Origin of the sequence: Arthrobacter sp. UYEF21, assembly GCF_040546085.1 — a bacterium.
GTDB lineage: Bacteria > Actinomycetota > Actinomycetes > Actinomycetales > Micrococcaceae > Arthrobacter.
Map to the genome: position 1 here is coordinate 171,345 of NZ_JBEPNF010000005.1, position 56,570 is coordinate 227,914.

Annotated in this window: 53 protein-coding genes and 1 tRNA gene (2 of these 54 cut by a window edge); 18 read left to right on the forward strand and 36 right to left on the reverse strand. The window is 64.6% G+C overall.

Annotated elements, in window-relative coordinates; translation table 11 throughout:
* The 8 genes from ABIB27_RS08090 to ABIB27_RS08125 form a co-directional block, all read right to left on the reverse strand.
* Window positions 1-370, reverse strand: partial view of a UDP-N-acetylmuramoyl-L-alanyl-D-glutamate--2,6-diaminopimelate ligase gene (locus ABIB27_RS08090; RefSeq protein ID WP_354216864.1) — the start only. 1,268 nt of this gene lie to the left of the window's left edge; the window shows 370 of its 1,638 coding nt (coding positions 1-370); the start codon lies at window positions 368-370; the stop codon falls past the left edge of the window.
* A gap of 85 nt (window positions 371-455) precedes the next feature.
* Window positions 456-2,258 (reverse strand): peptidoglycan D,D-transpeptidase FtsI family protein, encoded by a 1,803-nt coding sequence (locus tag ABIB27_RS08095; protein WP_354216863.1) that lies wholly within the window; start codon window positions 2,256-2,258, stop codon window positions 456-458.
* Between the two features lie 90 nt (window positions 2,259-2,348).
* A complete protein-coding gene (gene ftsL, locus ABIB27_RS08100) occupies window positions 2,349-3,005 on the reverse strand; it encodes a cell division protein FtsL (RefSeq protein WP_354216862.1) in 657 nt (218 codons plus the stop codon).
* On the reverse strand, window positions 3,002-3,994 hold the full coding sequence (rsmH, locus tag ABIB27_RS08105; RefSeq protein ID WP_354216861.1) for a 16S rRNA (cytosine(1402)-N(4))-methyltransferase RsmH: 993 nt from the start codon (window positions 3,992-3,994) through the stop codon (window positions 3,002-3,004). The genes ftsL and rsmH overlap by 4 nt, the downstream gene beginning before the upstream one ends.
* Window positions 3,995-4,160: 166 nt before the next feature.
* Window positions 4,161-4,589 (reverse strand): division/cell wall cluster transcriptional repressor MraZ, encoded by a 429-nt coding sequence (gene mraZ, locus ABIB27_RS08110; RefSeq protein WP_354216860.1) that lies wholly within the window; start codon window positions 4,587-4,589, stop codon window positions 4,161-4,163.
* A gap of 494 nt (window positions 4,590-5,083) precedes the next feature.
* Window positions 5,084-5,458, reverse strand: a complete 375-nt coding sequence (locus ABIB27_RS08115) for an SCO2097 family morphological protein (RefSeq protein WP_354216859.1) — start codon at window positions 5,456-5,458, stop codon at window positions 5,084-5,086.
* A gap of 264 nt (window positions 5,459-5,722) precedes the next feature.
* Window positions 5,723-6,880, reverse strand: a complete 1,158-nt coding sequence (gene dinB / locus ABIB27_RS08120) for a DNA polymerase IV (RefSeq protein ID WP_502909150.1) — start codon at window positions 6,878-6,880, stop codon at window positions 5,723-5,725.
* Between the two features lie 76 nt (window positions 6,881-6,956).
* Complete coding sequence (locus ABIB27_RS08125) at window positions 6,957-7,298, reverse strand: hypothetical protein (RefSeq protein ID WP_354253771.1); 342 nt, start codon at window positions 7,296-7,298, stop codon at window positions 6,957-6,959.
* 19 nt (window positions 7,299-7,317) lie between these two features.
* Between ABIB27_RS08125 and ABIB27_RS08130 the strand changes: the two genes are divergently transcribed.
* Together ABIB27_RS08130 and ABIB27_RS08135 are read left to right on the forward strand one after the other, a co-directional pair.
* Window positions 7,318-7,548, forward strand: a complete 231-nt coding sequence (locus tag ABIB27_RS08130) for a hypothetical protein (protein WP_354253772.1) — start codon at window positions 7,318-7,320, stop codon at window positions 7,546-7,548.
* Window positions 7,545-8,639 (forward strand): polyprenyl synthetase family protein, encoded by a 1,095-nt coding sequence (locus ABIB27_RS08135; RefSeq protein ID WP_354216856.1) that lies wholly within the window; start codon window positions 7,545-7,547, stop codon window positions 8,637-8,639. The genes ABIB27_RS08130 and ABIB27_RS08135 overlap by 4 nt, the downstream gene beginning before the upstream one ends.
* A gap of 24 nt (window positions 8,640-8,663) precedes the next feature.
* Here ABIB27_RS08135 and ABIB27_RS08140 read toward each other — a convergent pair whose 3' ends face one another.
* Entirely contained in the window at window positions 8,664-9,017 is a 354-nt protein-coding gene (locus ABIB27_RS08140) for an Rv2175c family DNA-binding protein (protein ID WP_354216855.1), read from the reverse strand.
* Between the two features lie 240 nt (window positions 9,018-9,257).
* Between ABIB27_RS08140 and ABIB27_RS08145 the strand changes: the two genes are divergently transcribed.
* Both ABIB27_RS08145 and pknB read left to right on the forward strand, forming a co-directional pair.
* Window positions 9,258-10,631, forward strand: a complete 1,374-nt coding sequence (locus ABIB27_RS08145) for a LysM peptidoglycan-binding domain-containing protein (RefSeq protein WP_354216854.1) — start codon at window positions 9,258-9,260, stop codon at window positions 10,629-10,631.
* Between the two features lie 114 nt (window positions 10,632-10,745).
* Complete coding sequence (gene pknB, locus ABIB27_RS08150) at window positions 10,746-12,842, forward strand: Stk1 family PASTA domain-containing Ser/Thr kinase (RefSeq protein ID WP_354216853.1); 2,097 nt, start codon at window positions 10,746-10,748, stop codon at window positions 12,840-12,842.
* Window positions 12,843-12,882: 40 nt separating this feature from the next.
* Here the strand turns inward: pknB and ABIB27_RS08155 are convergent, their stop codons facing one another.
* A complete protein-coding gene (locus ABIB27_RS08155) occupies window positions 12,883-14,277 on the reverse strand; it encodes a class II 3-deoxy-7-phosphoheptulonate synthase (RefSeq protein ID WP_354216852.1) in 1,395 nt (464 codons plus the stop codon).
* A gap of 68 nt (window positions 14,278-14,345) precedes the next feature.
* Complete coding sequence (locus tag ABIB27_RS08160; protein ID WP_354216851.1) at window positions 14,346-15,086, reverse strand: lysophospholipid acyltransferase family protein; 741 nt, start codon at window positions 15,084-15,086, stop codon at window positions 14,346-14,348.
* Window positions 15,087-15,197: 111 nt separating this feature from the next.
* Here ABIB27_RS08160 and ABIB27_RS08165 point away from each other — a divergent pair, with 111 nt between their 5' ends.
* The 3 genes from ABIB27_RS08165 to ABIB27_RS08175 are packed head-to-tail and all read left to right on the forward strand — an operon-like array spanning window position 15,198 to window position 17,450.
* Window positions 15,198-16,007 (forward strand): alpha/beta hydrolase, encoded by an 810-nt coding sequence (locus ABIB27_RS08165; protein ID WP_354253773.1) that lies wholly within the window; start codon window positions 15,198-15,200, stop codon window positions 16,005-16,007.
* Window positions 16,007-16,801, forward strand: a complete 795-nt coding sequence (locus ABIB27_RS08170) for an alpha/beta hydrolase (RefSeq protein ID WP_354253774.1) — start codon at window positions 16,007-16,009, stop codon at window positions 16,799-16,801. Before ABIB27_RS08165 ends, ABIB27_RS08170 begins: the two co-directional genes overlap by 1 nt.
* Window positions 16,794-17,450: a hypothetical protein gene (locus tag ABIB27_RS08175; RefSeq protein ID WP_354253775.1), complete on the forward strand. Its 657-nt coding sequence runs from the start codon at window positions 16,794-16,796 to the stop codon at window positions 17,448-17,450. The genes ABIB27_RS08170 and ABIB27_RS08175 overlap by 8 nt, the downstream gene beginning before the upstream one ends.
* Before the next feature lie 50 nt (window positions 17,451-17,500).
* Here the strand turns inward: ABIB27_RS08175 and ABIB27_RS08180 are convergent, their stop codons facing one another.
* A complete protein-coding gene (locus tag ABIB27_RS08180; protein ID WP_354216901.1) occupies window positions 17,501-18,511 on the reverse strand; it encodes an ROK family glucokinase in 1,011 nt (336 codons plus the stop codon).
* Window positions 18,512-18,768: 257 nt separating this feature from the next.
* Between ABIB27_RS08180 and ABIB27_RS08185 the strand changes: the two genes are divergently transcribed.
* Window positions 18,769-20,577 (forward strand): AMP-dependent synthetase/ligase, encoded by a 1,809-nt coding sequence (locus ABIB27_RS08185; protein ID WP_354216847.1) that lies wholly within the window; start codon window positions 18,769-18,771, stop codon window positions 20,575-20,577.
* Between the two features lie 100 nt (window positions 20,578-20,677).
* Here ABIB27_RS08185 and ABIB27_RS08190 read toward each other — a convergent pair whose 3' ends face one another.
* Complete coding sequence (locus ABIB27_RS08190) at window positions 20,678-24,076, reverse strand: pyruvate carboxylase (RefSeq protein ID WP_354216846.1); 3,399 nt, start codon at window positions 24,074-24,076, stop codon at window positions 20,678-20,680.
* Between the two features lie 303 nt (window positions 24,077-24,379).
* On the opposite strand from ABIB27_RS08190, the gene ABIB27_RS08195 reads away from it, so the two are divergent.
* Window positions 24,380-25,201, forward strand: coding sequence for a ParA family protein (locus tag ABIB27_RS08195; RefSeq protein ID WP_354216845.1), 822 nt, complete (start codon window positions 24,380-24,382; stop codon window positions 25,199-25,201).
* Between the two features lie 109 nt (window positions 25,202-25,310).
* Here ABIB27_RS08195 and ABIB27_RS08200 read toward each other — a convergent pair whose 3' ends face one another.
* From ABIB27_RS08200 to gcvH, 5 genes are all read right to left on the reverse strand, one after another.
* Window positions 25,311-25,907 carry a MerR family transcriptional regulator gene (locus ABIB27_RS08200; RefSeq protein WP_354216844.1) on the reverse strand — a complete coding sequence of 199 codons (597 nt, stop codon included), beginning with the start codon at window positions 25,905-25,907 and terminating at the stop codon, window positions 25,311-25,313.
* A gap of 237 nt (window positions 25,908-26,144) precedes the next feature.
* Window positions 26,145-26,648 (reverse strand): bifunctional nuclease family protein, encoded by a 504-nt coding sequence (locus ABIB27_RS08205; protein ID WP_354216843.1) that lies wholly within the window; start codon window positions 26,646-26,648, stop codon window positions 26,145-26,147.
* Complete coding sequence (ftsR, locus tag ABIB27_RS08210) at window positions 26,648-27,364, reverse strand: transcriptional regulator FtsR (RefSeq protein ID WP_354216842.1); 717 nt, start codon at window positions 27,362-27,364, stop codon at window positions 26,648-26,650. The genes ABIB27_RS08205 and ftsR overlap by 1 nt, the downstream gene beginning before the upstream one ends.
* Window positions 27,365-27,387: 23 nt before the next feature.
* A complete protein-coding gene (locus tag ABIB27_RS08215; RefSeq protein WP_354216841.1) occupies window positions 27,388-27,864 on the reverse strand; it encodes an FHA domain-containing protein in 477 nt (158 codons plus the stop codon).
* A 143-nt stretch (window positions 27,865-28,007) separates the two neighbouring features.
* Window positions 28,008-28,394 (reverse strand): glycine cleavage system protein GcvH, encoded by a 387-nt coding sequence (gene gcvH, locus ABIB27_RS08220; RefSeq protein WP_354216840.1) that lies wholly within the window; start codon window positions 28,392-28,394, stop codon window positions 28,008-28,010.
* A gap of 118 nt (window positions 28,395-28,512) precedes the next feature.
* On the opposite strand from gcvH, the gene ABIB27_RS08225 reads away from it, so the two are divergent.
* On the forward strand, window positions 28,513-29,157 hold the full coding sequence (locus ABIB27_RS08225; protein WP_354216839.1) for a hypothetical protein: 645 nt from the start codon (window positions 28,513-28,515) through the stop codon (window positions 29,155-29,157).
* A gap of 4 nt (window positions 29,158-29,161) precedes the next feature.
* Window positions 29,162-30,031 (forward strand): Fpg/Nei family DNA glycosylase, encoded by an 870-nt coding sequence (locus tag ABIB27_RS08230; protein WP_354216838.1) that lies wholly within the window; start codon window positions 29,162-29,164, stop codon window positions 30,029-30,031.
* A gap of 92 nt (window positions 30,032-30,123) precedes the next feature.
* Here the strand turns inward: ABIB27_RS08230 and ABIB27_RS08235 are convergent.
* From ABIB27_RS08235 to ABIB27_RS08280, 10 genes are all read right to left on the reverse strand, one after another.
* Window positions 30,124-30,200 (reverse strand) — tRNA-Pro (locus tag ABIB27_RS08235).
* A 148-nt stretch (window positions 30,201-30,348) separates the two neighbouring features.
* Entirely contained in the window at window positions 30,349-31,899 is a 1,551-nt protein-coding gene (gene der, locus ABIB27_RS08240) for a ribosome biogenesis GTPase Der (RefSeq protein ID WP_354216837.1), read from the reverse strand.
* Window positions 31,896-32,591, reverse strand: a complete 696-nt coding sequence (locus ABIB27_RS08245) for a lysophospholipid acyltransferase family protein (protein ID WP_354216900.1) — start codon at window positions 32,589-32,591, stop codon at window positions 31,896-31,898. The genes der and ABIB27_RS08245 overlap by 4 nt, the downstream gene beginning before the upstream one ends.
* Window positions 32,592-32,619: 28 nt before the next feature.
* Window positions 32,620-33,333: a (d)CMP kinase gene (gene cmk / locus ABIB27_RS08250; protein WP_354216836.1), complete on the reverse strand. Its 714-nt coding sequence runs from the start codon at window positions 33,331-33,333 to the stop codon at window positions 32,620-32,622.
* The gene (locus tag ABIB27_RS08255) at window positions 33,333-34,442 is read right to left on the reverse strand and encodes a prephenate dehydrogenase (RefSeq protein WP_354216835.1); all 1,110 of its coding nucleotides are present in this window, start codon (window positions 34,440-34,442) and stop codon (window positions 33,333-33,335) included. Before ABIB27_RS08255 ends, cmk begins: the two co-directional genes overlap by 1 nt.
* Window positions 34,443-34,445: 3 nt before the next feature.
* Window positions 34,446-35,687, reverse strand: coding sequence for a pseudouridine synthase (locus ABIB27_RS08260; RefSeq protein WP_354216834.1), 1,242 nt, complete (start codon window positions 35,685-35,687; stop codon window positions 34,446-34,448).
* 111 nt (window positions 35,688-35,798) lie between these two features.
* Window positions 35,799-36,416 (reverse strand): SMC-Scp complex subunit ScpB, encoded by a 618-nt coding sequence (scpB, locus tag ABIB27_RS08265; protein WP_354216899.1) that lies wholly within the window; start codon window positions 36,414-36,416, stop codon window positions 35,799-35,801.
* A gap of 65 nt (window positions 36,417-36,481) precedes the next feature.
* Window positions 36,482-37,303 (reverse strand): segregation and condensation protein A, encoded by an 822-nt coding sequence (locus tag ABIB27_RS08270; protein ID WP_354216833.1) that lies wholly within the window; start codon window positions 37,301-37,303, stop codon window positions 36,482-36,484.
* A 7-nt stretch (window positions 37,304-37,310) separates the two neighbouring features.
* Complete coding sequence (locus ABIB27_RS08275; protein WP_354216832.1) at window positions 37,311-38,210, reverse strand: ParA family protein; 900 nt, start codon at window positions 38,208-38,210, stop codon at window positions 37,311-37,313.
* Between the two features lie 233 nt (window positions 38,211-38,443).
* Window positions 38,444-39,790, reverse strand: coding sequence for a cation:dicarboxylate symporter family transporter (locus tag ABIB27_RS08280; protein ID WP_354216831.1), 1,347 nt, complete (start codon window positions 39,788-39,790; stop codon window positions 38,444-38,446).
* Window positions 39,791-39,931: 141 nt separating this feature from the next.
* Between ABIB27_RS08280 and ABIB27_RS08285 the strand changes: the two genes are divergently transcribed.
* A complete protein-coding gene (locus ABIB27_RS08285) occupies window positions 39,932-41,572 on the forward strand; it encodes a sensor histidine kinase (protein ID WP_354216830.1) in 1,641 nt (546 codons plus the stop codon).
* Window positions 41,569-42,285: a response regulator gene (locus tag ABIB27_RS08290; protein WP_354216829.1), complete on the forward strand. Its 717-nt coding sequence runs from the start codon at window positions 41,569-41,571 to the stop codon at window positions 42,283-42,285. The genes ABIB27_RS08285 and ABIB27_RS08290 overlap by 4 nt, the downstream gene beginning before the upstream one ends.
* Here the strand turns inward: ABIB27_RS08290 and ABIB27_RS08295 are convergent.
* Window positions 42,282-44,177 (reverse strand): propionyl-CoA synthetase, encoded by a 1,896-nt coding sequence (locus tag ABIB27_RS08295; RefSeq protein WP_354216828.1) that lies wholly within the window; start codon window positions 44,175-44,177, stop codon window positions 42,282-42,284. The two genes, ABIB27_RS08290 and ABIB27_RS08295, sit on opposite strands and share 4 nt — an antisense overlap.
* Before the next feature lie 174 nt (window positions 44,178-44,351).
* Here ABIB27_RS08295 and ABIB27_RS08300 point away from each other — a divergent pair, with 174 nt between their 5' ends.
* The 5 genes from ABIB27_RS08300 to ABIB27_RS08320 all read left to right on the forward strand — a co-directional run bounded on the left by ABIB27_RS08300 (window position 44,352) and on the right by ABIB27_RS08320 (window position 48,997).
* Window positions 44,352-45,008, forward strand: a complete 657-nt coding sequence (locus tag ABIB27_RS08300; RefSeq protein WP_354216827.1) for a GntR family transcriptional regulator — start codon at window positions 44,352-44,354, stop codon at window positions 45,006-45,008.
* A complete protein-coding gene (locus tag ABIB27_RS08305; protein WP_354216826.1) occupies window positions 45,001-46,521 on the forward strand; it encodes an MmgE/PrpD family protein in 1,521 nt (506 codons plus the stop codon). The genes ABIB27_RS08300 and ABIB27_RS08305 overlap by 8 nt, the downstream gene beginning before the upstream one ends.
* Window positions 46,522-46,547: 26 nt before the next feature.
* Entirely contained in the window at window positions 46,548-47,453 is a 906-nt protein-coding gene (prpB, locus tag ABIB27_RS08310) for a methylisocitrate lyase (protein ID WP_354216825.1), read from the forward strand.
* A 34-nt stretch (window positions 47,454-47,487) separates the two neighbouring features.
* Window positions 47,488-48,627 carry a bifunctional 2-methylcitrate synthase/citrate synthase gene (locus tag ABIB27_RS08315; protein ID WP_354216824.1) on the forward strand — a complete coding sequence of 380 codons (1,140 nt, stop codon included), beginning with the start codon at window positions 47,488-47,490 and terminating at the stop codon, window positions 48,625-48,627.
* 94 nt (window positions 48,628-48,721) lie between these two features.
* Window positions 48,722-48,997 (forward strand): hypothetical protein, encoded by a 276-nt coding sequence (locus tag ABIB27_RS08320; protein WP_354216823.1) that lies wholly within the window; start codon window positions 48,722-48,724, stop codon window positions 48,995-48,997.
* Between the two features lie 412 nt (window positions 48,998-49,409).
* On the opposite strand, the gene ABIB27_RS08325 is transcribed toward ABIB27_RS08320, so the two are convergent.
* The 7 genes from ABIB27_RS08325 to ABIB27_RS08355 all read right to left on the reverse strand — a co-directional run.
* The gene (locus tag ABIB27_RS08325) at window positions 49,410-49,898 is read right to left on the reverse strand and encodes an 8-oxo-dGTP diphosphatase (RefSeq protein ID WP_354216822.1); all 489 of its coding nucleotides are present in this window, start codon (window positions 49,896-49,898) and stop codon (window positions 49,410-49,412) included.
* Between the two features lie 93 nt (window positions 49,899-49,991).
* Window positions 49,992-50,975 carry a site-specific tyrosine recombinase XerD gene (xerD, locus tag ABIB27_RS08330; RefSeq protein ID WP_354216821.1) on the reverse strand — a complete coding sequence of 328 codons (984 nt, stop codon included), beginning with the start codon at window positions 50,973-50,975 and terminating at the stop codon, window positions 49,992-49,994.
* On the reverse strand, window positions 50,975-51,637 hold the full coding sequence (locus ABIB27_RS08335) for an NUDIX domain-containing protein (protein WP_354216820.1): 663 nt from the start codon (window positions 51,635-51,637) through the stop codon (window positions 50,975-50,977). Before ABIB27_RS08335 ends, xerD begins: the two co-directional genes overlap by 1 nt.
* A gap of 25 nt (window positions 51,638-51,662) precedes the next feature.
* Complete coding sequence (pyrG, locus tag ABIB27_RS08340) at window positions 51,663-53,408, reverse strand: CTP synthase (protein WP_354216819.1); 1,746 nt, start codon at window positions 53,406-53,408, stop codon at window positions 51,663-51,665.
* An 88-nt stretch (window positions 53,409-53,496) separates the two neighbouring features.
* Window positions 53,497-55,236 carry a DNA repair protein RecN gene (recN, locus tag ABIB27_RS08345; protein ID WP_354216818.1) on the reverse strand — a complete coding sequence of 580 codons (1,740 nt, stop codon included), beginning with the start codon at window positions 55,234-55,236 and terminating at the stop codon, window positions 53,497-53,499.
* A 3-nt stretch (window positions 55,237-55,239) separates the two neighbouring features.
* Window positions 55,240-56,265 carry an NAD kinase gene (locus ABIB27_RS08350; RefSeq protein ID WP_354216817.1) on the reverse strand — a complete coding sequence of 342 codons (1,026 nt, stop codon included), beginning with the start codon at window positions 56,263-56,265 and terminating at the stop codon, window positions 55,240-55,242.
* Window positions 56,266-56,278: 13 nt separating this feature from the next.
* Window positions 56,279-56,570: the end of a TlyA family RNA methyltransferase gene (locus tag ABIB27_RS08355; protein ID WP_354216816.1), read on the reverse strand. 521 nt of this gene lie beyond the right edge of the window; the window shows 292 of its 813 coding nt (coding positions 522-813); the start codon falls outside the window, past its right edge; it ends in the stop codon at window positions 56,279-56,281.

The following is a 56,570-nucleotide window of genomic DNA, read 5'->3' on the forward strand; positions in this document are numbered from 1 at the left end:
GCCCAACCACGTTGCGCGGAATGTCCACCACCAAAACAGGGACGGCAGTTTCCGCGGACGCCAGAAGCCGCGCCCCGGCGTCGTCAGTCAGGACCGCAACGGCCCCCCTCGCCACGGCCTGGGAGACAAAATCAGCGCCATGGCGGGCAGCCCCCGGCATCGCGACATACAGGTCGCCGCGTTCCACGGTGCGCGAATTAAGCGAAATCCCCGTGACGCCGACCTCGGCGGAGGCGCCCAGTACCGGGACGCCAATGGCTTCGCCGATGCTGTCCAGCCGGACCGCAGCAACTGCCGTCGGCCTGAACCGGGCAGCGGCAGGTTCCCCTGCCGGCCCTGGATGACTGCCTGGTACGTTCTGGTCTGACAAGGGGATCTCCGATGGTGCTAGTGGAACATGCCCGCGGGAAACTGCTCCCGTGCGGGCGGTGAAAGTAATGCTGCTTGGCTGGGTGCTATTTGGCGAACTGCGGCAGCCGGGCCGGTTCGCCGGTGGACGGCTGGACGTTGTAGGTGCGCAGTACCTGGCTCATGACCGAGCGGAAGACCGGACCATTGGTGATGCCATAGATGCTGCCCTTCGGACGCTGCAGGACCACCTCCACAATAAACCGAGGATCGTCCATCGGCGCCATCCCCACCATGGAGGCCGTGTAGCCGCAGAAGCCGGATTTGCCGTCGTCGCACGGGGACTCGGACGTTCCGGTCTTGGCTCCCACCCGATATCCATCGATGCCGGCGTCCTTGATCTGGCCTTCGGTCACCGCGCTCTCCAGGATGTCCTGGACCTGCTGCGCGGTGCTGTCCGACACCACCTGCCGCGACGGCTGCGGGGCCATCTTTTCCTCGGTGCCGTCTGCTGCGATGTAGGAGTCGATCAGGCGCGGCTGGAGCATCACACCGTTGTTGGCGATGGTCTGGAATGCGCGGACCGTCTGCAGGGTGGACTGCGAGACGCCCTGGCCGAACAGCACCGTGTACTGCTGACGGCTGTCCCACTGGTCCGCGGGCGCGAGGATGCCGGACGCGGTGGCAGGCAGTCCGATGTCCGGTGCCTCGCCGATGCCGAATTTCCGCAGCCAGTCGTAGCGTTGCTCCTTGCTGAGCCGGGAGCCGGCCGCAACGGTTCCCGTGTTCATGGAGTAACCCAGGATGCCGGCAAGGGTACGTTCTTCGGTGCCGTGGGTGAAGGCGTCCGTGAAGGTCTGGCCGTCCACCGTGTACGACGGCGGGAGCGTGAAGGTATCCAGGGGGTTGGACTTTCCTTCCTCGATCAGAGCCGAGGCCGTGATCATCTTCTGCACAGACCCCGGTTCGTAGGCGGCGGTCACCGACCGGACACCCCTGTCCTTAGCGGCCACCCGGCCGGGGTCGTTCGGGTCAGGGGCGTTGGTGTCCGCCATGGCCACGATGTTGCCCGTCTTGGTATCCATCACCACAATGCTGCCCCACTCCGCACCCAGTTTGTCGCTCTGGCTTTGGATGGCCTGCTGGGCGAAGTACTGCAGATCCGAATTAAGGGTGAGCTTGACGTCCTTGCCGTCCTGCGGGGGTGTCAGTTCATCCACACCGACGGGAATGCGCAGGCCGTCGGCGCCGATTTCGAAGAGCCGTTTGCCGTCTATACCCCGCAGCAGCCCATTCTGGGTCTGCTCGATGCCCGCCTGGCCAGTGTTGCCGTCCTGCAGGAAGCCGATAATCCCGCCGGCTACGGATCCGTTGGGATACACCCGTTTGCTGACGCCCACTGTGTCTACACCCGGGATGCTGAGTTTCGAGACCCTAAGCTCCACGTCCGGCTTCAGGTCCTTGGCCACGATGTAGTAGCGCGATGTACCGGTGACAGCTTCGCGGATGGCGTCCTGGCTCATTCCCAGGACAAGGGCCAGGTCCTTTAACCCCTGTTCCCGGCTGACGTCCACGAGCTTGTCCTTGCCATCAACTTGGGCAAAGCGTTTAAAGGTCTCGGTCTTGGTGTTGACGGTCTGGTCCACTATGACGTTGTACCGGATCACACTGTTGGCGAGGACAGTGCCGTCGGCGGCCAGGATGCTGCCGCGCTCGGCGGGGAGGGTTGTTTCGCGCATGCGGTAGTCAAGGGCAGCCGCAGCCATCCCGCCGACGTCCAGGCCCTGGACCATAAAGAGCTTGCCGCCCACCACCACCAGGAGTGTGAGCATGATTCCCAGGCCGAGGCGCAGCCGTTTGGTGGGGTTGGGCACCTTGCCGCCTTTTGCCTTGCCGGTCCTCTGTGCCACCGAAATTCCCTTGCTGCTCGCCTTGTTGCCTGCTGTTATGCCCGGCTGGTCGCCTGGCCTCCTGCCTGATCTGCTTTCAGCGGCGGTCAGTTACTGCCCGGGCAACTTCTGTTCCGGGGCCGGAACAGAACCGCCGTGGAGCTCCACGGCTGGTGCCGGCGGTGCCGGTACTGCGGCCGGAGCCGGCACAGCCGCTGCGGGGGCAGCCTCTTCGGGGACCGGCGTGCGGTTCGACAGCGGCTCCGACGCGGAGGGCGGCGGGACCACAGTCAGCGCCCCTGCGACCGCAGGAGCCGGGATAACGGCTCCCGCAGCGCCACCCTTCACGGCCGCTGTTGCCTTGCCCGTGACAGCGAGCGTGGAAAGGTCGATCTGGCCTTTGACGGTGGACGGTACCATTCCCAAGTCTCCCGCCTTGGCTGCCAGATTCTGGGGAGCTTCGAAGTGCTGGAGCTGCTGTGTCAGATCCTGATTCTCTTTGGTCAGCGTGCTTTGCTTGCCCCTCAGTTCCACCAGCTGGTACTGCGAGGTGGACACCGAGATGTTGAGGACCAGCACCGCCATCAGCGCCACGGAGAGCAGCGCGAAGCACATCACCACAAACGGGGCGCGGCGTTTCCTCGGTGCCGAGCGCACCACGGACAGGGGGGTGCGTTCCTTGCGGCCCGGGCCGGCAGGGTGGGTCCTTATCGCCGGGGCACTGCTGCCGGAGAGGACCGGAAAGTTCTTGACGGCGGCGGTGCTCATGCTTCGCTCCTGGCTCTGATGCGTTCCACTGCGCGCAGCCTGGCGGAGGCGGCGCGGGGGTTTTCGGCGATTTCGACGGCGGTGGGAACCTCAGTGCCCCTGGTCAAGGTTTTGAGGGGAGCTTTATGTTCCTCCAGTTCCACCGGAAATCCGAGTGGCGCAGAGGACTTGGAGCCGGCCTGGAAAACGGACTTGACGATCTTGTCTTCGAGGGAGTGGTACGACATCACCACAATCCGCCCGCCGAGGGCGGTTGCTTGCACGGCTGCGGGGACGGCCCGTTCCAGCACATCCAGTTCTTCGTTGACTTCGATCCTCAGTGCCTGGAAGGTCCGCTTGGCCGGGTGGCCGCCGGATTTGGCGGCAGCCGCCGGAACCACAGAGCGGATCTGTTCCACGAGTTCCCCCGTGGTGGCGAAGGGCGTAATCGCCCTTGCTGCGACAATCCTGTTGGCGATACGGCCGGCGAATTTCTCCTCGCCCCACTTACGGATAATCCGGACAAGTTCCTCTTCGCTGTAGTTGTTGACCACATCAGCGGCGGTCTGCCCGCGGCTTGTGTCCATCCGCATGTCCAGCGGTGCGTCAAAGGAGTAGGCGAAGCCACGCTCGCGCTCGTCAAGCTGAAGGGACGAGACGCCAAGGTCCATCAGGATGCCGTGGACTTCCTTGACGCCCAGGTCCTCGAGGACTTCTGCAATTTCGTCGTAGACGGCGTGCACCAGGTCGGTGCGGGCAGCGAAGGGAGCCAGTCGCTCCCCCGCTAGTGCCAGGGCTTCCTCGTCGCGGTCGATGCCGATCAGGTGCAGGTCCGGGAAGCGCTCCAGCATCGCTTCAGAGTGGCCGCCCATGCCGAGCGTCGCATCAATGACAATGGGTGCTTCGCCCCGGAGGCGTGCGGCTTCGAACCCTGGGGCCAACAAATTAATGCACCGGTCCTTGAGGACCGGCACATGGCGTTCGGACGTCGGCTTCGGGTGGTTGTTCATGCCTTCGTCCTTTCGTTCGGCGGGTGTGGAGGGGTGCTTCTTGAGCCAGATCCCCATCCGCGCCTATCTTCTGCCTGCCTGACTCCGGGGAAGTGAGCCAGGTTGACGGTCCGATGGGCGGCTGGAGATCTCGTTCAAGAAGCGGTCTTCAGTGCCGTTCAGGTGATCACAGGATCCCCGGAATGGCGTCGTCGGTCTCGGAGAAAGCAGTTTCCTTCTCCGCCAGGTACTCGTTCCAGGCTTGGGCGTCCCAGATCTCGGCGCGGGTTCCTGCGCCGATGACGGCCAGCTCCCTGCCGAGGCCTGCATACTCCCGGAGCGCCGCCGGTATGGTTACGCGCCCCTGCTTGTCAGGCACCTCGTCCGAGGCTCCAGAGAGAAAGACACGAATATAGTCCCGGGCCTGCTTGGAGGAGATGGGCGCCTCCCGCATTTGCTCGTGGACCTTCGCAAATTCCTGCTCACTGAAGACGTATATGCAACGCTCCTGGCCCCTCGTGAGAACCAGCCCGGCGGCAAGTTCCTCGCGGAACTTTGCGGGGAGGATAATCCGGCCCTTTTCGTCCAGACGTGGCGAATGCGTGCCCAGAAACACTGGCCCACCGCCTGTCTGCCGTCAGGAACTGCACATCCCCATATGTTTGCAACCACCCTCTTATGCCCTCCACATTACTCCACTTTCCCCCACAGTCAACGCAAAACGAACCCTTTTGCCCCATTTGGTGATCCTTGCCGGCACTGGCGCGGAACAGCACCGCTGATGAAGGTGGAGGGCAAGACGCGTCTGAGGGCACCACCCAATCTGAGGGTACTGAGGCGGTGCCCCCAACCGCCGTCGTGCGCTTGCCTGGCCAAGCCGCATCACCCCCACATCCCTCCCCACGTAGCAACTTTGGAGCGCTACGTGGGGAGGGATGTGGGGGTTAAACGCAGAAGACCCGCCGGGGCGGGTCTTCTGCAGCGGGCCCACTCAGCAGGTCGTCCAGCTGGGGAGGGATGTGGAGGGGTGGACAGTGGAGGAGTGAGGGCGCCGATCACTAAGGCAGACAGTTCATCACCGAGAACCGAGCAATCAGCAGAGACAGTGCCTCATGATTCGTCGCGGCGACGTTCGTCCCAGCGCTCCTCCAAGCTGGACATGAAGGAACTCCTGGGCTTTCCGGATTTCCCTGTGCCCGAAGCGGAGCCCCGCTTGGACCCGGCTGCGTTGCGCATCGTAGCGAAGTAGACACCGCCACCCATCACAACAAAGCCCAGGACTCCCACAAAGATGTTCTGGAGCGTGACGCCAACCAGAAGCAGGAAGATCCCCGCAAGCGCGCAAAGTACGCCAATCACCACATGGCGGGTGGACCAGGTTCGCCCCGGATCCGACCCCATGGAATTCGCGAACTTCGGATCGTCCTCGTGCAGCTGCTTCTCCAGTTGCTCAAGCAACTTCTGTTCGTGCTCCGAGAGCGGCATCACGACCTCCTTAAGTAGGCCAACGTCCGGGCTGGTCGTATCCGGTACTCCTGCTCCAATAACGACCAGCGTGCCCGGGAGGTTCCCGCCCCGCCGACGATGGCGGAATGCGAACACCGGCACGAGGCTGATTAGACCTGCAGTACGTCCAAGAAGTCCGGCAGTAACTGAAAACTATGTACATATAAGGATAGTTTGTTGGGGGCGGTTCTGAAAGACGGCCACCCCCTCGGGAGCCGCCCGGGCGCCGGATCGGCGTGCCTGTCAATGCCCTCTTCCCTGATCCAGCAGGCTGGCCGGCAGCACGGATTTGTCACCAAACTTCCGGCTGACCTGATCCAGCACCTGCTCTGCCGCCCGCCAGTTGTCATCCCGGCGGTCGAGGCTCAATTGCAGGGAGGTCTGGGCGGCCTCTTCGAGCTGCTCGGCCCGGATGCCGACCAGCCGGACGGTCATGGGACGCGGGCCCAGTGATTCCAGCAACTGGACCGCCACCGCATGGATTAGCTGGGCGCTGTCCACCGGCGTGTGAACTGTGCGGCTCCGGGTGATGGTGGAAAAATCGGCGTAGCGGAGCTTCAAGGCAACGGTCCGGGCCACCATCCCTGAACTTCGCAACCGCCCGGCAGTGCGATGGGCCAACCGCAGCAGCTCCCGGCTGATGACCGGGTCCTCCCCTGTATCGACGGCGAAGGTTTCCTCTGCCCCGATGCTTTTTTCCAGCCTTACAGGGGTTACCGCACGGGGGTCGATTCCCCACGACAGCCGGTAGACGTGTTCACCGGTGGCACCTAGCACCTTCTTCAGCGACGTCACGGGGGTGGCCGCCACATCCGCCACTGTCCTGATGCCCATCCGGGCCAGGACGTCCGTGGTCTTGGCACCTATTCCCCACAACGCGCCAACCGGCAGGCTGTGGAGGTACGGCACCGTCTGGTCGGGACCAATCAGCAACAGCCCGTCAGGCTTGCAGCGCGTGGACGCGATTTTGGCCACGAACTTGCTCGCTGCGATTCCCACCGACGCTGTGATGCCCAGTTCAGCAGCTACCCGACGGCGGATCAGTTCACCGATTTCGCGCGGGGGACCCAACCGCCGGATCGCCCCGCCGACATCGAGGAATGCTTCATCGACACTCAGCGGCTCCACGAGCTCGGTGATGGAATGGAAGATCTCCATCAGCTGTCCGGAAACCTCGTAGTAGAGCTTGTGCCGAGGTTCAATAATGACGGCTTGGGGGCACATCCTGGCCGCAACCACCATGGGCATCGCGGACTTAACGCCGAAGGCACGGGCTTCATAAGATGCTGACAGGACTACTGAACGATCCGCCGGAAATCCTACGATCACAGGTTTTCCGCGAAGTTCCGGCCGCGTGCGAAGTTCCACGGAGACGAAAAAGGCGTCCATATCCACGTGCATAATGCAGTTGCGCCGGAGCTCCCGAAGACCCGCTTCGGTGTACTGGTTGTTCTGCTCAGGCACCACAAGGGAAATTCTAGCGGTTGGTACTGACTAAACTGGAGGCAGAGTCCGGCATCAACCCCAGGAGGAAAGTCCCTGTGACGGTCACGACAAGTCTTAAGCCAACAGGATTAGCGGCGTTGGCCGCCGGCGTGATGCTGGCACTTGCTGCCTGCAGCCCCGCGGCGCCCGGCACGACCGCATCCTCGGCAGGCACCTCCGCACCCACAACGAGCCCTTCCAGCGTCACCGCTTCGGCAAGCCCGACGGCCTCGCCCGGAACGTCGGCCACGGTAGGGGAAATTGTGGAGGGGTTTCCGACAACGCTGATACCCGTGATGCCCGGCGCCACTGTGATTTCGAGCAGTTTCGACAAAAACTCACAGCCCGCCACCGTGGCACTGGTTGCCAGCCTTACAGCCCCCACGGCGGCCGTTGCGGACTTCTATACAAAGCATCTCGAGGGGCTGGGGTTCAAAGCCGTGCCCGGCGACGCCGTGGGGGCCGTGGCGTCCAAGGACTTTGTCAGGAACGGCAATGAGACAGTCAACGTCGCCGTGGTCGAAGCGGCCGGGGTATCCACCTTCACCATCGGCGCCAACGTGGCAGTTGAGGCAGCCAAGTGACGGTTTCAGAGCAGCTAAGGCTCGAACAGACCGCCTTCGTGGCCGCAGTCGCCGGTGAGCTGACCGAGTTTCTTACCCAGCGGCAAGCCCTTGTCGCGGCCATCTCTCCCGATATCGAACCCCTCATGGGTTCGATCTCCAACCTGGTAACCGGCGGCAAGAGGCTCCGGGCCCTGATGTGTTACTGGGGTTGGCGGGGCGCCGGCGGTGACCCAGCGGCACTGCAGATCGTCACGGCAGGATCGGCCCTGGAGCTGTTCCAAGCGGCCGCCCTTATCCATGACGACATCATCGACCGTTCCGACACCCGGCGGGGTGGACCCAGTGTCCACCGCCGGTTCAGCCAACTGCACGATGCCCAGGGCTGGGCACTGGACAGCGAACGGTTTGGGCACGCGGCAGCCATCCTGACCGGCGACCTGTGCCTGTCCTTCAGCGAAGAAGCGTTCACCGACATCGGCGGGCAGGCGGCCTCGGGAAGCCGGGCGCGGCTGATCTTCAACCTCATGCGCACCGAAGTGATGGCCGGGCAATACCTGGACATCCTGGAAGAAGTAGCCGGCCCCGTCCGGGACCGTGCAGGAGCAGTGACCCGCGCCCAGTCGATTATCAGGTTCAAGTCCGCCAAATATTCCACTGAGCATCCGCTTGCACTTGGCGGCGCACTCGCCGGGGCCTCGGACGAACTCCTCAGAGGATACTCCGGCTTTGCGTTGCCCCTGGGCGAGGCCTTCCAACTTCGCGACGACGTCCTGGGCGTGTTCGGCGACCCCGTTACCACCGGCAAACCGGCAGGTGATGACCTGCGCGAAGGCAAGAGGACTGTCCTTATTGCACTGGCTCTCGAACAGGCTTCGGCCGAAGAATCCACCTTCATTGACGCCAAGCTCGGCAGCCCGGACCTGGGCGACGGGGATGTTGCCGAGATCCGCCGGATCATTGAAGAGTCCGGGGCCCTGCAGGCAACCGAATTGCTGATCGGCGAATTCGGCGCGGCCGCTTACGAGGCCTTGGAACTGTTGCCACTCGACGAGCTGCCAAAGACGGCACTCCGGCGGCTGGCGGAAGCCACCGTCAGCCGCGCCGCCTAGTTTCAGCGCTGCCGGTCTCCGGCACTACCAGGCCAGAGTCTGCGCCCTGCGCCTGATTTCGGTTTTGCGGCCTTCCCGCAATGCATCAATCGGCCGGCCACGCAGCGATTCGTCGGCCGTGAACAGCCAGATGATCAAGTCCTCATCGGAATAGCCCGCGTCAGCCAGGACCACAATGGTCCCCCTCAAGCTGTCGACAACCTGGCCGTCCAGGATAAAAGCGGCCGGAACTGACCGTATCCGCCGCTCGCCGACCCGCAGGGCCGCCAGCGCCCGTTCATCAATAAGGCTGTGGACTTTCGTAATCGAAACGTCCAACAACTGCGCGACATCCGGCAGGGGCAGCCACTCGCCCACAAGGCTTTCTACGTTACTCACGGATCAAGGTTGCCACGGCCGGAGCCCTGCCGCCTAGTCGGGTTTCGCAGGCGCCCCAACGAAACAGGCGACACTCCACAAAACCAGCTATGCCGGGCAAAGCCAGGCTCTTGTGCTATGGCTGAATTCATGAGAAATTCACATAGATAACATTTGTAACAGCAATAACTTAAGTAACACTAGTATCAGTAATCACACGACATTACCCCGTCCCGGCAGTTCTAGAAGAGGATTCCATCCATGACGACGTCCCGCGCGCCAAAGCAGACCCCGAGGCCGAGTCTGCCCATGATTGCCGTCACCACGGCGGCACTTCCTGCGGTCGTCTTGTCATCCTTGGCCCTCGCACAACCCGCCGCCGCACAGCCACCCTCCCGGGTGATCCCGGCAACGCTTGCCGCCGCCATGAAGGCCCAGGCCGCCGAACCCAAAGCAGCCCTTATCCCGGCAGCCTCTGTTTCCACCACCATTCCGGCAGCCTTCCAGCCGGCACAGCCATCCGCCCCCGATGAGTACACCATTGCCCGGGGCGACACCGTCAGCGCCATCGCCGGGAAATACGGGCTCAACACCAACGAAGTCCTGAAGCTGAACAACCTCCAGCCGAACACGATCATCTACCCCGGCCAGAAGATCAAGCTGTCCGGCTCGGCTTCCTCCCCTTCAGCGGCTCCGGCTCCGGCAGCCCCTGCTCCGGCCGCACTGGCCAGTTCCGGCGGCAGCTACACGGTGAAGGCCGGCGACACTCTCAGCGCCATCGCAACCCGGCATAACGTCAGCCTGTCGGACATCTTCAGCTGGAACGGCCTGAACATGCGCTCCATCATCTACCCCGGCCAGAAGGTCAAGGTCGGTTCGGGCGAATCACCGGCCCCTGCAGCCCCGGCCCCACAGCCAGCGCCCGCTCCGGCTGCACCGGCGGCGGCGCCCGCTCCGGGTGGCTCCTACACGGTCAAGGCGGGCGATACCCTGTCCGCGATCGCTTCCAAGCACGGCGTCAAGCTCTCGGACGTCCTGGCGGCCAACCAGCTCAGCATGACCAGCGTCATTTACCCGGGCAACAAGCTTGTCATTCCGGGTGCCTCCCTCCAGCCGGCGTCGTCGACTCCGGCCGCCACCGTGACACCGCTTGTGCCGAGCTCATTCCTTGGTTTCACCTACCCCGCAGCCGTGGTCAGCTCCGCCAACGAGAACAAAGCCTTGCTGAACGCCTCCCCGGTTCCGTCACGCGAGCAAATGCGCACCATTGTGGCGGACACAGCGTGTGCTATGGGTGTGGAGCCGTCCGTGGCCCTTGCCTTCGCATACCAGGAATCCGGCTTCAACCAGCGCGCGGTATCCCCTGCCAACGCCATCGGGACCATGCAGGTGATTCCGACTTCCGGCGAGTGGGCCTCGGATCTGGTGGGGCGGAAACTGAATCTGTTGGATCCCTACGACAACGCCACGGCCGGTGTGGCCATCATCAAGCGGCTAATCGCCACGAGCAAGGACCAGGACACGGCCATCGCCGGCTACTACCAGGGCCAGTACTCGGTCAGCAAGTACGGCATGTACGACGACACCAAGGCCTATGTTGAGGCCATCAAGGCGCATCAGATGAACTTCGGCTAAACAGCCACCACGCAAGGCGCCCGCGGTTTGCTGAAACGAACTCCGGGGATAACGAAAAGGGTCCGGACCGCACGGCGGTTCGGACCCTTTTCACTGCGGGATTAGGATCGTAGGGTGCAGGAACACGTGTCTGACCTCCTTGCTGGAACGCTGGTGGATAACCGCTATGCCGTCCGCTCCAAAGTCGCGCGCGGAGGCATGTCCACCGTCTATCTGGCAACCGATCTCCGGTTGGAGCGGGATGTTGCCCTGAAGGTCCTCCATCCCCACCTCGCCACGGATGAGACCTTCCTGGGGCGGCTTGGCAGTGAGGCGAAGGCCGCTGCGAAACTGTCCCATCCGCACGTGGTGGGCGTACTGGACCAGGGCAATGACGGACTGACGGCCTATCTGGTGATGGAGTACATCAAGGGCCACACCCTTCGGGACGTCATCAGGTCAAAGGGTGCGCTGCCTCCCCGGCTGGCCCTTGCCTTGATTGATCCTGTGGTTGAAGGCCTGGGCGAGGCCCACGCCGCCGGGCTGATCCACCGCGATGTCAAACCTGAAAACGTGCTCATCGCCGACGACGGCCGCATCAAGATCGGCGACTTCGGTTTGGCCCGCGCCGTGACAACGTCCACCAGCACGGGAACCCTGATCGGTACCGTAGGCTACCTCTCCCCCGAGCTTGTGCTTGGAAAGACTGCCGATGCACGCAGCGACATCTACTCAGTGGGCATCATGCTGTATGAGATGCTCACCGGCCAACAGCCATACGGCGGCGACGTCCCCATCCAGGTTGCCTACAAGCATGTCCACGAAACCGTGGGCCCGCCGTCGGCCCTGGTGCCTGGGCTCGCCGCTGAAATGGATGAACTTGTTCAGTGGTGTACCTCCAACGACCCGGAAAACCGGCCCGTGGACGGCCATGCCCTCCTGCAGGAACTGCGCCATATCCGGACGAACCTCACGAATTCCGAACTGGACCTCCTGCCCCCGGCCGCCGTCCCTGCCGGGCAGCAGAATCCCACCGAGATCATCGCGCGGACGAACAATCCCACCGCCGCGCTGTCGTCCCTTTCCCGGCCGCAGCCCCCGCAACCTCCGCAACCGTCGCGCCAGCCGCACTCCCCTTACGCGCAGCATGCCCTGTACCCGCCGGAGGATCGCTACCCTCCCGAAACACAGCACATCCAGTACACACAGGATGCCCGGAACCAATCACCAGATTCGGCTGCCGTCCCGCTCAGCAAGCGTGAGCAGCGCAAAGCCGATCGCGAGGACGAGAAGGCACGGTCCCGCGCTGCGGCCACCCCCGTCCGGAGCCTGCGCGAAGGCAGCCCGCGGCGCCGCGGCATCTTGTGGGCGGTAGTCCTGATCATCATCGCGTTGCTCGCCACCGGGGCCGGCTGGTTCTTTGGTATGGGGCCCGGATCCGCGGCCACCATTCCGGCGGTCGCCAACAAGTCAGTGGCACAGGCGCAGCAGCTATTGAGCAAGGCAGGCTTCCAGTCCCGGACCAACGATGTATTCGACGACGACGTTCCCTCGGGATTGGTGGTGGGCTCAGACCCGGCGGCCGGGACCGAAATCAGGAAGTTCCTGCCAGTGGCGCTGTTTGTCTCCAAAGGACCACAGCTGTTCGGGCTGCCGAAGCTGACGGGCGGAACCCTCGAGGAAGCCAAGGTGGCACTGAACCAGGCTGAGATGGCCCTTGGGAATGTCACCGAAGAATTTGATGAGGCCGTTGCCGCCGGCGTGGTGCTCGCCCAGGATCCGGCGTCCGCGATTCCCGCCCGGCACGGCACACCGGTGAACCTGCTGGTGTCCAAGGGGACGCAGCCAATACCAGTGCCCGCCGTGGTGGGCCTGGAAGAGAACGAGGCCGTGGACGCCATCGAAGCCGCCGGCCTCAAGGCCGACGTCGCGAAGGACGAGGTCCACGATCCCAAGGTGCCCAAGGGATCGGTTGCCGCGCAGTCGCCGGCCACCGGAACCCTGACGAAGGGCTCAACGGTGACACTGAGGATTTCTGACGGACCCAAGCTTGTAAAGGTGCCCAGCTTCGTCGGCAAGCGGGCCGCGGAAGCCCGCAAGGGACTGGAAGCCCTGGGATTCAAGGTTGAGGTCAACAACATCCTGGGCGGCTTCTTCGGCACGGTCCGGGACCAGGACCCTGTGAACGAGGACGTCCCGGAAGGGTCCGTCATCACCCTCACGGTGGTGTAACCGGCGGCCTGCCGGCTACACCACCGTCGTGATCAGGGATTCAGTGCTTGACAAGTGCCCCGGCCACAAGGAACGCCATTTCGAGTGACTGCATGTGGTTCAGGCGGGGGTCGCAGACCGACTCGTACTTGTCCAGGAACGCGTCCTGGTCCACTGGATCGGCACCGCCGAGGCATTCGGCAACGTCGTCGCCGGTCATCTCCACGTGCAGGCCACCAGGAACGGTGCCCAAGGCGTGGTGCACTTCGAAGAACCCGCGCACTTCGTCAATAACGTCGTCGAAATTGCGCGTCTTGTAGCCGTTGGGCGACGTGACGGTGTTGCCATGCATGGGATCCGTGACCCAGAGGACCTGGGCGCCGGAAGCGGTGACCTTTTCGACGACGGCGGGAAGCTTTTCGCGGATGTTTCCCGCACCCATGCGCGTGATGAATGTCAGGCGGCCGGGTTCGCGCTCCGGGTCCAGTTTGTCGATGAGGCGCAGGGCGTCGTCGCCGGAAGTGGACGGGCCCAGTTTCACGCCGATCGGATTGCGGACGCGGGAGAGGAAGTCGACGTGGGCGTCGTCGAGTCCGCGCGTCCGCTCCCCGATCCAGAGGAAATGCGCGGAGGTGTCGTAGGGGAAACCAGTGCGGGAGTCGATGCGGGTCAGGGCCCGCTCATAGTCCAGCAGCAGCGCTTCGTGGCTCGCGAAGAACTCCACCCGTTTGAGTGCCTCGAAGTCCGCACCGCAGGACGCCATGAACTTGATGGCACGGTCAATGTCGCGGGCCAGGGACTCATAGCGGGCGTGCGCCGGGTTTTCGGTGAAGCCCTTGTTCCACTGGTGCACCGAACGAAGGTCGGCAAAGCCACCCTGTGTGAAGGCCCGGATGAGGTTCAGCGTGGACGCCGACGTGTGGTAGGCCCTGAGCATCCGGGCAGCGTCGTGGCCGCGGGATTCAGGCGTGAAATCGTAGCCGTTGACGATGTCGCCGCGGTACGCCGGAAGCGTCACGCCATCGCGGGTTTCGTCATTGGAAGAACGTGGCTTGGCGAACTGGCCGGCCATTCGGCCCATCTTGATGACGGGCATCGCGGCACCGTAAGTGAGCACCACCGCCATCTGCAGGATGGTTTTCACACGGGCGCTGATCTTGTCTGCAGTGGCAGCCTCAAAGGTCTCAGCGCAGTCGCCGCCCTGGAGCAAAAACGCCTTGCCCTGGGCCGCGGCTGCCAGCCGCTCACGCAGGACATCGACTTCGCCGGCAAAAACCAGCGGCGGGAGGACGGAAAGTTCCCGGACCGAGGCGTCAAAGACGTCCTTGTCCTGCCAGCTGGGCTGCTGGGAGACGGGAAGATTCCGCCAGTCATCAAGGCCAGGATAGTTGGCTGCTCCGCTCTGGGCGGTGCTGGACAGCGAAAAGGCAGGTTTTGCAGATAGCTCAGTCACCATCTAAGACTAATGCTCGCCGCTGGCTTCAGGACACCTGACCGTCACGCGTTCGGAGAGCGGCGTCACAGTCAGCTTGCGTCCGGGTCCTTGCTGCCGGGCTCCGCAGGTTCCATGGGTTCGGTGGTCTCCACCCCGGCGAGCCGTAGTTTCACCACGGCCGCGTATTCGTCCACATATTGCTGGCCGGAAAGCCGCATCAGTTCGAACATGATTTCGTCCGTGACTTTGCGCTGAACCAGCCGGTCTTCGGCTTGGTCTGCGTACTCGCTGAAATCCAGCGGTGCCCCAAAAATCATGCCGATCCGCCGGATATTAGGCATCCGTTTGCCGATGGGCTGAACCTTGTCAGTTCCGATCATCGCTACCGGAATCACCGGGACCCCGGCCTGGAGGGCCAGCCTGGCCACGCCCACTTTGCCCCGGTAGAGCCGGGCGTCGGGGCTGCGGGTGCCCTCCGGGTAGATCCCCAGCAGGCCGCCGCTGGTGAGGACATCCATGCCGGCGTTCAGCGAACCCGCCGACGCGGCGCCGCCGGACCTATCCATGGGCAGCTGGTTGGTGAGCCTGAAGAACATGGCCGTCAGCCGGCCTTTGACACCGCTCCCCGTGAAGTACTCGGATTTGGCAAGGAAAACAACCGGCCGTGGCACCATCAGGGGCATAAAGATTGAATCGGAGAACGAGAGGTGGTTCGAGGCGATGATGGCAGCGCCCGCTGCCGGAACGTTGTCCAGGCCCTTGACCCAAGGGCGGAAAAGCAGCCGCAGCACCGGACCCAGGAAGACTCTTTTCATGACCCAATAGAACACGTGTCAAACCTCTCCGGAAGCCTGCCGGCTGGCCCGTCGATGGGTCCGGCCAGCACTTCAATGCAACCCTACTCTAGTGAGATTTGTCCGGAACAGTGACACGATGGTGTCATGACAGAAAGCAGCACTCCGCCCCGGCCTGCCGCTTTCAGCTACCCCGGCCATGGTTCCAATGCAAGGACCGGGATCGCCATCTGCCACGGGTTTACCGGAAGTCCGCTCAGCGTCCTGCCATGGGCGGAGGAGCTCGCTGCCCAGGGTTTTGCCGTCTCCGTCCCTCTCCTTCCCGGCCACGGCACGGACTGGCGCCAACTTGCACGCTCGAATTGGCGCGAATGGTACGGAACCTTCGAAGCGGCCTACCAGGAGCTCGAGGCCCGCACGGACCATTGTTTTGTGGCCGGCTTGTCGATGGGTGGTGCCATCGCGCTGCTGACGGCCGCACGGCATCCAGTGGCCGGTGTCTCCGTGGTAAATCCCGGGCTTAGCTTCTACGACCGCCGGGTCCGCATCATCGGGGTGCTCAAGTATTTCCAGCGCACCACACTGCCCATCCAGGAGGAACAGCCGACAGCGGCGGTAACCGAAGACGGCGACTACTCGCTCACGCCCTTGGCAGCGGTGCACGAGCTTAAGCGGCTGTTCGGCGCGGCTGTTCGCGGCTTGCGTAAAATAGACGCCCCGGTGCAGGTCTTCAAGTCCCGGGCCGACGCCGTCGTTCCACCCACTTCGCTCTCCACCCTGCGCCACAGGCTGGGCCCCCGGCTGACGGAGGTTGTGGACCTTCACAACAGTGGACATGTCGCAACCCTGGACGTTGACGCGCCGGAAATTTTCGCCCGTTCCAGTCAGTTTTTCCTCGACCATTCAGCCAGCACGGCAACCCCGGCCCGCACCCCGCACACCACCTCGGAGACTTAATGACCAGCCTTCCGGACCACAGTCCTTTCAGCAGCACAGCGTCCGGTGACGTTGGCCGGATCGGGGTGGTCCTCTCCCACGGGTTTACGGGAAGCCCCCACGGACTCCGTGCCTGGGGACAGTCGCTCGCGGACGCCGGCTTCGCCGTACGGATGCCGCTGCTGCCCGGCCACGGCACAAGTTGGCAGGAGCTGGCACGGACACGCTGGACGCAGTGGCATGCCGAACTGGACCGCGCGTTCCTGGAACTCGACGCCAAGTGTGATCATGTCTTTACTGCCGGCCTGAGCATGGGAGGGGCACTGGCACTGCGGATCGCCGCCACCAGGCCAGTCAGCGGCGTAATCTTGGTGAACCCCGGACTGGTCATCGACGATCCCCGCGCCCCGCTGGCCGGAATCCTGAAATTCGTCATGAAGAGCACCCCCGCGATCGCCAACGACATCCTAAAACCGGGCATGGACGAAGCCGCGTATCCGCGGACGCCGGTGGCAGCCGCCCACGAGCTAAACAAGATGTTCAAGGACACCGTCAGGCTGCTCCCCCGGGTCACCGCACCTGTCCGGGTGTTCCGTTCGACGGTGGACCATGTGGTCTCAGACTCCAGCATTGTGGCTTTGCGCCGTGGCCTGACCAACGCCCCGCTGACCCTGACCTCCCTAGAGAACAGCTACCACGTAGCAACACTGGACAACGACGCCGAGGAAATCTTCCGCGGGTCCGTGGAGTTTATCCGGACGGTGCTGGCGGACACGGCAGCAGCCCACGTCCAGGAGGGCATCCCCCATGACTAGGCCCAATTCAGGTTCGCCGGATCCGAGTGCAAACCAGGACGATGCTGTCTGGCTGGACCTGGTGGCCCGGCTGGAGGGGAAGTCCGCCGACGGCAGCAGCGTCGCGCCGGACAACAACTCTGCCGGCCCCGAGACTACAGGGAGCCCCGATGACCATGCGGGCTCCGATGCCACAGGCCCGGACGCAAGCAGGGACGACCCCGCAAATACGCCGCGACCGTCCGCGACCTTCCGCGACTTTGATCCCCTGGGCCTGGCTGGCCCTGCCCCCATGGAGTTGTCCGCGGCCGAACGGCTCGCGGCCCCGCCCGGCGGCGGGCCATCCCGCCCCAGTGAGGATGCCGGCGTCGGTCAGAACGGTCAGGACGGCCAGGCTGGCGGCCCGCGTGACTATGAGGTGGATGACGACGGCGGCGAGTTCGTTCCCGAAGAACCACCAAGCCTGGCGGGAACAGATCCACTGACCATGCTCGCCTGGCTTGGCGCAGTCGGCGCCCCCGCGGCGCTGCTCCTGTCCGTCATGTTCTGGCGGTCAGCGCCGCTCCTGGCGATATCGGGCATGGTGGCAGCGTTCATCCTGGCCGTGGTCTACCTGATCATGAAGCTGCCCCAGGAAAAGGATGAGAACGACGACGGCGCCCGCGTCTGAGCTGCGGCCCTCACCGCAGTAACGGGCAGCTGCAGCCGCCGGTTCCCATGTCAGGCGCGCATGCGGCTGCTCACCCGTGATAGATCCGCGGCTCCGATGAGCCCTGCGTTGGGTCCCAGCGCAGCCAGCTCGATGCCGGCGGCGGGGCGGAAACCGCGGCCTGTCAAGTTCCTGGCGAACGCTTTGCGGGCCGGCTCCACCAGCAGGTCCCCCGCAGAGCAGAGTCCGCCGCCGATCACAAAGAGCCCCGGGTCCAGCGAGGCTGCCAGGTTCGCCAATCCAAGGCCCAGCCACTCCCCCACTTCCTCCAGGAGTTCGCGGCACGCGGCGTCGCCGGCCAGGGCCAGATCAGTGACGATCGCCCCGGTGATCCGGTCCGTCCTGCCGCCAACTGTGGCCAGCAGTTCCTGGGCCACCGGCGAATTGGCCGCCGCCAGGATCCTCGCCTCCCTCCCCAGGGCATTGCCGGAGGCGTACTGTTCCCAGCAGCCCCGGTTGCCGCACTCACAGCGGTGTCCGCCGGGCATGATGATCTGGTGTCCAAATTCGCCGGCGACACCAAACCGGCCGCGCTCCACCCGGCCATCCATCACCATGGCGCCGCCGATGCCGGTGCCGAGGGTGATGCACACCAGCCGGTCCTCACCTTGCCCGGCACCAAAGCGCCATTCCGCCCAGGCCGCGGCGTCGGCGTCGTTCGACAGCAGGACGGGCCGGCGCAGGAGTCGCTGAAGGTTGGCCCGCAGAGGCTCGTTGCGCCACGCGAGGTGCGGACTGAACAGCACTGTTCCACCGTCCAGGTCCATCCACCCGGCTGCCCCGATGCCCACTGACCGGATCCGGTGGCTCGCGCCCAACTCATCCACCAGCTCCACGATGACCTGCTCCACTGCCCGTGGGTCACTGCCGGGGGTGGACCGCCGTGACTCACTGAGGATCCTGCCGTCAGCGTCCACTACACCGGCAGCCACTTTGGTGCCGCCGATGTCGATCCCGATCGCCAGTCCCTTGCGCCGAAGCCGCAGATGCTCGCGGAACCTTTCTCCCCGCCAGGGCTGCATCCGCGCAGGCCGGGGCCGCCGCCGCCAAGGCGCGGGACGGCCGGGCGGACCGGCCTGCGATGCGGGGGACGTTGCATACATAGTGCCTCATTGTAGGCGCGCCCCGGGCACTGTGCCGGGAGCCCGGCGCCGTGCGTTCGAGCATCCTTTGACGGATATGTTACTGGCCAGTAGGTTTAGTACTGCACGGCCACGTTGCAGGCGTATTAGTCTTTAGGCATACCCTGTGCGGGTCCATGGATATCGAAGGAGCTATAGTGCGAGAATTCAGTGTTCCGCCGCTGGTTGTGGTCCCACCGGAAACCAACATCACACACCTTGTGCTGCGGCAGGCCGCCAAGCCCAGCAACCCGGCACTGTTCTCGCGGCTGAATTCTGCGGGCGCCTGGCAGGACGTCTCCGCCAAGGACTTCCTGGCCGACGTCTCCGCGCTTGCCAAGGGTCTGATCGCAAGCGGTGTGGGTGCCGGTGACAGGGTGGGCATCATGTCCCGCACGCGTTACGAATGGGCACTCGTTGACTTCGCCATCTGGTTTGCCGGAGCCGTGTCGGTGCCGATCTATGAGACCTCCTCGCCGTCCCAGGTTGCCTGGAACCTGGGCGACTCGGGTGCCGTCGCCGCCTTCGGCGAGTCCGCCCACCACGAAGACATCATCCGGCAGGCTGCCACCTCCGAGGGACTCACCGCCCTTCAGCACGTCTGGCAGCTCGAAGGCGCCGGGCTGGACGCGGTCCGCGAGGCCGGGCGTGGCGTCAGCGATGCCGACCTTGAAGCGCGCCGCTCGTCCGCCGGGCTCAGTGACGTTGCCACCATCATCTATACCTCCGGCACCACTGGACGGCCCAAGGGCTGCGAGCTGACCCACGGCAACTTCGTTGAACTGTCCGACAACGCCTTGGCCATACTCGGCGACGTCGTCAATGAGCAGGCCAGAACCATTATGTTCCTGCCGTTGGCTCACGTCTTTGCGCGCTTCATCTCCGTGCTGGCTGTTGCCGCAGGGGCAACCGTGGCGCACACGCCAGACATTAAGAACCTGCTGGCGGACCTGCAAAGCTACCAGCCCACGTTTATCCTCGCCGTGCCGCGCGTGTTCGAGAAAGTTTACAACTCGGCGCTTACCAAGGCAGAGGACGGCGGCAAGGGCGCAATTTTCCACAAGGCCACGGAAACCGCCATCGCATTCTCCAAAGCACGGCAGGCCGGGCATGTGGGCCTGGGACTGAAACTCCAGCACACTGTGTTCGACAAACTGGTCTACGGCAAGTTGCGTGCCGCCATGGGCGGGAACGTGGCCCACGCCGTGTCCGGCGGCGGTCCCCTCGGCGAACGGCTTGGCCATTTCTTCCAGGGCATCGGCTTGCAGATCCTGGAGGGTTATGGCCTGACGGAGACCACCGCCCCTATTTCCGTGAACACTCCGGCCCTGATCAAGATCGGTTCCGTGGGCAAACCCCTGCCAGGAAACTCGGTCCGGATCGCCGAGGACGGGGAAATCCTCGCCAAGGGTGTGTGCGTCATGCACGGGTATTACCAGCGTGAGGACCTGATGGCCGACACGTTTGCCGATGGCTGGTTCCGCACCGGCGACATCGGAAAACTCGATGACAGCGGCTTCCTCTGGATCACAGGCCGCAAGAAGGAAATCATTGTCACGGCCAGCGGCAAGAATGTGGTTCCGGCCCTGTTGGAGGACCAGATCCGTGCCGATGCGCTGGTCTCCCAGGTCCTCGTGGTGGGCGACAACCGGCCGTTCATCGGCGCCCTGGTGACCCTGGACCAGGAGGCACTTCCCGGCTGGCTGCAGCGCCACGGCCTGCCGAACACCACCACCCTGGCGGAGGCGGTGGAGAATCCCGTCGTCAAGGCAGCCGTCCAGGACCTCATCACGCAGGCCAACACTTCGGTGTCCCAGGCCGAGGCCATCAAGTCCTTCCGAATCGTCGCGGCCGACTTCACCGAGGCCTCCGGCCACCTGACGCCGTCCATGAAAGTGAAGCGTGCCCAGGTAATGAAGGACTTCGAGACCGTCATCGAGGAAATGTACGGCGCTCCGCGCAGCTAGCAGTCCCGGCAAGGCCGGAAACAACAAACGCGGGGTCACTTGCCGCCCGTCCGATGCAGCACCCGGATGGGCGGGAAGCGACCCCGCGTTGCTTTAAGTCTTAGTGTTCAACGACCAGGAGGAGATCTCCGCCCTGGACCTGCTCTACTGCCGAAATGGCGAGGCGCGAGACTTTGCCTGCCACCGGCGTTGTGATGGATGCTTCCATCTTCATCGCTTCGATGGTGGCCACGGTGTCACCCGCATTGACCGTATCGCCGGCCTTGGCCGTCACCGTGACAGCGCCGGCGAACGGCGCGGCGACGTGGCCCGGCTGGGCCGGATCCGCCTTCTCGGCAGCCTTGACGTTACTCACCACGGAACGGTCACGGACGACGACGGGGCGCGACTGCCCGTTCAGCGTACACATCACCGTGCGCATGCCCTTTTCGTCCGGCTCGGAGACGGCCTCGAGCGAGGCGATCAGCCGGACGCCCTTTTCGAGCTGGATCTCGTGCTCGGCGCCACGCTGAAGACCGTAGAGGTAATCGCGGGTGTCGAGGACGGAGATGTTGCCATAGGTCTCCACGCTCTTGAGGTAGTCCTTGGTGGGGCCATCAAAGAGCAGCCGGTTCAGAGTACTTTGCCGGGTCTTGGAGTCGCCCTTGAGCGCGGCGCTGTCCTCGGGGCTGAGCTCCACGTCGCGGACCTTGATGCTGCGGCCCTGGAGTGCCTTGGTGCGGAACGGTTCCGGCCAGCCCCCGGGCGGGTCGCCGAGTTCGCCGGACAGGAACCCAATGACGGAGTCGGGGATGTCGTAGTTCTGGGGATTCTCGTTGAAGTCCGCGGGGTCTGCGTTCAGCCCCACCAGGTGCAGGGCAAGGTCGCCCACCACCTTCGAGGACGGCGTGACCTTCACCAGGCGACCCAGGATACGATCCGCCGCCGTATACATGTCCTCGATCGCTTCGAAGCGCTCCCCCAGTCCCAGCGCCATGGCCTGCTGGCGCAGGTTAGACAGCTGACCGCCCGGGATCTCATGCTGGTAGACCCGGCCGGTGGGGCCGGGCAGGCCCGATTCGAACGGCGCATAAACGCGGCGCACGGCCTCCCAGTACGGCTCCAGGGAGCTGACGGCATCCAGGCTCAGGCCGGTGTCCCGCGGGGTATGGGCCAGTGCGGCCACGAGGGCGGAGGCAGACGGCTGGCTGGTGGTGCCGGCCAGCGACGCCGACGCGACGTCGACGGCGTCCACGCCGGCGTCCACTGCCGCCATCAGGGTGGCCAGCTGGCCGCCGGCGGTGTCGTGGGTGTGGAGGTGGACCGGGAGGTCGAAGCGTTCGCGCAGGGCGGCAACCAGCTTCGCGGCCGCAGCCGGACGCAGGAGGCCGGCCATGTCCTTGATGGCCAGGATGTGGGCACCGGCGTCCACAATCCGCTGTCCCAGTTCCAGGTAGTAGTCCAGCGTGTAGAGCTTCTCATCCGGGTTCAGCAGATCGCCGGTGTAGCACAGGGCTACCTCTGCCACTGCCGTGCCAGTGGCCCGGACTGCACGGATGGCGGGCGCCATCTGGTTTACGTCATTGAGCGCATCGAAGATACGGAAAATGTCGATGCCGGTGGCTGCGGCTTCGTTGACGAAAGCCTCGGTCACCTCTTCCGGGTACGGCGTGTAGCCAACGGTGTTCCGGCCGCGCAGCAGCATCTGCAGGCAGACATTCGGCAGCGCCTTCCGCAAGGCCGCAAGGCGGTCCCACGGGTCCTCGCCGAGGAAGCGCAGTGCCACGTCGTAGGTGGCGCCGCCCCAGGCTTCGACGGACAAGAGCTCCGGCAGCAGCGCAGTGACTGCCGGGCCAGCCGCTACGAGGTCGCGGGTGCGAACCCGGGTGGCCAGCAGCGACTGGTGGGCATCGCGGAAAGTGGTGTCCGTGACGGCAACGGCAGTCTGTTCACGCAGGGCCTTCGCGAAGCTTTCCGGGCCGAGCTCCTGCAGGCGCTGGCGGGAGCCGGCGGCCGGCTCCTGATCGCCTACGGCTGGCAGCTTTCTGGCCGGATCCGAGTGCACTGTGAGCTCGCCGTGGGGCTTGTTGACCGTCACTTCGGCCAGCCAGTTGAGGAGCTTTGTGCCGCGGTCAGCGGAGACCCGGGCCTTCAGGAGCTGCGGACGCTCGTCGATGAAGTTCGTTGCCACGTTGCCGGCAATGAAGTCGGCATCGTCCAAAACGGCCTGCAGGAAGGAAATGTTGGTGGATACACCGCGGATACGGAATTCCGCCAGGGCGCGGCGTGCACGGGCTACGGCGGCAGGGTAGTCTCGGCCACGGCAGCTGAGCTTGACCAGCATGGAGTCGAAGTGCGGGCTGATTTCGGCACCTGCGTAAACGGTGCCGCCGTCGAGCCGTACACCGGCGCCGCCGGCAGAACGGTAGCCGGTGATCTTCCCGACGTCGGGACGGAACCCGTTTGCCGGGTCCTCCGTGGTGATGCGGCACTGCAGTGCAGCGCCCTTGAGCTGGACAGTGTCCTGGGAGAGGCCAAGGTCCGCCAGGGTTTCGCCGGATGCGATCCGCAGCTGGGCCTGCACCAGGTCAACGTCCGTCACTTCCTCGGTGACAGTGTGTTCCACCTGGATGCGGGGGTTCATTTCGATGAAGACGTGCTGTCCGGCGCGTTCGCCAACGGTATCCACCAGGAACTCCACGGTTCCGGCGTTGACGTAGTTGAGGGCCTTCGCGAACTTCACGGCGTCACGATAGAGGGCCTGGCGGATGCCCTCGTCCAGGTTGGGCGCCGGCGCGATCTCAATGACCTTCTGGTGGCGGCGCTGGATGGAGCAGTCCCGCTCGAACAGGTGGATGACGTTGCCCTCGGCGTCCGCCAGGATCTGCACCTCGATGTGGCGCGGGCGAAGAACTGCCTGCTCCAGGAACATGGTGGGGTCACCGAAAGCCGCATCGGCTTCGCGCATGGCCGCCTGCAGGGCCTCCGGAAGGGCCTCACGCGTGTCGACCCGGCGCAGGCCGCGTCCGCCACCGCCAGCCACAGCCTTCGCGAAGATGGGGAAGCCGATCTCGTCAGCCGCAGCGATCAGTTCGTCCAGGTCCTTCGTGGGCTCACTCGACTTAAGGACTGGAATGCCGGCCTCACGTGCGGCCTTGAGTGCCGCCACCTTGTTGCCGGCAAGCTCCAGCACCTCAGCCGGCGGGCCAACGAAGGTGATTCCCGCCTCTTGGGCAGCGCGGGCCAGGTCCGGGTTTTCGGAGAGGAAGCCGTAACCGGGGTAGATGGCGTCGGCACCGGATTCCTTGGCTACCCGCACAACCTCGGCAACGTCCAGATATGCGCGGACGGGGTGTCCCTCTTCGCCGATCAGATACGCCTCATCGGCCTTCTGGCGGTGGATCGAGTTACGGTCTTCGTTGGGAAAAACGGCAACGGTCTTGGCGCCCAGTTCGTAGCTGGCGCGGAAGGCCCTAATCGCGATTTCGCCGCGGTTGGCCACCAGAATCTTGGAAAACATACTTCTCCTGCATCATTGCGGGTATATCGGTAGGTGGTCACAGTGTCCAAGACCTGTAGCCACAAACACAAATCATTGTGTCCACAGTCACAGAAACCTCTGTCATGTCCCGCGTGCATCGACAAAGGCTGGCACAACCGGCCCACTTACCGGGCCGCAATGCCATGCCTCGCTCCCATAAGGCGGTAATCGCCGGCATAGCCACATATGATGAATAAGGCGGCAGGAGCCGCCCGGCTTCGGCACTACCGGAGCAAACATTACCCCCAACACGGCAGCCGGCGTTAGGTTTTGGTCTCACAAGTGCAAGTAGTCAGCATCAGCAGCCTCAAGGGCGGAGTCGGCAAGACTTCCGTCACCACAGGATTGGCGTCTGCGGCGCTGGCCGCGGGCATCCCCACACTCGTCGTGGACCTTGATCCCCATGCAGACGCGACCACAGCCCTCGGCGTGCAGCCCGGGGACCACCTGGACATCGGCCGGATGCTCAAAAGCCCACGCCGGACCAAGCTGGCTGATAATGTCGCGGGCAGCTCGTGGACGGCGCGGGGGCACTTAAACGGATCCGGCCAGGCCGTGCTGGACGTCGCGGTTGGTTCGGCCTACACCGGCATCTACGACCGCCCCGACCTTGGCCGCCGCGACCTCCGCCGGCTCTCCGGAGTCCTGTCCGGCGCCACAAACTATGAGCTGGTACTCATCGACTGCCCGCCGTCCCTCAACGGCCTGACCCGGATGGCATGGTCCGCGAGCGACAAAGTGGCGCTGGTGGCTGAACCCGGTCTCTTTTCTGTGGCCGGCACCGAACGGACCATGCGCGCCATCCAGCTCTTCAAACAGGAATTTGCACCGAACCTCTCCCCCGCGGGCATAGTGGCCAACCGTGTGCGCACGGGCTCGTCCGAACACTCCTACCGGCTCGCGGAGATGGAATCGATGTTTGGCGACCTGCTGCTAAGTCCGCGCATCCCGGAACAGGCCAACTGGCAGCAGATCCAGGGTGCCGCCTACCCTGTGCACCACTGGCCGGGCGAATCGGCCAAATCCTCGGCAGCCCTGTTCGACGCCCTCCTGGCCAACCTGCTTGCGGCAGGCAGCGGACTGCGCAACCGAACCCAGCGTTAGGTCCCCGGACAATTCCGGCAGTACCGGACGCCTAACGGGATTCCGGCGGACAACAGAAGAGGCCACCCCGCGGGGTGGCCTCTTCTGTCCGTTGTCTGCAGGAACCCGCTCAGCTGATCTTGCGTGCGGCGCGCCGCTTGCTCAGCTCGTCGTCCGGAAAGGACTGCACTGCTGCGTGTTCGCTCGGCAGGGATGCCAGGCTGCCCTCAACTTCGCGCCAGACCCGGCCCACGGCGATACCGAAAACGCCCTGGCCGCCCTGCACAAGGTCGATGACCTCGTCAGCGGACGTGCATTCGTAAACGCTCGCGCCGTCGCTCATAAGCGTGATCTGTGCCAGATCCTCAACACCGCGTTCGCGCAGGTGCTCCACCGCTGAACGGATCTGCTGAAGGGAGACCCCCGTGTCCAGCAGGCGCTTGACGACTTTGAGCACCAGGATGTCGCGGAAACCATAAAGCCGCTGCGACCCGGAGCCGGCAGCACCACGGACGGCAGGTTCAACCAGCCCGGTGCGCGCCCAGTAGTCCAACTGGCGGTACGTTATGCCGGCGGCCTTGCAGGCCGTGGGTCCGCGGTAGCCGGCGTCTTCGTCAAGGACGGGGAGGTCTTCAGTAAACAGGAGGCCCTGGGCACCGCTCGCGGGCAGGGCCACACCAGCCGTTGTGGGCTGCTTTAGCCCGCCTGCTTCGCCTTTGGGACTCACCTGGATCCTCCTTGTCATAAGCTCCCGGGGACCACTGCACCAGCCGGTGCACACATGAAGTCCATGCATGTAATTTCGCGGGGGTCCTACTTTTACAGTGTGACTTGCGCGGTTGCTGTAAGCAATGGGAGCTTGATACCTTCGACGTTAGGCCCGCGGCGTCCTCAGGTCAAAGATCTAGGACGCTTAGCGAGTCGTGTCGGAACGTTCAGCCTGAACTTTAACCTTAACGTGACATCAGCCTTCGAAATCCTCGGGCTCCACGTCGTCCAGGAACTCACGGAAACGCCGCAGTTCCCGCTCCTCGTCCACGGTGGGGCCCGGCTCCGCATCCTCACCTTCATCGTGTTCTGTAATGCGGACGCCGGCTTCGTCCATAACTGAGTCAGCACACCAGATGCGGCACTTGGCCCGCAACGCAATCGCCAGGGCATCCGACGCGCGCGAACTGACAGTGGTGCCGTTCTCGAACTGGAGCTGGCCGTAGAAGATATTGTCCTCGACCGCCACGATGTTTACGCTGACCACCGAATGGCCCAGGGATTCCACCACGTCCACCAGAAGGTCATGAGTCATGGGCCGCGGCGGCACCACCCCTTGCTGGGCCAGGGCGATGGCGCTGGCCTCGGGCGTTCCGATCCAAATGGGCACGTGGCGCTCACCATGGATCTCGCGCAGGAGGACCAGCGGCTGGTTGGACGGCAACTCGATGCGAACGCCCACGATCTCGACTTCGATCATCAGATATCCATACGGGAGATCCGGTCCTGCACCAGGGCGCGGTGCAGAATCAAACAAAGCTCACTGATTTCACGGGCGGCTTCGGCAGCCCGAGACTGAGAGGCGGAATCGCGACGGGAGGCGAGGGGGGCAACCGCCCGCTCCACGAGACCGAATTCACGTTCGGCGGCGGCCTGGAACGGACGCAGGTGGCGCGGCTCCAGGCCGTGGCCCTCCAATTGCACGCAGGCCCGGGCCACCTGGAGCGCGTTTTCATCAAACTTGCCGTTGCTGTGGCTGACCAGCCCAAAGCTAAGCAGCGACTGCAACAGGGGGACGCTCGCACCGGACTCGGCCCGCAATTGTTCCTCACTGAAATTCCGTCCGCGGTTTTGGAGCTCCGCAGCCAGTTCATCAGACACGATCCGCGGCGAAACCACGACGCCAGGCGGGAGGTTTTCCGGGCGCTCTCCCCTGTCGATGGCATCAAGGTAGTCCTTGATGACTTTCAGGGGAAGGTACTGGTCCCGTTGCAGGGCGAGCACAAACCGGAGACGCTCAACATCGCTTTCCGCGTACTGCCGGTAGCCGGCCGGGGTACGGCGCGGGTTGATCAGTCCCTTTTCCTCAAGGAACCTGATTTTCGACGCACTCATGCCGGGAAAATCGCCGCTGAGCTGGGCGAGGACTTCCCCGATGTTCAGGACTTGGGGCCCCCGGCGTTCCGGTTGTGCCATTGCCACAGGCAACTGTCCCGGTATCAGTCGCGGCCTGCTGCGCGGGCAGGGCTGAGGTAGAAGGTGAGGCGGAACTTGCCGATCTGGACTTCGTTTCCGGATTTGAGCTCAACGCTGTCCACACGGTCGTGGTTGACGTACGTGCCGTTGAGGCTGCCGGTGTCCACCACTTCAAAGCTCCGGGCGGTGCGGCGGAACTCGACGTGGCGGCGAGACACGGTGACGTCATCGAGGAAGATGTCGGCGTCCGGGTGACGGCCGGCGGTGGTGGAGTCCGTGTCCAGCAGGAAGCGTGCGCCGGCATTCGGTCCGCTGTGGGCTACCAGGAGGGCCGAGCCGGCAGGCAGCGCCTCCACGGACGAACGTTCGTCTGACGACAGCCTCGGCGCGATGGCGGGTTCGTCGGTGACGGGGGTGAGGTGTATAGAGGTGGTCTCCGAAGCCCTGGCCGCACCCTTGCCGTAATCGCCTTCGGCATGGTCCTTTTTGTGGCCAACCATGGATTCCTCCTCATTCACTGCAGCTCACACGCCTGCATTCAACATTTCCCTGACGGACACCCCGCGCAGATCCGACTCGGGCCCCGATCCGGCCACTGACGTGCGAAGACGCCCGTGGGCCTGACCGGATGAAGCCGTTAGGTTTAGCCTACCTGTTGTTCGTACTCGGATGCACTGAGCAAAGACTCCACTGCGTCAGCTTCAGCGAGTTTGATCTCGATCAGCCAGCCATCGCCATACGGATCCGTGTTGATCAACGCCGAATCGGTGTCGAGGGACTCGTTGCGGGCCACCACTTCGCCGCTCACGGGCGCGTAAATGTCGCTGACGCTCTTGGTGGATTCCACCTCGCCCACCACTTCATTCGCCGTCACTTTGCTGCCGGCCTCAGGCATCTGCGCGTACACAACATCCCCAAGGGCGTCCTGGGCGAAATCTGTTATGCCCACCCGGACCACGCCGTCGGCGTTCGGTGCGGTTATCCACTCGTGCTCAGCGGTGTAGGACAGGTCTTCGGGAATGTTGCTCATCAGGGGCCTTTCATCGGGTCAATCACCACTGTCAACGGGGCCTAAAAAACAAGCCGCCGCTGAAAGTATAGGCACAACTCCACAAGCGTTCGAGGATGATTCTGACATGATGGGACCCATGAGATCACCTGCACAGGAAACGCCCAGGATAAAGGGAAACTGGGCACCGCGGATCATTCTCGGCGCAGTGGCGTTGCTGGTCCTCGTCATCGCATTCTTCGCCCTCGCGGCTATCCTGCCGGTCTGGTGGGCGAACGTCATCCGTAGCCAGGTGCAGGGGAATCTTGGTGCCGGCATCCAGTTGGGAATGTTCTACGGGTTCGTTTTCACTCTATTGCCTCTCCTGGTCGCATGGCAGGCAACGCACAAAAAGATCGGGTGGGCCTGGATACTCGTGTTCCTGTTTGCCGCCGTGGCCCTCGCGATGCCCAACCTGCTGACCGCGGGCATCACGTTCGGCAACTCCGAGGCCGCGCACAACGGTCAACGAATCCTGGGAACCGAAGCCACTTGGTTCCCGCTGTGGACGCAGATCTCGGCTGTCGCCGCTGTCGTAGTTTTTGTGGCTGGCGTCATCCTGTGGAAGATCTGGCGGCTGCGCGGCAAAAAGGTCAAGGCGCTCAAGAAAGCCGACGCCGACCGCTCCCAGGCTGCCAAGGCGGTTCAGGACCCCGCACTTGCGCTGGCAATCCACGACCCCGCGCCGGACCCAGGGTCCACTTCAAAGCCAGCGATAGCCGACGGCCAGGCCGACCCCAGGTAGAGCCATGCCGGAGCTCCCAGAGGTTGCAGGCTTGGCGGGATTCCTGGATGGGCAGCTGCGCGGATCGATGGTGCAAAAAGTCCAGATCGTCTCATTCGCCGTCCTTAAGACCGCAGATCCGCCTTATGCCGCGCTGGAGGGCTGCACTGTCGCCAGCGTGCGGCGGTTCGGAAAGTTCGTCAGCGTTGACACTGACGGGCCCTCGTTTGTCTTCCACCTCGCCAGGGCGGGCTGGGTCCGGTTCACCGACTCCCCGGCCGACACGCAGCTCCGGCTGGGCAAGGGCTACATCGCCGCGCGGCTCGCATTCACGGGCCCCGACGGGCGCCACGGCATGGATCTTACCGAGGCCGGGACGAAAAAGAGCCTGGCGGTGTACGTGGTGCGCGACCCCCATGATGTGCCGGGCATCGCGGCCCTCGGGCCGGACCCGTTCAGCCAAGAGTTCGACGCCGAGACGCTGGCAGGGATCCTGGGCGCCAGTTCCCAGCAGGTCAAGGGAGTCCTGCGGAGCCAGAGCGTGATAGCAGGGATCGGAAACGCTTACAGCGACGAAATCCTGCACGCCGCCAGGATCTCCCCCTTCGCCATCGCCAAGTCACTGGACCGAGAGACCGTACAGGTTTTGTTCGACGCGATCCACAGCATCCTGGGCACAGCCCTGGCCGAGGCCGCGGGCAAGCCGCCCAGTGAACTCAAGGACGTCAAACGCAGCCACATGCGGGTCCATGCCCGGACCGGCGAGGCCTGCCCGGTATGTGGGGACACGGTCCGGGAGGTGTCGTTCGCCGACACGGCCCTGCAGTACTGCCCCACCTGCCAGACCCAGGGAAAGGTATTGGCGGACCGCAGGACATCCAGGTTCCTGAAATAAGGAATTTCCGGAACATCCTGTAGGAATTTTCCGCAAAAGCCGGCACAAAACAGAAGCGCCCCGGAGACAAATTCTCCGGGGCGCTTCTGTTTTGGTCGGGCTGACAGGATTTGAACCTGCGACCCCTTGACCCCCAGTCAAGTGCGCTACCAAGCTGCGCTACAGCCCGTTAGCTCCGCCGTTCTCCGCTTCGTTTCAATCCAAATGTTTGCCAGGATTTCCACTCAGCAGTCCGGCCGAACCACCTTGAAAAGCTTACACGATCGCGGAGGGTGCCGGTGACACTTTGCCACCCGCACACCCCCGGTGTGTCGTAATTAACGCTTCTTGCCGCGCTTTTCGCGGACCCGCATGTTGACCTCGATGGGCGTGCCTTCAAACCCGAACGTTTCACGGAGCCTGCGCGTGATGAAACGGCGGTAGCCCGGGTCCAGGAACCCGGTGGTGAACAGAACGAACTTGGGCGGCCGGCTGGATGCCTGGGTGCCGAAGAGGATGCGTGGCTGCTTTCCGCCGCGGACCGGGTGCGGGTGCGCCGCTACCAGTTCGCCCAGGAAGGCATTGAGCCTGCCGGTGGGAATGCGCTTGTCCCAGTTCTCCAGGGCCAGGTCCAGGGCGGGAACCAGACGGTCCTTGTGCCAGCCGGTGAGTGCAGAAATGTTGACCCGCGGAGCCCAGGCCACATGGGCCAGATCCTGCTCGATCTCGCGCTCCAGGTAGGTGCGGCGTTCGTCGTCGAGCAGGTCCCACTTGTTGAAGGCAAGCACCAGCGCACGGCCGGATTCGATGGCCAGCTGCAAGATGCGGACGTCCTGCTCGCTGAGCACCTCATCCACCGCGAGGAGAACGACGGCGACCTCCGCCTTCTCGAGCGCGGCCTGCGTGCGGAGGGAGGCATAGTAGTCGGCACCCTGCGCCATGTGCTGGCGGCGGCGGATGCCCGCCGTGTCCACAAAGCGCCAGGTGCGGTCACCGAGTTCAATGAACTCATCCACGGGGTCGCGAGTGGTGCCGGCGGTGTTGTCCACCACCACGCGCTCCGAGCCTGCCAGCTTGTTCAGGAGCGATGATTTGCCCACGTTGGGGCGGCCAATCAGTGCGATGCGGCGCGGCCCGCCGGAGCGTTCCAGGCCCTCGATCGTGGAGAACTCGGGCAGAGTGTCCATGACGTGGTCCAGGAGGTCGGCAACGCCGCGGCCGTGCAGGGCGGAGACGGGGTAGGGCTCGCCAAAGCCAAGCCCCCACAGGGTGGCGGAGTCAGCCTCCTGTGCGAAATCGTCCACCTTGTTGGCCACCATGATGACCGGCTTCTTGCTGCGGCGGAGCATCTTCATGACGCCCTCATCCGTCGCTGTGGCGCCCACAGCGGAATCCACCACGAAGAGCACGGCGTCGGCGAGCTCCACAGCCATTTCAGCCTGTTCGGCCACCCGGGCGTGGATGCCGCGGGCATCGTGTTCCCACCCGCCGGTGTCCACCAGGGTGAAGTTGCGCCCGTTCCAGTGCGCCGAGTACATGACGCGGTCGCGCGTCACGCCCGGGGTATCTTCAACGACGGCTTCGCGCCGGCCAAGGATACGGTTCACCAGCGTGGATTTGCCCACGTTGGGGCGGCCGATAATGGCCAGGACGGGATCGAGCTTGACCGGACCGTCGAAGTCCTCGTCGTCGTACTCCCCGCTCAGCAGGGCCGCATCGTCCTCATCAAGGTCATAGTCCGCCAGGCCGGCCCGGAGCGACGCGGCACGCATCTCCGCTTCGTCGTCGTCAATGGCGGCCAGCCGCTCGGCCACCTGGTCCGTGCCGGTGGGCGTGTATTCGTCTTCGCCGGCGCCGGAGTGGCCGGAGGTTTGAGTCGTATCGCTCATTGCGCTTTCCTTATGTGCTCATCTGCCGGCGTCCCGGCTACTGCTGTGAAGTTCGTGCGGAAATCCGCGTGGGGCAAAGACTGCCCACTATGTTGGATGGTCTCCTGGACGTGCCCCGCAAGCGCAGCACGGATTTCCCTTGCCGCCCTGTCCATTGAAGCACGGCCGGTTTCGCCGGAATTGCGGCTGAGGGTCAGGGCATTGCCGAAGCTGACGTGGAAGCGTCGCCCCGGTTTGGGGACCGAGTCGAGATGTTCGTCGCCGCTGCGGGTGCCGAGAATCGCTACCGGAACCACGGGTGCCCCCGAGTTCAGCGCCAGCCATGCGACGCCGTTGTTGATATCCGTCGCCTGCCCGGTCCCCCGGGTGCCTTCAGGAAGAATCCCGACGCAACGGCCGGCGTCGAGCAGGTGCTTGCCCTGCAGCAGCGCTGCCCGGTCCCCGGAACGGTCCACCGGGAGTTGCCCGGAGGCGTGGAGGACCCGGCCGAGGAAACCCTTGAACATCTCCTTCTTGACAAGGATGTGCATGGGGCGCGGTGATGCACCAAACATCACCGGCCCGTCCAGGAAACTGATGTGGTTGCCGGCGAAAATGACCGGCCCGCCGGTGGGGACGTTGTCCCGTCCGCTTACGGACGTTCGGTACACCACGTGGTCCAGTAACCAGCCAACAGGCCGGCTCCAGGTCATGGTCAGGACGGAAGGAAGCCGCACGCCGTCAGTCACGGTTGAGCACCTTCGTGACGATCACGAGCGCGGCGTCGACAGTTTCGGCGAAGTCCAACTCCGACGAATCCAGGGTGACCACGCCGTCGGCGGCCTGGGTGAAGTTCACCACTGTGGAATCCTTGGCATCACGCTGCGTGACCTGGGCGGCGAGCTGCGCCGCGTTCTGGGTGCCGCCCAACTGGATGCCGCGGCGGCGAAGCCGCGCTTCCTCACTGGCCGTCAGCAGCATCCGGACTTCTGCGCCGGGCGCGACGACTGTAGTGATGTCCCGCCCTTCCACCACTATGCGGCGGTGGTGCAGTTCGATGAGTGCCCGCTGCCGGCGGATCAGTTCGGTACGGGCGCCCAGGGTGGTGGCTACCGCACTGACCGCCGATGAAATGGCCGGTTCGCGGATTTCATCCGTGACGTCGGTCCCGTCCACGCGGACGTATTCCTCCTGGGGTGTGGTGCTCAGGTCCAGAACGATGTCCCGGGCAGCCTGTTCCACGGCGGCGGCATCGGTGAGATCAATCCCGCTGGTGACGCAGAACCAGGTCAGGGCCCGGTACATGGCGCCGGTGTCCAGGTAGGCAAGGTGAAGCCTGCGGGCCACTTCCTTGCTGACGCTGGACTTGCCGGAGCCTGAAGGCCCGTCGATGGCTACCACCAAAGGCCTGCCGACCCGCAAGGCCGGCACGGTGTCAAGAAGTTCCTGTGTCATTACTGCAGTACCCGCCATCCGCGGTCGTTGAGTGCTTCGATCAGGTGGTCATGCTTGTTTGGCAGCACCGAGAGTTCCACCATGCCTACGTTCTGCCCCGAGGAATGGTCAAGCCTCAGGTCCTCCACGTTGACGCCGATCTCGCCGATTTCGGTGAGGAGCTTCGCGATTTGGCCCGGCCGATCGTCGACCAGGACCGTCAGCCACGAGTACGCCTGGGGCGGTCCGCCGTGCTTGCCCGGGATGCGGGCCTGCCCGGCGTTGCCTTCGCTGATCAGCTGGGCCAGGTCCAGCCTGGCGCCCGGCCCCACGGGATCCTCCAGGGTTCCGATGAGCCGGTTCAGATCCTCCCGGACACTGTAAAGAATCTCCACGACCTTCCCCGAGTTGCCGCCGAGGATCTGGACCCACAAGGCGGGATCGCTGGCCGCAATCCGGGTGACATCCCGCAGACCGTTGCCGGCAAGGGACAGCGCATGAAGTGGTGTCCCCTGCAGCCGGCTGGCCAGCAGCGATGACATGACCTGCGGCAGGTGCGACACCAGCGCCACTGCCGCATCGTGTTCGTCAGAGGTGAACTCCGAAACCACGGCACCGAGATCGGTGGCCAGGGAACGCGCTGCCTGCAGGGCGGCGGCGGATGATTCCGGGCTCGGGCAAACCACCCACGGCATGGAGGTGAAAAGCTCACCGCGGGCGGCCACGGGACCGGACTTTTCGCGTCCTGCCATCGGGTGCGTGCCCACGTAACGGGCCATGTCAGCGCCGCTGCCCTGCAAATCCGCAAGGATGGCCGCCTTGACGCTGGCGATGTCCACCACCACGGAATCGGGGTAGTCGGCCAGCGCGCGCGTCACAACGTGTGCCGTCACATCCGGCGGTGCTGCCACGACCACGAGTTCCGGCGCCTCGTCCCCGAGCTGACCCAGCGGCTGGCCGGCGCCGATGTCCACGGCTATGGCCTGATTGGTGGGCGACGGATCAGAGAGGAACACGGGCACGCCGCGTCCCCGCAGGCCCAGTCCAATGCTGGTACCAAGCAGACCGGTGCCAATCACCACCACTGGTCCGTTGAGATGTCCGCGCCCGTGCGAGCGAAATGCGGACATGCCTCAGAGCCCTACGGACGCCAGCAGGTGGCCGACTTCCTGCTTGCCAAGGTTGCGGATGCTGCCCTGGCGCTGGTCGCCCAGGCCGATGGGGCCCACCTTGACGCGCACCAGGCGCAGGACAGGGAAACCCACCTCATCGAACAAGCGCCGGACAATCCGGTTCTTGCCGGAGTGCAGAATCACTTCGATGAGCACGTGGCCCGGAGTGGAGTCAACCAGCTTGAAGGAGTCCACGGAGGCGAAGCCGTCCTCAAGCTCCACGCCTTCCTTGAGCTGGGCGCCGATTCCCTGCGGGAACGGGCCGCGGACCTGGACCAGGTAGGTCTTCGGGACCTCGTAGGACGGGTGGGTGAGCCGGTTGGCCAGTTCGCCGTCGTTCGTGAGCAGCAGCAGGCCCTCGGTGGCGACGTCCAGCCGGCCCACGTGGAACAGTCGCTCGCCCTGGTGGGTCTTCCGCACAAAATCGCTGATGCAGGGACGGCCGTCGGGGTCCTCCATGGTGGACACCACGCCCTTGGGCTTGTTGAAGACCATATACACGAGGTTTTCGTCGAGCTGGATGCGCAGGCCGTCCACGTGGATGACGGCGGTCTTGGGGTCCACGCGGACACCAAGCTCAGTGACCACCTGGCCGTCAACTTCTACCCGGCCTTCGGCGATCATTTCTTCACAGACGCGGCGCGACGCCACGCCGGCCTGGGCCATGACCTTCTGCAGGCGCGTGCCGTCGGCGTCGTGCATTTCAGACTGCGGAACGGGGCCGCGGGGTCCGCGCTTGCGCGAAGGCTTGCGCACAGGGCCAAGGTTCTGCCCGAAGCGTTCGCTGCCAAATGCGCGTGACGCGGCTGCACCGGGCTTGCCGGCGCGTGGCTTGGGCTTGAGTGCCCCGGGAGTGCCCGGCGCCTTTTTAGCGCCCGGCTTCCGGGCAGCCGGCTTCCGCGATGAGGGGGCAGCCGCGGGCTTCCAGGCGGAGTCCCCTCGACCGGCCGGAGCGGCGGGGGCTTCATCCGGATCGACAAAGCGCTCTTCGCGCGGCTTCGGTGCCTTGTAGGGCCTGTCGCCGCCACCGAAACCGGCGTTGCGCTTGCCGGCGCCGGCGCGGAATCCGCCGCCCTGTGCAGGGTTGCGGCCTTCGCCGCCCTGCGCCGGATTACGGCTAGCGCCGCCCTGTCCGGGATTGCGTTCTGGACTGTTTCGTCCTGAACTGTTACGTGGTGAACCCTGGCGTCCCGCCTGTGTCATGACCCGTCCTTCGATATGTTGACCGGCAAGTTGTCCAAGAACAACCCTAGCCAGCCATGCAGAATTTATCTGCCCTGATGAATACTCTTGTGCGCAGACGGGATGTCCCGGCTACATTCTGTCGGCGTCGTAGAACTCCGCGATGCCCTCGAGCCCCGGAAGATGGGGTGCGAGCTGCGGCAGTTCCGCCACGGAGCCGATTCCCATCCGTTCCAGAAAATATGATGTAGTCCGGTAGAGGATGGCTCCCGATTCAGGATCATTTCCCGAGTCTTCGATCAGCCCGCGCTGGGTCAATGTCCGCACGACAGAATCGACATTGACTCCTCGAATTGCGGAGACCCTGGCCCTGGAGACTGGCTGGCGATACGCGATGACAGCAAGTGTTTCCAGAGCTGCCTGCGTCAGCCTGGCCGTCTGACCCTCCAGCACAAACCGGCCCACAATGTCGGCGAAGTCTGCGCGGGAATAGATCCGCCAGCCACCGGCGATGCTCCGCAATTCAAAACCCCGGGGGGTGGAGGTGAAACCAGCAACGCTGGAATCGTCCATGTCCGGGGCTTTAACAGTATAGCCGCTATACTCCGCCTGCAGTTCCGCCAGCAACTGTTCGACGGCGGCGACCGTCAGGCTGAGGCCCGTGGCGAGTTCAGTAGCGGTGGCCGGCTGGTCCAGGACCATCAGGACCGCCTCAAGGGCGGCTTTGGCACCGCCGGGGAGCCCGTGCACTTCCGAAGAGCCCTGCGGCGCGTCGCCCGGTGCACCTGCCGTCGGCGCGGCCGGAACGTCCTCAGTCACGTCTGCTCCCCATATTCTTCGTATTGCTTGATCAGCGTTTCTGTTGCACAGTCCATCCCGCCCGCAATCCAGCGCACGGTGAGATCGCCCAACGGCGACACCTGGTCAAAGGACACCGCCCTGTCCCGGAACATCTCCAGCAAGGCCAGGAACCGGGCTACCACCACCAGGGTGGAGTCGGCGTCGGCGATCAGCGCCCGAAACGACAGCGGCTTTCCCAACTGCAGCCTGAGGCCCAGAATCTCGGCCTGTTCCTTCACGCTGACGGCGCTGCCATGCAGGTGCGACAGGCCAACCTCGGTGGCCTTGGGCGCTTTCGGCTGCAGGGCGGCTTCGGCCAGGCGCGCGAATTGCTGCGGCGTGTGCTTCCACACCAGTTCCGGCAGCATGGCGGTGAAGTGTTCCTCGAGGGCAACCTGCCGGGGGAAACGCTGCTCCTCCTGTTCCAGGGTGACGGCCATTAGCGCGGCCACCTGCTTGAATGCCTTGTACTGCAGCAGCCTGGCAAAGAGAAGGTCGCGGGCCTCAAGCAGGGCGATGTCCTCGTCGTCCTCCACCTCGCCGGTCGGCAGCAGCCGTGCTGCCTTGAGGTCCAGGAGCGTTGCGGCGACGACCAGGAATTCGCTGGCCTCGTCCAGCGCCCAGTCCTCGCCCAGCCTCTGGAGCTTCCTGATGTACTTGATGAATTCATCGGTGACGGTGGCGATGGCCACCTCGGTGATATCCAGCTGATGTTTGGCGATGAGCCCCAACAGGAGGTCAAACGGCCCGGTGAAGTTGGCCAGCCGGACCTCAAAGCCGTGCTTGGACTCAGCCACGGCCTGGCTAGGGTGCGCCGCCGCGCGAAATCAGTTCCTTCGCCAGCCGGCGGTACGCATCCGCTCCGATGTGGTTGCCGGCGTAGCTGGTGATCGGTTCTGCTGCCACCGTGGCATCGGCAAACTTGATGGAGCGCTTGATGACCGTCTCGAAGACTTTGTCGCCGAAGGCTTCCACCAGGCGGGTGATGACTTCGCGGCTGTGCAGCGTGCGGGCGTCGTACATGGTGGCGAGGACACCGTCCACCTGGAGGCGGGGGTTGAGCCTGTCCTGGACTTTGTCGATGGTCTCCACCAGCAAGGCCACCGCGCGGAGTGCGAAAAACTCGCAGATCAGCGGAATGATCACGCCGTGCGCGGCAGTCAGGGCATTGACGGTCAGCAGGCCCAGCGACGGCTGGCAGTCGATGAGGACGACGTCGTAATCGTCCTCAACCTTCTTCAGCGCCCTGTCCAGGACCTGCTCCCGGGCAACCTCATTAACAAGCTGCACCTCGGCGGCGGAGAGATCAATATTGGCCGGCAGCAGATCAACGTTTTCGACGCCGGTCTGACGGATAGCGTCGCGGATATCCACTTTGCGGTCCATCAGGACGTTGTAGACTGTCAGGTCCAGTTCATGGGGATTGATGCCCAGGCCGGCCGACAGAGCGCCTTGAGGGTCAAAGTCGACCAGCAGCACCCTGCGGCCGTATTCGGCGAGGGCCGCAGCCAGGTTAATCGTGGACGTGGTCTTGCCGACGCCACCCTTCTGGTTGACCATGGCGATCACGCGCGCGGGACCGTGGGATGACAGGGGAGCGGGTTCCGGAAACTCGCGGTGGGGGCGCCCGGTGGGACCCATCACGGCGTCTTCCAGATCGAGTTCCGTGCCATCCAGAGTTGCCGAACCCTGTTCGCTGCTCACGTATCTATCCACACTTTCGATGACGGTGATTGTCCTGCCGCTGATGTTCCAGCGCCTATCCTGCTTTTCACCTAGGTTACAGGTCCCGACACGGTATTCGAGGGAACTTGACTTTGTGTGCATTCTGAGCCTTTACCTTCTACTAGAGGTCGAAGGTTGGCCCGCCGGGCAGACAAACCACCCGTGCAGCAGGGCTGCACGGGCGGTTTTTATCCCAGGGTCAGGGGCGCATCTTAGGCGTGCGCCACCGCCTCTGAGTTGGCGGCGGACGTGCCCAACCGGTCACCGTGACCCGGCATCATGGTCTGCTCGTCGAAGGGGAGTTCGCCGGAAAGCACCTTGGTGACCTGCTCGCCGTCGATCTCCTTGACCCAGGTGCCGATCAGCACGGTGGCAACAGCGTTGCCGGTGAAGTTGGTCAGGGCCCGGGCCTCGGACATAAAGCGGTCGATGCCTACGATCATGCCCACGCCGCCCAGCAGTTCCGGCTTGTGCGCCTGGAGTCCGGCGGCCAGCGTTGCCAGGCCCGCACCGGTCACGCCGGCCGCACCCTTCGAGGCGATGATCATGAAGATGAGCAGGGAAACCTGGGCGCCGAGGTCCAGCGGGGTGCCCATGGCGTTGGCAACGAACAGGGATGCCATCGTCAAGTAGATAGCTGTGCCATCGAGGTTGAAGGAGTAGCCGGTGGGGACGGTGACGCCGACAACCGGCTTGGAAACGCCCAGGTGTTCCATCTTGGCGATGAGGCGCGGCAGGGCAGCTTCGGAAGATGAGGTGGAGAAGATCAGCAGGTACTCACGGGCCAGGTACTTCATGAGCCTGAAGATACTCACGCCGGCCACAACCTGGAGGATTCCGCCCAGGATTACCACAATGAACAGTGCGCACGTGATGTAGAACGCCACCATCAGCGTGAACATGCTGATGATCGCCTGGAATCCGGTGGCACCGACCACGGCGGCGATGGCGCCGAAGGCACCCACCGGGGCGAGCCACATGATCATGATGAGGATGCGGAAGACCAGCGCCTGGCCGTGCCCGATAGCCTTAAGGATTGGTGCGCCCTGCGGGCCCATCTTCTGGAGGGCAAAACCTACCAGGATGGCCGCGAGGAGCGTGGGCAGGACCGGAATATCCCCGGGGATGATGCCCAGCAGAAAGTCGACAGTGCTGTCGGTGGCAGCCTTCTTGGTGGGATCGTAAGGGGTCAGCTTGAGGCCTTCGCCGGGGTGGATCAGGTTGCCCACCACCAGGCCGATGGCGAGGGCGAAAGTGGACATGACCACGAAGTAGCCCAGCGCCAGGCCACCCACCTTGCCAACAGTTGCGGCCTTGGCGATGGAGCCGATGCCCAGGACGATGGTGCAGAAGATGATTGGTGCAATCATCATTTTAATGAGCTTGATGAAGCCATCCCCGAGGGGCTTGAGGGATTTGCCGACCTCGGGGAACAGCAGTCCGAGAACGGCGCCCAGGATTACGGCGGCGATGACGGCCATGTAAAGGTAGTGGGATTTGTCGAGGCCCTTGCGGGCGGCCTTCGCAGGCGCAGCTGACTCTCCTCGTTGAGAAGCCATGGTGTGTCTCCTTATGGATAATCTGGTAGACGCTGCGCCACAGTCTCTGGGCCCATCGCGTCAGTCTGTTGTGATACCCATCATTGGGTACGCAGTGACCCGGCTCACCGTTGCGTTCATATTGGTCGTGGAAGGTACAAAATGATCCACCGCTGGAGCATCGCCCGCCGGCTGTTTGTGGCCAATCTGCTGATCGTGCTTGCCTTCACATCGATCGTGGGCACTGCCGCCTCCGTCGATGCCCGGGACCGCAGCTATGAGGAAGCCGGACGGCGGATGACCGGGGTGGCGGCCGCCGTGGCGGCCAATCCGCTGGTCCTGCAGGCTGCTGACGCGCCGAATCCGACGGCGTTGCTGCAGCCGTATGCGCTGGACGTCATGGCGGGTTCCGGAGCGGATTTCCTGACGATCATGGCGCCGGACAGGACACGCTGGACACATCCGCGGGACGAGGAACTTGGCAAGCCTTATATCGGCTCCATCGATGCTCCGCTACGCGGCGAAGTATTCACAGAGGTCACGGCAGGAACGCTTGGGCCGTCGGTGCGGACGGTTGTTCCGGTCAAGGATGCTGCGGGAAACGTTAGGGCCCTCGTCGCTGCAGGCGTCACAGTCCGGACGGTCGACGTTGCCCTGTCCGGCCGGTTGCCTGCACTGCTGGCCATCGGCGGGACCCTGCTCGCAGGCGGGTCACTGGCTTCCTGGCTGTTGGGCCGTTACTTGCGGCGCGTGACCCGGGGCTGGGGGCCGGAGCAACTGGCGCAGCTGTTCGCATACTACGAATCAGTGCTGCACTCCGTCCGGGAAGGCCTCATCCTCATCGACAACAAGGGCCGGGTGGTGATGCACAACGACCAGGCAGCAGATCTGTTGGGCCTGGAGTCGCGGGGTTCGGACGATGATCCGTCGCGGCCACCGTTACTGGCAGACCTCCCGCTGGTACCAAGCCTGAAGCGTCTCTTTGAATCGGGCCGGATTGCCCACGACGAAATCCATCTCACAGGTCCGCGCATCGTGGTGGTGAACCAGGGCCCCGCCGTCGGGCCGGTCTCCCCCGGCATCCGCCGCCCGGCCGTCTTCGGCACAGTGGCCACCATCCGCGACCGGACGGAGATCGAGTCGCTGGGCAGTGAACTGGAGACGATGCGGACGCTATCCGATGCCCTCCGCGCCCAGACTCACGAGCACGCCAACCGGCTGCACACCATGGTTTCCCTGCTGGAACTGGGCCGCACCCGCGAGGCCCTGGAGTTCGCCACCAAGGACCTCGAACTGAGCCAGCAGCTCACCGACGAAATGGTGAGCTCCGTGGACGAGCCGGTTCTCAGCGCCCTGATCATGGGGAAAGCCGCCGAAGCGAATGAACGCGGCGTCAACCTGACGCTCGCCGCCGAAGGGTCTGCGTCCGTCACGGGCCTGGCTGTCCAGGATCTGGTCACCATCCTGGGCAACCTCCTGGACAACGCCATTGACGCCGCGGCTGATGGTCCGGCACCGAAGTCGGTACAGCTGACCGTTGAGTCCGACGCCGAGGGGCTGGACATCACCGTGGAGGATTCCGGTGCGGGCGTGGACCCTGCCGCCGTGGAGGACATCTTCCGGCAGGGCTTCAGCACCAAGGCGCCGGGTCCTTTCGGACGCGGCATTGGCCTGGCCCTTGTCCGCCAGGCCGTACGGCGGCTGGACGGTAACATGACCATCACAGGCACGCACGGGGCACGCTTCCACGTCTTCCTGCCGGCCCTGGCTGCCGGAACCGACAATGAGGAGCAGGTCCTGTGAGAGATATCCGTGTCCTCGTAGTCGAGGACGAACCGGTGGCATCGGCCGCCCATGCAGCCTACGTGGGCCGGCTGCCGGGGTTCTCGCTGGCAGGAACCGCACCCGATGGCCAGTCCGCCCTCAGGCTCCTGACCGAGCTCGCGGCCGCCGGCGAACCGGTGGAGCTCGTCCTGCTCGACATGAACCTCCCGGACCTGCATGGCCTGGACATCGCCCGGCGGATGCGGGCCGCGGGGATCCTCGCGGACATCATCGCCATCACGGCCGTACGGGAGGTGGCCATCGTCCGGAGCGCCGTTGCCATCGGCGTGGTCCAGTACCTGATCAAGCCGTTCACCTATGCCACGTTTGCGGACAAGCTCGCCAGCTACCGGCTTTTCCGGCAGCAACTGGCCGCGCCGGAATCCGGGGCGGGCCGGACCGGGGCATCCCAGAGCGAAGTGGACCAAGCGTTCGCCAGCCTGCGGGCGCCGTCGGAGTTGCCGTTGCCGAAAGGCCTCTCCGGGTCCACGCTCGACGCCGTCAATGAGTACCTGAGTCAGCATGCGGGCGCGGTTTCGGCCTCTGAGGTCATGACGGTGCTGGGCATGTCGCGGGTGACCGCCCGCCGCTACCTCGAATACCTTGCCGACGCCGGCACGGTCACCCGTGCCCCGCGCTACGGCACTCCGGGCCGCCCGGAGAACGAATACGGCTGGAACCGCCGGGACTAGGCGGCGCCCTCCGGCCGGAGCACGCCCAGCAACTGCCCAATCACCTCGGGATCCTCAATCGTGGACGGCACAACGTACTCATCGCCGTCGGCAATTTGCCGCATCGTCTTGCGCAGGATCTTCCCGGACCTGGTCTTGGGCAGCGCCTGCACCACTGTTGCGTGCTTGAAGTCAGCCACTGGTCCGATGTCCTTCCGGACCAATGCAACCAGCTCGCGGACCAATTCCGCTTCGTCACGGTCCACGCCGGCTTTGAGCACCACGTAGCCGCTCGTGCGCTGCCCCTTGAGGGGGTCGGCTACCCCGATCACCGCGCACTCTGCGACGGCCGGGTGGCTGGCGATGACCTGTTCGATCGCACCGGTGGACAACCGGTGGCCGGCCACGTTGATGATGTCGTCGGTGCGGCCCATCACAAACACGTAGCCATCGGCGTCCTGGTAGCCGCTGTCCCCTGTGGCGTAGCTGCCTTCGAAGGCTTCAAGGTAGGAGGACACATAGCGGTCATCGTTCTGCCAGAGAGTGGTCAGGGTGCCGGGGGGCAGCGGCAGCCCGAGGACAATGTTGCCCTCCTCCCCCTGTTCCACGGGCGAGCCGGAGCCGTCCACGATGGCCAGCGCAAAGCCAGGCATGGGAACGGTGGGCGAACCGGGCTTGAACGGCAGATCCTCCAGGCCGCGCGGGTTGGCACAAATGGCCCAGCCGGTTTCGGTCTGCCACCAATGATCCACCACGGGGACATCCAGGACTGCGCCGGCCCAGCGATACGTCTCTGTGTCCAGCCGTTCGCCTGCGGAAAACAGCGTGCGGAGGCTCGAAATGTCGTAGCGGGCCAGCTCTGCTGCCTGGGGGTCGGCCTTTCGGATCGCCCGCAGCGCGGTAGGCGCCGTGAACAGCACGTTGACTTTGTGGTCCTGGATGACGCGCCAGAACGCGCCAGCATCGGGAGTGCCCACCGGCTTGCCCTCATACAGCAGCGTGGTGGCACCCGCCAGCAGCGGTCCATAAACAATGTAGGAGTGGCCCACCACCCAGCCTACGTCGGACGCCGTCCACATCACGTCGCCAGGTCCAATATCGTAGATGTTCGCCATGGTCCAGGAGAGCGCGACCGCGTGGCCGCCGTTGTCCCGCACCACACCTTTAGGCTTCCCGGTGGTGCCGGAGGTGTAAAGAATGTAGAGCGGATCCGTTGCTGCCACGTCCACGGGGGCAGCCGGAACAGCCTCGTCCATGGCCCGGTCCCAATCGAGCCACCCCGGGAAGTCCGAAAGACTGCCGGCGAAGCCTTCGCGGTTCTTGACGATGACGGGCAGCGCGCCGGCGCTACTCATGGCGAGTGCTTCGGCCACGGCGGGCAGATATTCCACATGCCGCGACGGTTCAATCCCGCCCGAAGCGGTGACAATAACGGTGGGCCCGGCGTCGTCGATCCGCGCTGCCAGCTCCTTGGGTGCGAACCCGCCGAACACCACCGAATGCACTGCCCCCAACCGCGCCGTCGCGAGCATGGCAATGGCCGCTTCGGGGATCATGGGCATGTAGATGACCACGCGGTCGCCCTTGCCGACACCCTGCGAGCGCAGCACCCCGGCAAACCGTGCAACGAGCCCGGTCAGTTCGGCGTACGTGTAGCTGCGTTTGATTCCCAGCATGGCGGAGTCGTAGAGGAGCGCAGCCTGGTCACCGCGGCCGGCTTCGACGTGGCGGTCCAAGGCGTTGTAAGCCGTGTTGAGCGTGCCTTCCGGAAACCAGCGGTACAGCGGTGCTTCGGATTCATCCAGCGCCGTGACGGGTGGGCTCGCCCACGCCACTGCAGTCGAAGCTTCCAGCCAGAAGTCCTCCGGCCGTTCCAGACTCCGTGCGTAAGTTTCCTGATAGCTGCTGGCCATAGTGTGCTCCTGTCCACGCCGACATGTTGCCCCAATGCTATTCGGACATCCGGACGCAGACAAGTCTTTTGTATACATTGAAGGAGGATTTGAGCCTATTTTTTGTCAGATACTGCGCAATGCGTCATTTTTTGTATACACTGGCAGCATCTACGGACTGAGGGGAGGAAAACCTTGCGAGCCAGCGACAAAGCCTATGCAGTACTTCGCGAAGACATCATCGAATGGCGCCTCGCGCCGGGCACCGTCCTTGCCGAAGTGGAACAATCGGAACGGCTCGGAGTGTCACGCACCCCCGTCCGGGAGGCACTCAGCCGGCTGAGTGCAGAAGGACTCACGACGGCGGCAGGCGGCCGCGGCGTCGTCGTCACCGATATCTCCCTGGACGACATCGACGAGATGTTCGAGCTCCGCGAAACCCTGGAGGGCAAGGCGGCCGCCTTGGCCGCCGAACGCGGCGAGCGCTCGGTGTTCCTGCAGCTGCACGCCGACCTCCAGCGGGCGCCAGAGCTGATCAGCGACGACGATCCCGCCCGCCACGAGTACTACGCGCTGGTGGGCCGCCTCGATGAGGCCATCGATGCCGCTATCTCCAACTCCTACCTCGCCCAGGCGATGCGGAGCCTGCGGGTCCACCTGGTCCGCGTGCGCCGCCTCGCTGCTGATGACGCGCCGCGCCTGAACGCGGCCGCCCTCGAACACGCAGCGATTGCCGAGGCCATCGCAGCCGGCAACGCCAAGCTCGCCGAAGCAGCCACCACCCTGCATCTGCACCGCAGCCTTTCCCACGTCAAAGCCACCCACTCACCGAATAAGGAGCACCATGGTTAAGCTCAACCACGTCCGTGTCTATAAGAGCGACGAGAACCTCGCCCGTGAAGACCAGCTGGCCCACAAGATCGCCGAGGTCGCCGCCGATGCAGTCGAGGTAACCCCGGAGGTCACCGAGATGGTCATCAACCGGGTCATCGACAACGCATCCGTTGCCATCGCTTCCCTGAACCGCGGCCCGATCATCGCCGCCCGCGCCCAGGCCCTGACCCACGCGCCCACCACCAACGGCAAGGGCAGCGGCATCTTCGGTATTACCGACCGGGTCTCCCCCGAATGGGCAGCATGGGCCAATGGCGTCGCGGTCCGCGAGCTCGATTACCACGACACCTTCCTGGCGGCTGAATACTCACACCCCGGCGACAACATCCCGCCGATCCTCGCTGTCGCGCAGCACGTCGGAGCCAGTGGCAGGGACCTGATCCGCGGCATCGCCACCGGCTACGAAATCCAGGTCAACCTGGTCAAGGCCATCTGCCTGCACAAGCACAAGATCGACCACGTGGCCCACCTCGGCCCGTCCGCTGCGGCCGGCATCGGCACGCTGCTTGGCCTTGATGTGGAGACGATTTTCCAGTCCGTCGGACAGGCGCTACACACCACCACCGCCACCCGCCAGTCCCGCAAGGGCGAGATTTCCACCTGGAAGGCGCACGCCCCGGCGTTCGCCGGCAAGATGGCTGTTGAAGCCGTGGATCGCGCGATGCGCGGCCAGACTTCCCCCGTGCCGATCTACGAAGGCGAAGACGGCGTCATCGCCTGGATGCTGGATGGCCCCGAAGCCGCTTACGAGGTTCCGCTGCCCGAGGCCGGGGAGGCAAAGCGGGCCATCATGGATACCTACACCAAGGAACACTCCGCCGAATACCAGGCCCAGGCCTGGATCGACCTGGCCCGCAAACTGCACAAGGAACACCCGGAGGCCGCTGACCCGGCCAAGGTCAAGTCGGTCCTGATCAAAACGAGCCACCACACGCACTATGTGATCGGTTCCGGTGCCAATGATCCGCAGAAGTACAGCCCCACGGCCAGCCGCGAAACCCTGGACCACTCCATCCCGTACATCTTCACCGTAGCCCTGCAGGACGGCTCGTGGCACCACGTGGACTCCTACTCCCCCGAACGCGCCGGCCGCGCCGACACGGTGGAGCTGTGGAACAAGGTCAGCACCGTAGAAGACGCCGAATGGACCCGGCGCTACCACTCGCTGGACATCGCCGAGAAGGCCTTCGGCGGCTCCGTGGAGATCACCCTGAACGACGGCACGGTCATCACCGATGAAATCGCCGTAGCCGACGCCCACCCGCTCGGCGCCCGGCCGTTCGCCCGCCAGCAGTACATCAACAAATTCCGCACCCTCGCGGCCGGTCTCGTCGCCGAAGAGGAAATCGAGCGTTTCCTCGCTGCTGCCGAAAGCCTGCCCGATCTGGGCCCGGGCGAGCTTGACCAGCTGAACATCACCGCCGCCCCCGGCGTGATCAACCTCAGCGACGCGCCTGCCGGCCTCTTCTAGGCCCCTAACTGCTACAGGAGAACCACATGCTGTACTCCAAGACAACCCCGGAGCAGAAACGCCTCGCGCTTCGCACGATGCTCGCCTCAGGCACCATCCAGCAGTTCCCCGGCGCCTTCAATCCGCTCTCTGCCCGGCTGATCGAGGAAAGGGGCTTCGCCGGCGTCTATATCTCCGGTGCCGTGCTGGCTAATGACCTTGGCCTGCCGGACATCGGGCTGACCACCCTGACCGAGGTTGCCACCCGTGCCGGGCAAATCGCCCGCATGACTGACCTGCCCTGCCTTGTGGACGCGGACACCGGGTTCGGTGAGCCCATGAACGTGGCCCGCAGCATCCAGGAACTCGAAAACGCCGGACTGGCCGGCTGCCACATCGAAGACCAGTTCAACCCGAAGCGGTGCGGCCACCTGGACGGCAAGAATGTGGTGGACGTGGACACGGCCACCAAACGCATCCGCGCTGCGGCTGACGCGCGCCGGGACCCAAACTTCCTCATCATGGCCCGGACCGATATCCGGGCCGTGGAGGGGATTGAAGCGGCCCAGGACCGGGCGCGGGCGCTGGTGGACGCCGGCGCCGACGCCATCTTCCCGGAGGCGATGAAGGACCTGTCCGAATTCCAGGCCATCCGCGATGCCGTGGATGTGCCGGTCCTGGCCAACATGACCGAGTTCGGCAAGAGCGACCTCTTCACCGTTGACCAGCTGCAGTCCGTGGGCGTCAATATGGTGATCTACCCCGTCACCCTGCTCCGTAGTGCCATGGGGGCTGCAGAGCGTACGCTGGAAACGATCAAGGCAACAGGGTCACAGGAAGCACAGGTGGAAAACATGCTCACCCGTGCGCGTCTCTATGACCTCGTGGACTACGAGGCCTACAACCACTTCGATACCGGCGTTTTTAACTTCCAGATTCCCGGCGTCCGTTAGGACCCGGATCCCAGCAAGAACGAAGGAGTTCAACATGGTAGCTGTTGATATCAAGAAGGGACTGGCCGGTGTCGTGGTGGACTACACCGCGGTCTCCAAGGTCAACCCGGACACCAATTCGTTGCTGTACCGCGGCTATCCCGTCCAGGAGCTCGCCGCCAGGTGCAGCTTCGAGGAAGTGGCCTTCCTGCTGTGGAACGGCGAACTGCCCACCCCCGACGAGCTGTCCGCCTTCTCAGCCCGGGAGCGCGCCGGCCGCGCCCTGGATCCGGTGCTGAAGCAAGTCATCGACGCACTGCCCACCACTGCCCACCCCATGGACGTGTGCAGGACGGCGGCATCGGTGCTGGGTGCCCGCCACGAACTGGCCGAGGATTCCTCACCCGAGGCCAACATGGCCAAAGCCGTGGACCTTTTCGCAGCCATGCCAGCCGTAGTTACCTACGACCAGCGGCGCCGGCGCGGCCAGGACCTGGTAGAGCCCCGGGATGACCTGGGCTACGCGGCCAACTTCCTGTGGATGGCTTTCGGCGAAGACCCGGTGGACGAAGTAATCGAGGCCTTCAACGTCTCGATGATCCTCTACGCCGAGCACTCGTTCAACGCCTCGACCTTCACGGCGCGGGTGGTCACCTCGACCCTCGCCGACCTTCATTCGGCTGTCACGGCTGCCATAGGCGCCCTCAAGGGACCCCTGCACGGCGGCGCCAACGAGGCAGTAATGCACACATTCGACGAAATCGGCATCCGCCCCGAGGAATCGCTCGAGGATGCCGCTGCCCGGGCCAAGGCCTGGATGGAAGACGCCCTGACTCAGAAGAAGAAGGTCATGGGCTTCGGCCACCGCGTCTACAAGCACGGTGACTCCCGCGTGCCCACCATGAAGGCAGCACTGGACAAGATGATCGCCCACTACGGCCGGCCGGAACTCCTGGGGCTGTACAACGGCCTGGAGCAGGCCATGGACGAGGCCAAGGCCATCAAGCCCAACCTCGACTACCCGGCCGGGCCCACGTACCACCTCATGGGCTTCGACACCCCTACGTTCACGCCGCTCTTCGTGGCCAGCCGGATCACCGGCTGGACGGCGCACATCATGGAACAGGCCGCGTCCAACTCGCTGATCCGGCCGCTCAGCGAATACAACGGCCCGGAGGAACGGCACGTGCCGTAGTCCCCACCGATTCCCACGCCCAGTACATACGACGGCGGGCCGGTCACCTTTTGGAGGGTGACCGGCCCGCCGTTGGCGTTGCTACAGTGGGGCCATGAGCGACGAGGGTCCACCCACCCTGCCCTTACCAGAGGCCCGACTGCCCGGCTGGCTGGTGCGGAACCCGCTGTATGCCGGTTGGCCATGGACTGGGTTCTGGGCCCTTCTGATTGTTGTGGACGAGTTTGTGGATCTGGCGGGGTGGACCTGGTATCTGCTGGCGGGAATGGCAGCACTGCCAACAGTCCTGTGCGGCCTGGCGGTGCTCCACGCGACCCCGCGCCGGCACCTGAAATCGCCCCGGGAATCCGTGCTGGGGCATTTTTCGTAAGGTTCCTGGCCCTCGTTGCAGCGTTCATGATGTCGGGCGCCTCCGTAGTCATGAGCGCGTCCATCTCACCAACCGTTTAGTCCCCGGCGGGGGGATTCCGAGCGGGCCGTCACCTCGCTTGGCTTAAACCTGCTGGCGGCAGCGGTTCCAGTGGTCATATCGGTGCTGTGGATGGCTTTCATTGTGCGCTGCGCCTGGTTTCTGCGCCGCCGCCGGGGCTGGCGGCAGAGCCCGGAGGACTCGCGGGTGCCCAAGAAGTTCCTGCGGACCAGGCCACGCTTGAGGCAGCTGGTGGTGGGCCTCGCTCACCCCGGCCTCCTGCTCGTCGCCGGACTGGGCACGTCGGTCTTGGGCACTGCTGCTGGGTTCTGTGGAACTCACACTGAACATGCTGCGCTAGCGGCGCTGCCCTTTAGGTGGTGCTCGCCCTGTCCAGGACGTCCCGGACGGTCTCGTTGTCATCGTTGAGGGATACGACAATGTCGATCTCTGATCCGGTCAGCACAACGGGGAGCCAATGTTCGGCGTCCTGCCACATGCGGTCCACCGGCAGCGCCTCCGCTCGGAACCACGCCGGCGCGATTTCCTCGCTCTCCGCCGGCTCACCTTCCCAACGGCGCGCAGTAAAAAGCCGCGTATGCATGTTCCATTCCGGTTTGGCGGGAAACACGAACTCCACGGTCCCCGCATGGCGGAGGTCCTCTTCCAGAACTGTGACTCCTGCTTCCTCGAACACTTCCCGGCACACCGCTTCAGCGTCGCTTTCGCCGGCCTCCACATGTCCGCCAAGGCCCACGATTTTTCCTGTCCCGAAGCCTGACTTCTTGAGTCCGAGCAAAACTTCCTGCCCCGCGGGGGTGTCCCGAAGCAGGAAACACAGGGTCACGGGAACTGAGGTCATGGTCACCAGCGTAGCCCGGCGGCGACGGAGCGGAGCCGGTGTTTGGCGCGGGCACAGCAAATTGCTTTCAGCTGAACGGATACGTGCGCCGTGTCAGCCCAGCGCACGCGGGTGGGCGGCAGCGTAGATTTCACGGAGCGTGTCCGCGGTGACCAGGGTGTAGACCTGTGTGGTGGTGACCGAGGCGTGGCCCAGCAGTTCCTGCACCACGCGGACGTCCGCGCCGCCCTCCAGCAGGTGGGTGGCGAAGGAGTGCCGCAGGGTGTGCGGCGAAACGACCTTCGTGATGTTGGCTTTATCCGCCGCGGCCTTCAGGATGGTCCAGGCGCTTTGCCGGCTGATTCTTCCGCCCCGGGAATTGAGGAACAGCGCCGGCGTACCGTTGCCTTTTGCCGCCAGCAGCGGCCGGCCCCGCACCAGATACGCGTCCAGGGCACGGGCGCCATAGGAGCCGAGCGGCACCAGCCGTTCCTTCGAGCCCTTGCCGAACAGCCGGACCACCGCAGGCCCTGCCTCAGCGTCCTGCAGCGAAATGTCGTCAACGTCCAGGCCCACGGCCTCACTGATCCTGGCGCCGGTGGAGTACAGGAACTCGAGCAGGGCCCTGTCCCGCATTCCGGTGGCGGTGTCCGTGCCGGTGGCCTCAAGGATCCGGGTGACCTCGTCCACGCTGATGGCCTTGGGCAGCCTCTTCCCTGGCATCGGCGGGTGGACATCGCCGGCGGGATCCGTCGTCGTGAGTCCTTCGAGGGCCCAGAACTTGTGCAGTCCGCGGACGGCCACCACGGTCCGGGCCGCCGATCTGACACCCAGTGCCGTGCCGCCGTCGGAACCGTCGTTGAGCGCCATTACGAACCCTGTCACGTGACGGCGGGTGATCCGGCCCGGGCTTTGGCAGCCCTCTGACGCCAGGTACCGCGAATACCGCGCCAAGTCGCGGCGGTAGGCGGCGAGCGTATTGGCGGCCAGGCCCCGTTCGACGCCCATGTGCTGAAGATACGCCGTGATGGCGTGATCGACGTCGGTCAGGGGACGGACGGGCGGCGCTGTGGCTACCGCCGAAGTGGGGGCCGTCATCAACGCTGGCTGGGGTGCGCCGGCCAAGGGGCGTCCGAGGGGCGCAGTCCGGCAAAGCCGTCTGCCCGCGCCGCCGCTGCGGCCAGGATCCCGACGACGGCGGACGGGTTGTGCAGCCGCCCGCCCAGGACTGCCGCCACGGCATCGTCCAGGGCAATCCAGTGGAATTCGATTTCAGCTTCCTCATCGGTCCGCTCATGGCGGTCGTGATGGGGAACTTCCGTGAGGTCGCGGGCAAGGTAGATCCTGATGGCTTCACTGGAGGACCCGGGCGAATTAAAAAAGTCCGTCAGCACGTTCCATTTCGCGGCGGCGAGGTCCGCCTCTTCAGCCAACTCGCGGGCGGCACCCACCACAAAGTCCTCGCCTTCCACATCCAGAAGGCCGGCCGGGATCTCCCAAAGGTCCATGCCCACGGGGTGCCGGTACTGCCTGATGAGGAGGACCTCGCCGGCGTCGTTCATGGGCAGGACCGCGACGGCGCCGGGGTGGTCGATGTAGTCGCGGGTCAGCGCCTCACCGGTCTCGCTCAGCTGGAAGCTGTCGCTCACAACGTCCCAGATCCGGCCTTCATAGACCTTTTCCGTAGACAGAAGACGGCGCGGGCTCGGTGCGTCCGAAACCTGCCCTGCAGCTGGGATCGTTTCAGGTGTACCGGGCATCGCGCCGTCCTCTACTTATTCGGTTCTATTTTGCGGCAACCGTACGTAACGGCTTGGCGGCCGGTGCGTTCTGTGCATTCTGGTGGTCCAGGGCGGCCTTGATCAGCCCGCTGAAGAGCGGGTGGGGCCGGGTGGGACGCGAGCTCAGTTCCGGGTGCGCCTGCGTTGCCACGTAGTACGGGTGGACCTCGCGTGGCAGTTCAACGTATTCCACGAGCTTGCCGTCCGGTGACGTGCCGGAGAACACGAGGCCCTCGGCTGCGATCTGCTCGCGGTACTTGTTGTTGACCTCGTAGCGATGGCGGTGGCGTTCGCTGACGGTGGTCTTGCCGTAGGTCTCGGCGATAACGGAGCCTTCGTCGAGCTTTGCCTCGTACAGCCCCAGGCGCATGGTGCCGCCCAGATCGCCCTTGCCTTCCACGATGTCCAGCTGCTCTTCCATGGTGGCGATCACCGGGTACTTGGAGTCCGGCTCGAACTCGCTGGAGGAAGCGCCTTCGAGGCCCACCACGTTGCGTGCATACTCGATCACCATGCACTGCAGGCCCAGGCACAGGCCCAGGACGGGCAGCTTGGATTCGCGGGCGTACTTCAGGGCGCCCAGTTTTCCTTCGAGGCCACGGATTCCGAAACCGCCCGGAACACAGATGGCGTCCACGCCGCCGAGGGAAGCGACAGCACCCTCATGGGTTTCGCATTCGTCCGACGGTACCCAGCGGATCTTGACCTTGGTGGCATTGGCAAAGCCACCGGCGCGCAGGGCCTCGGTCACGGACAGGTAAGCGTCCGGAAGGTCGATGTACTTGCCCACCAGGGCAATTTCGACGTGGTGCTTCGGGTTGTGGACTGCTTCAAGCAGCTTGTCCCAGCTGGTCCAGTCAACGTCCCGGAACGGCAGGTCCAGGGCGCGGACGATGTAGGAGTCCAGCCCCTGCGAGTGCAGGGTCTTGGGGATGTCGTAGATGCTCGGGGCGTCGGGGCAGCCGATGACGGCTTCAATGTCCACATCGCACATGCGGCCGATCTTGGCCCGCATGGCCTCGGGGACTTCGCGGTCCGAGCGGATCACGATTGCCTCCGGCTGAATGCCGATGGAGCGCAGGGCTGCCACGGAATGCTGGGTTGGCTTGGTCTTCAGTTCCTGCGACGGTCCGATATACGGGACCAAGGAGACGTGGACGAAGAAGACGTTGCCGCGGCCGATGTCCTGGCGGACCTGGCGGGCCGACTCGAGGAAGGGCTGCGACTCGATGTCGCCCACGGTGCCGCCGATTTCGGTGATGATGACGTCCGGCGCGTTCTTACCCTCGGCGGGCAGCCGCATGCGTCGTTTGATCTCATCGGTGATGTGCGGGATGACCTGGACGGTGTCACCCAGGTATTCGCCGCGGCGCTCCTTAGCGATCACGGTGGAGTAGACCTGGCCGGTGGTTACGTTGGCGGAGCCTTCGAGGTTTTCGTCCAGGAACCGCTCGTAGTGTCCAATGTCCAGGTCCGTCTCGGCGCCGTCGTCAGTGACGAAGACTTCACCGTGCTGAAAGGGGTTCATCGTGCCCGGATCCACGTTCAGATAGGGATCGAGCTTCTGCATAGTTACAGACAGGCCGCGTGCCCGCAGCAGGTGACCGAGGCTCGAAGCCGTCAGTCCCTTACCGAGCGAGGACGCCACACCACCGGTTACGAAGATGTGTTTGGTCGTCTTGGATGAGCCCGGGAACCGGGAATTTACACGGGAATTTGATCGCTGCACCACGGAATTCGAGCCTATCATCAATTGAGCCTTCCCCGATCAGGAACTGGATCCCCAAATGATCCAGTGTGCACGGCAAGGCACTCTGCGATCAAGGGGTTGGCTGCCGTCAGGCCCGCTGCGGCAGCAGTTTTGCGTCGTCCAGCAGCTCCTGCGCGTGGGCCTGCGCGGATTCGGAGTCCTCCTGGCCGGCCAGCATCCGGGCCAGCTCCCTCACCCTCTCCGCGCCGTCGAGGAGTCGAACATCACTGGAAGTGAACCCGGTGGCGGTGCCCCCGTCGGCTCCCCTAACCGATGTTTTGGTGACGGTGATGTGTTGGTCGGCGAACGCCGCCACCTGCGGCAGGTGCGTGACCACCAGGACCTGGACGTGCCGGGCGAGCATGGCCAGCCGGCGTCCGATTTCAACGGCGGCCCGCCCCCCGACGCCGGCATCCACCTCGTCGAACACAAAGGTAGGCACCGGGTCCACTGCTGCGAGCACCACTTCGATCGCGAGCATCACTCGTGACAGTTCGCCGCCGGAGGCGCCCTTTCCGAGCGGCCTGGCCGGCGCCCCGGAGTGCGGCTGGAGCAGGAACGCGATTTCGTCGGCGCCATACGGCGTCAGCTGTCCGGCACTTTCGAGGTTGATCAGCAGGGTGGCGTCGGCCATGGCCAGTGCCTTCAGCTCGGCGCTGACACGGCCGGAGAGGACCTTGGCCGCCTTGGCCCGGATCTTGCTGATGGCAGCGGCCTGTTTCTGCAGTTCCGCTCCGGCCCGGAAAACCTCGGCGTCCAGCGCTTCGATCCTGGTGGAATCGTCCTGCAGTTCGTCGAAGCGCACGCGTGCGTTCCCGGCCCACAGCAGGACTTCGTCGATGCTGGGGGCGTACTTGCGGACCAGCTTGGCCAAGGCGGCCCGCCGGTCTTCGATTTCGGCGAGCCGCTCCGGACCCTCCGAGTCCAGGCCTGCCTGGTAGCTGGCCAGCTCCGTGGCGATGTCGGTGAGAAGGAAGCCCACTTCTGCCAGCCGTGCCGCGGCGGCGCCCAGCTCGGCGTCGTGTTCGGCCACATTTTCGAGGGTCCGTTTCGCGGCATCAACGAGTGTGGTGGCGTCGCTTTCGTCGCCGTAGCCTTCCGCAATGAGCGCCTGGTGCGCGGTGTTTGCCGCGATCCTGAGCTCCTCCACGTTGGCCAGCTTCACTGCCTCCGCTTTGAGGGTCTCATCCTCCCCCGGCTGCGGCTCCACCTCGTCGATCTCGGCCAACGAGACTTCCAGGGACTCGGCCTCGCGAAGCCTGTCACGTGCGGCGCTGCGGAGTGTTTCCAGCTCTGCCTTGATGGTCTTCCAGTGACTGTATAGCGCCTGGTAAGCACCCAGCGGGCCTGCCAGGGCTTCGCCGGCAAACTTGTCCAGGGCACCGCGCTGGGCCGCTGCCCCCTTCAGCCTGATCTGGTCCGACTGGCCGTGGACCACCACGAGGGTTTCACCGATCTCGGCAAGGACTCCCACGGGCGCGGCCCGCCCACCCAGGAATGCGCGGCTGCGCCCGTCCGCACCAAGGCGACGGGCCAGGATGAGTTCCGCGCCGCCGTCGAACTCTTCCACATCGGCACCGGCGTCCACGGCCCGGGCAATCGCGGGGTGCCCGGCGTCGAGCTTCAGGACCGCCTCCGCGGTGGCGTTTTTCGCACCGCTCCGTACCGCCCCGGCGTCGGACCTGGCCCCCAGGAGGAGGCCGACGGCGGTGACCACCATCGTTTTACCGGCACCGGTTTCGCCGGTGACGACGCTCAGCCCGGGGCCCAGCGGCAGGATGGCGTCGGTGATGACGCCCAGATCGCGGATTCTCAGTTCTTCAAGCATGGTTCACTTTGCGGTTGCGGAATCGGTATCATCATCCGGCTCGTCTCCGGAGGTGACCTGAAGCGGCGGCATCGGCCGGAGCGTGTGGACGATCGGAATGGGTCCGGTGTGGATGGCTTCCGACTGCGGCACGGGCCCGCGCCAGCCATGGATGGGAAGCTCGAACTTGCGGACCAGACGGCCGGAAAAAGGCGTCTGGTGCGTCCTTGCGAGCCGGACCGGGATGGCGGACTTTGTCACTTCCACGCGCGCGCCGGGGGGAAGATCCACGGAGCGCCGGCCGTCGCACCAGAGCACACCCTGGGCACCGGTGCGGGTGAGGACTTCAACGGCCAGCCGTGACCGGGGCGACACCACCAGGGGCTTGGCGAACAGTGCGTGGGCGCTGATCGGGACAATGACCAGGGCCTCAACCTCCGGCCAGACCACTGGGCCGCCCGCAGAGAAGGCATAGGCCGTGGACCCTGTGGGCGTGGCAAGGACCACGCCGTCGCACCCAAAGGACGTCAGCGGGCGCTCATCGACTTCGGTGACCACCTCGAGCATGCGTTCGCGGTTCCCTTTTTCGATCGCGGCCTCATTGAGGGCCCAGGTGTGCCAGATTTTCTGGCCGCGGACCCAAACCTGGACATCGATGGTCATGCGCTCTTCCACCGTGTAGTCGCGGCGGGCAATCCATTCCACGGTCTGGGCGAGGTCGGCGCGCTCACTTTCGGCCAGGAATCCCACGTGGCCGAGGTTGACGCCCAGCAACGGCACGTCGACTTCGCGCACCAGCTCGGCCGCACGCAGGATGGTGCCGTCACCGCCCAGGACCATAACGAGCTCAACGTCCGGCAGCTGCACATGGTCGTGCAGGATTTCCACAGGCTGGGTGAGGTGGCCGAAGAATCTTTCCATGTCGGCCAGTTCGGATTCCTGCATCACGGGCACAATGCCGGAGTCGTGCAGCCCGGAACAGGCTTCCCAGGCAGCCTTCAGCGAGTCCTCGCGGCCAGTGTGGGCAAGGACAAGTACTCGCCTGCTCATCGGGTTCCGCTTTCTAGTGGTTCGGCCAGATACGTCCAAGCAGGCCGTCAAGGGCTGCGTGGCGCTCTTCGATCTTAGGCAGGTCTTGGGTCATCCTGCGCTTTATCCACAGGAAGTATTCGACATTTCCGTCCTGGCCGGGAAGTGGGCTGGCCGCCAGGCTGCATAAGTCCAGTCCGGCGTCGAGCGCCGCATTGGCGACCTTTTCCACCGCCATCCGGCGTTCACGCTCTGAATTCACCACGCCGGTCCGGCCCAGGCGGTCCTTGCCGATCTCGAACTGCGGCTTCACCATGAGTACCAGG

What these genes read in the sequence shown, in the direction of transcription:
- ftsL (WP_354216862.1), bottom strand. Translation starts at nt 3,005, where the DNA reads ATGAGCACCGCCGCCGTCAAGAACTTTCCGGTCCTCTCCGGCAGCAGT.
- rsmH (WP_354216861.1), bottom strand. Translation starts at nt 3,994, where the DNA reads ATGAACAACCACCCGAAGCCGACGTCCGAACGCCATGTGCCGGTCCTC.
- ABIB27_RS08115 (WP_354216859.1), bottom strand. Translation starts at nt 5,458, where the DNA reads ATGCCGCTCTCGGAGCACGAACAGAAGTTGCTTGAGCAACTGGAGAAG.
- dinB (WP_502909150.1), bottom strand. Translation starts at nt 6,880, where the DNA reads ATGCACGTGGATATGGACGCCTTTTTCGTCTCCGTGGAACTTCGCACG.
- ABIB27_RS08145 (WP_354216854.1), top strand. Translation starts at nt 9,258, where the DNA reads ATGACGACGTCCCGCGCGCCAAAGCAGACCCCGAGGCCGAGTCTGCCC.
- ABIB27_RS08155 (WP_354216852.1), bottom strand. Translation starts at nt 14,277, where the DNA reads ATGGTGACTGAGCTATCTGCAAAACCTGCCTTTTCGCTGTCCAGCACC.
- ABIB27_RS08165 (WP_354253773.1), top strand. Translation starts at nt 15,198, where the DNA reads ATGACAGAAAGCAGCACTCCGCCCCGGCCTGCCGCTTTCAGCTACCCC.
- ABIB27_RS08170 (WP_354253774.1), top strand. Translation starts at nt 16,007, where the DNA reads ATGACCAGCCTTCCGGACCACAGTCCTTTCAGCAGCACAGCGTCCGGT.
- ABIB27_RS08175 (WP_354253775.1), top strand. Translation starts at nt 16,794, where the DNA reads ATGACTAGGCCCAATTCAGGTTCGCCGGATCCGAGTGCAAACCAGGAC.
- ABIB27_RS08180 (WP_354216901.1), bottom strand. Translation starts at nt 18,511, where the DNA reads ATGCAGCCCTGGCGGGGAGAAAGGTTCCGCGAGCATCTGCGGCTTCGG.
- ABIB27_RS08190 (WP_354216846.1), bottom strand. Translation starts at nt 24,076, where the DNA reads ATGTTTTCCAAGATTCTGGTGGCCAACCGCGGCGAAATCGCGATTAGG.
- ABIB27_RS08205 (WP_354216843.1), bottom strand. Translation starts at nt 26,648, where the DNA reads ATGATCGAAGTCGAGATCGTGGGCGTTCGCATCGAGTTGCCGTCCAAC.
- ftsR (WP_354216842.1), bottom strand. Translation starts at nt 27,364, where the DNA reads ATGGCACAACCGGAACGCCGGGGGCCCCAAGTCCTGAACATCGGGGAA.
- ABIB27_RS08215 (WP_354216841.1), bottom strand. Translation starts at nt 27,864, where the DNA reads ATGGTTGGCCACAAAAAGGACCATGCCGAAGGCGATTACGGCAAGGGT.
- gcvH (WP_354216840.1), bottom strand. Translation starts at nt 28,394, where the DNA reads ATGAGCAACATTCCCGAAGACCTGTCCTACACCGCTGAGCACGAGTGG.
- ABIB27_RS08225 (WP_354216839.1), top strand. Translation starts at nt 28,513, where the DNA reads ATGAGATCACCTGCACAGGAAACGCCCAGGATAAAGGGAAACTGGGCA.
- ABIB27_RS08230 (WP_354216838.1), top strand. Translation starts at nt 29,162, where the DNA reads ATGCCGGAGCTCCCAGAGGTTGCAGGCTTGGCGGGATTCCTGGATGGG.
- der (WP_354216837.1), bottom strand. Translation starts at nt 31,899, where the DNA reads ATGAGCGATACGACTCAAACCTCCGGCCACTCCGGCGCCGGCGAAGAC.
- ABIB27_RS08245 (WP_354216900.1), bottom strand. Translation starts at nt 32,591, where the DNA reads ATGACCTGGAGCCGGCCTGTTGGCTGGTTACTGGACCACGTGGTGTAC.
- cmk (WP_354216836.1), bottom strand. Translation starts at nt 33,333, where the DNA reads ATGACACAGGAACTTCTTGACACCGTGCCGGCCTTGCGGGTCGGCAGG.
- ABIB27_RS08255 (WP_354216835.1), bottom strand. Translation starts at nt 34,442, where the DNA reads ATGTCCGCATTTCGCTCGCACGGGCGCGGACATCTCAACGGACCAGTG.
- ABIB27_RS08260 (WP_354216834.1), bottom strand. Translation starts at nt 35,687, where the DNA reads ATGACACAGGCGGGACGCCAGGGTTCACCACGTAACAGTTCAGGACGA.
- ABIB27_RS08280 (WP_354216831.1), bottom strand. Translation starts at nt 39,790, where the DNA reads ATGGCTTCTCAACGAGGAGAGTCAGCTGCGCCTGCGAAGGCCGCCCGC.
- ABIB27_RS08285 (WP_354216830.1), top strand. Translation starts at nt 39,932, where the DNA reads ATGATCCACCGCTGGAGCATCGCCCGCCGGCTGTTTGTGGCCAATCTG.
- ABIB27_RS08295 (WP_354216828.1), bottom strand. Translation starts at nt 44,177, where the DNA reads ATGGCCAGCAGCTATCAGGAAACTTACGCACGGAGTCTGGAACGGCCG.
- ABIB27_RS08305 (WP_354216826.1), top strand. Translation starts at nt 45,001, where the DNA reads ATGGTTAAGCTCAACCACGTCCGTGTCTATAAGAGCGACGAGAACCTC.
- prpB (WP_354216825.1), top strand. Translation starts at nt 46,548, where the DNA reads ATGCTGTACTCCAAGACAACCCCGGAGCAGAAACGCCTCGCGCTTCGC.
- ABIB27_RS08315 (WP_354216824.1), top strand. Translation starts at nt 47,488, where the DNA reads ATGGTAGCTGTTGATATCAAGAAGGGACTGGCCGGTGTCGTGGTGGAC.
- ABIB27_RS08320 (WP_354216823.1), top strand. Translation starts at nt 48,722, where the DNA reads ATGAGCGACGAGGGTCCACCCACCCTGCCCTTACCAGAGGCCCGACTG.
- ABIB27_RS08325 (WP_354216822.1), bottom strand. Translation starts at nt 49,898, where the DNA reads ATGACCTCAGTTCCCGTGACCCTGTGTTTCCTGCTTCGGGACACCCCC.
- xerD (WP_354216821.1), bottom strand. Translation starts at nt 50,975, where the DNA reads ATGACGGCCCCCACTTCGGCGGTAGCCACAGCGCCGCCCGTCCGTCCC.
- ABIB27_RS08335 (WP_354216820.1), bottom strand. Translation starts at nt 51,637, where the DNA reads ATGCCCGGTACACCTGAAACGATCCCAGCTGCAGGGCAGGTTTCGGAC.
- pyrG (WP_354216819.1), bottom strand. Translation starts at nt 53,408, where the DNA reads ATGATAGGCTCGAATTCCGTGGTGCAGCGATCAAATTCCCGTGTAAAT.
- recN (WP_354216818.1), bottom strand. Translation starts at nt 55,236, where the DNA reads ATGCTTGAAGAACTGAGAATCCGCGATCTGGGCGTCATCACCGACGCC.
- ABIB27_RS08350 (WP_354216817.1), bottom strand. Translation starts at nt 56,265, where the DNA reads ATGAGCAGGCGAGTACTTGTCCTTGCCCACACTGGCCGCGAGGACTCG.